At 49.9% G+C, this 43,835-nt stretch carries 38 protein-coding genes; 25 read left to right on the top strand and 13 right to left on the bottom strand.

The window, feature by feature from the left end; all coding sequences use genetic code 11:
• Positions 1-64 precede the first annotated feature (64 nt).
• Together aroA and DW769_RS14580 are read right to left on the bottom strand one after the other, a co-directional pair.
• Positions 65-1,348, bottom strand: a complete 1,284-nt coding sequence (gene aroA, locus DW769_RS14585) for a 3-phosphoshikimate 1-carboxyvinyltransferase (protein WP_118750556.1) — start codon at positions 1,346-1,348, stop codon at positions 65-67.
• A 34-nt stretch (positions 1,349-1,382) separates the two neighbouring features.
• Complete coding sequence (locus tag DW769_RS14580) at positions 1,383-2,495, bottom strand: prephenate dehydrogenase (RefSeq protein ID WP_118750555.1); 1,113 nt, start codon at positions 2,493-2,495, stop codon at positions 1,383-1,385.
• Positions 2,496-2,893: 398 nt separating this feature from the next.
• Between DW769_RS14580 and DW769_RS14575 the strand changes: the two genes are divergently transcribed.
• The 3 genes from DW769_RS14575 (at position 2,894) to DW769_RS14565 (ending at position 8,281) form a co-directional block, all read left to right on the top strand.
• Positions 2,894-4,984, top strand: coding sequence for an elongation factor G (locus tag DW769_RS14575; RefSeq protein WP_118750554.1), 2,091 nt, complete (start codon positions 2,894-2,896; stop codon positions 4,982-4,984).
• 233 nt (positions 4,985-5,217) lie between these two features.
• Positions 5,218-7,623, top strand: coding sequence for a leucine--tRNA ligase (gene leuS, locus DW769_RS14570; RefSeq protein WP_022461418.1), 2,406 nt, complete (start codon positions 5,218-5,220; stop codon positions 7,621-7,623).
• A gap of 94 nt (positions 7,624-7,717) precedes the next feature.
• Entirely contained in the window at positions 7,718-8,281 is a 564-nt protein-coding gene (locus tag DW769_RS14565) for a TIGR01440 family protein (protein WP_118700403.1), read from the top strand.
• Positions 8,282-8,371: 90 nt separating this feature from the next.
• On the opposite strand, the gene DW769_RS14560 is transcribed toward DW769_RS14565, so the two are convergent.
• Both DW769_RS14560 and DW769_RS14555 read right to left on the bottom strand, forming a co-directional pair.
• Positions 8,372-10,840: a cation-translocating P-type ATPase gene (locus DW769_RS14560; protein WP_118750553.1), complete on the bottom strand. Its 2,469-nt coding sequence runs from the start codon at positions 10,838-10,840 to the stop codon at positions 8,372-8,374.
• A 215-nt stretch (positions 10,841-11,055) separates the two neighbouring features.
• Positions 11,056-12,798 carry an Rqc2 family fibronectin-binding protein gene (locus DW769_RS14555; RefSeq protein WP_117761560.1) on the bottom strand — a complete coding sequence of 581 codons (1,743 nt, stop codon included), beginning with the start codon at positions 12,796-12,798 and terminating at the stop codon, positions 11,056-11,058.
• A 151-nt stretch (positions 12,799-12,949) separates the two neighbouring features.
• On the opposite strand from DW769_RS14555, the gene DW769_RS14550 reads away from it, so the two are divergent.
• The 5 genes from DW769_RS14550 to pgsA are packed head-to-tail and all read left to right on the top strand — an operon-like array spanning position 12,950 to position 15,989.
• Positions 12,950-13,228: a DUF370 domain-containing protein gene (locus DW769_RS14550; protein WP_055218332.1), complete on the top strand. Its 279-nt coding sequence runs from the start codon at positions 12,950-12,952 to the stop codon at positions 13,226-13,228.
• Positions 13,221-13,835: a guanylate kinase gene (gene gmk, locus DW769_RS14545; RefSeq protein WP_022461423.1), complete on the top strand. Its 615-nt coding sequence runs from the start codon at positions 13,221-13,223 to the stop codon at positions 13,833-13,835. Before DW769_RS14550 ends, gmk begins: the two co-directional genes overlap by 8 nt.
• Before the next feature lie 15 nt (positions 13,836-13,850).
• A complete protein-coding gene (gene rpoZ, locus DW769_RS14540; protein WP_022461424.1) occupies positions 13,851-14,129 on the top strand; it encodes a DNA-directed RNA polymerase subunit omega in 279 nt (92 codons plus the stop codon).
• A gap of 1 nt (position 14,130) precedes the next feature.
• Positions 14,131-15,456 carry a 30S ribosomal protein S12 methylthiotransferase RimO gene (gene rimO, locus DW769_RS14535; protein WP_055217739.1) on the top strand — a complete coding sequence of 442 codons (1,326 nt, stop codon included), beginning with the start codon at positions 14,131-14,133 and terminating at the stop codon, positions 15,454-15,456.
• Positions 15,453-15,989 carry a CDP-diacylglycerol--glycerol-3-phosphate 3-phosphatidyltransferase gene (pgsA, locus tag DW769_RS14530; RefSeq protein ID WP_055228244.1) on the top strand — a complete coding sequence of 179 codons (537 nt, stop codon included), beginning with the start codon at positions 15,453-15,455 and terminating at the stop codon, positions 15,987-15,989. The genes rimO and pgsA overlap by 4 nt, the downstream gene beginning before the upstream one ends.
• A gap of 76 nt (positions 15,990-16,065) precedes the next feature.
• Here the strand turns inward: pgsA and DW769_RS14525 are convergent, their stop codons facing one another.
• Positions 16,066-16,365, bottom strand: a complete 300-nt coding sequence (locus tag DW769_RS14525) for a hypothetical protein (RefSeq protein WP_022461427.1) — start codon at positions 16,363-16,365, stop codon at positions 16,066-16,068.
• Positions 16,362-16,724 (bottom strand): hypothetical protein, encoded by a 363-nt coding sequence (locus DW769_RS14520; RefSeq protein WP_055217741.1) that lies wholly within the window; start codon positions 16,722-16,724, stop codon positions 16,362-16,364. Before DW769_RS14520 ends, DW769_RS14525 begins: the two co-directional genes overlap by 4 nt.
• A 137-nt stretch (positions 16,725-16,861) precedes the next feature.
• Here DW769_RS14520 and DW769_RS16640 point away from each other — a divergent pair, with 137 nt between their 5' ends.
• On the top strand, positions 16,862-17,011 hold the full coding sequence (locus tag DW769_RS16640; protein ID WP_172680771.1) for a hypothetical protein: 150 nt from the start codon (positions 16,862-16,864) through the stop codon (positions 17,009-17,011).
• A gap of 88 nt (positions 17,012-17,099) precedes the next feature.
• Here the strand turns inward: DW769_RS16640 and DW769_RS14510 are convergent, their stop codons facing one another.
• The 4 genes from DW769_RS14510 to purF form a co-directional block, all read right to left on the bottom strand.
• Positions 17,100-17,384 (bottom strand): hypothetical protein, encoded by a 285-nt coding sequence (locus tag DW769_RS14510; protein WP_055228247.1) that lies wholly within the window; start codon positions 17,382-17,384, stop codon positions 17,100-17,102.
• 92 nt (positions 17,385-17,476) lie between these two features.
• Complete coding sequence (locus DW769_RS14505) at positions 17,477-17,719, bottom strand: helix-turn-helix transcriptional regulator (RefSeq protein WP_022462361.1); 243 nt, start codon at positions 17,717-17,719, stop codon at positions 17,477-17,479.
• A gap of 146 nt (positions 17,720-17,865) precedes the next feature.
• Complete coding sequence (locus DW769_RS14500; protein ID WP_158565941.1) at positions 17,866-19,566, bottom strand: S8 family peptidase; 1,701 nt, start codon at positions 19,564-19,566, stop codon at positions 17,866-17,868.
• Positions 19,567-19,686: 120 nt separating this feature from the next.
• Positions 19,687-21,123: an amidophosphoribosyltransferase gene (purF, locus tag DW769_RS14495; protein WP_117761558.1), complete on the bottom strand. Its 1,437-nt coding sequence runs from the start codon at positions 21,121-21,123 to the stop codon at positions 19,687-19,689.
• 464 nt (positions 21,124-21,587) lie between these two features.
• Between purF and DW769_RS14490 the strand changes: the two genes are divergently transcribed.
• From DW769_RS14490 to tnpB, 15 genes are all read left to right on the top strand, one after another.
• Entirely contained in the window at positions 21,588-23,198 is a 1,611-nt protein-coding gene (locus DW769_RS14490; RefSeq protein ID WP_117802401.1) for a CTP synthase, read from the top strand.
• A gap of 229 nt (positions 23,199-23,427) precedes the next feature.
• Entirely contained in the window at positions 23,428-27,966 is a 4,539-nt protein-coding gene (gene gltB / locus DW769_RS14485; protein WP_118750552.1) for a glutamate synthase large subunit, read from the top strand.
• Between the two features lie 14 nt (positions 27,967-27,980).
• A complete protein-coding gene (locus DW769_RS14480) occupies positions 27,981-29,465 on the top strand; it encodes a glutamate synthase subunit beta (RefSeq protein ID WP_118750551.1) in 1,485 nt (494 codons plus the stop codon).
• Between the two features lie 139 nt (positions 29,466-29,604).
• On the top strand, positions 29,605-30,936 hold the full coding sequence (gene glnA, locus DW769_RS14475; RefSeq protein WP_117761554.1) for a type I glutamate--ammonia ligase: 1,332 nt from the start codon (positions 29,605-29,607) through the stop codon (positions 30,934-30,936).
• 23 nt (positions 30,937-30,959) lie between these two features.
• The gene (locus DW769_RS14470) at positions 30,960-31,508 is read left to right on the top strand and encodes an ANTAR domain-containing response regulator (protein WP_022462354.1); all 549 of its coding nucleotides are present in this window, start codon (positions 30,960-30,962) and stop codon (positions 31,506-31,508) included.
• A gap of 27 nt (positions 31,509-31,535) precedes the next feature.
• Positions 31,536-32,750 carry an LL-diaminopimelate aminotransferase gene (locus DW769_RS14465; protein WP_118750550.1) on the top strand — a complete coding sequence of 405 codons (1,215 nt, stop codon included), beginning with the start codon at positions 31,536-31,538 and terminating at the stop codon, positions 32,748-32,750.
• 166 nt (positions 32,751-32,916) lie between these two features.
• On the top strand, positions 32,917-33,066 hold the full coding sequence (locus DW769_RS16480) for a hypothetical protein (RefSeq protein ID WP_158555021.1): 150 nt from the start codon (positions 32,917-32,919) through the stop codon (positions 33,064-33,066).
• 194 nt (positions 33,067-33,260) lie between these two features.
• On the top strand, positions 33,261-34,589 hold the full coding sequence (gene aspS / locus DW769_RS14460; RefSeq protein ID WP_022462351.1) for an aspartate--tRNA(Asn) ligase: 1,329 nt from the start codon (positions 33,261-33,263) through the stop codon (positions 34,587-34,589).
• A gap of 39 nt (positions 34,590-34,628) precedes the next feature.
• Entirely contained in the window at positions 34,629-34,922 is a 294-nt protein-coding gene (gene gatC / locus DW769_RS14455; RefSeq protein WP_022462350.1) for an Asp-tRNA(Asn)/Glu-tRNA(Gln) amidotransferase subunit GatC, read from the top strand.
• A gap of 15 nt (positions 34,923-34,937) precedes the next feature.
• Positions 34,938-36,398, top strand: coding sequence for an Asp-tRNA(Asn)/Glu-tRNA(Gln) amidotransferase subunit GatA (gene gatA, locus DW769_RS14450; RefSeq protein ID WP_118750549.1), 1,461 nt, complete (start codon positions 34,938-34,940; stop codon positions 36,396-36,398).
• A gap of 15 nt (positions 36,399-36,413) precedes the next feature.
• On the top strand, positions 36,414-37,850 hold the full coding sequence (gene gatB / locus DW769_RS14445; protein ID WP_118750548.1) for an Asp-tRNA(Asn)/Glu-tRNA(Gln) amidotransferase subunit GatB: 1,437 nt from the start codon (positions 36,414-36,416) through the stop codon (positions 37,848-37,850).
• A 163-nt stretch (positions 37,851-38,013) separates the two neighbouring features.
• Entirely contained in the window at positions 38,014-38,226 is a 213-nt protein-coding gene (locus DW769_RS14440; protein ID WP_118750547.1) for a DUF378 domain-containing protein, read from the top strand.
• A gap of 114 nt (positions 38,227-38,340) precedes the next feature.
• Positions 38,341-38,490, top strand: a complete 150-nt coding sequence (locus DW769_RS16475; RefSeq protein ID WP_158568563.1) for a hypothetical protein — start codon at positions 38,341-38,343, stop codon at positions 38,488-38,490.
• 174 nt (positions 38,491-38,664) lie between these two features.
• Positions 38,665-39,087 (top strand): IS200/IS605 family transposase, encoded by a 423-nt coding sequence (gene tnpA / locus DW769_RS14435; protein WP_118750557.1) that lies wholly within the window; start codon positions 38,665-38,667, stop codon positions 39,085-39,087.
• Positions 39,087-40,118 carry an IS200/IS605 family element RNA-guided endonuclease TnpB gene (gene tnpB / locus DW769_RS14430; RefSeq protein WP_243105461.1) on the top strand — a complete coding sequence of 344 codons (1,032 nt, stop codon included), beginning with the start codon at positions 39,087-39,089 and terminating at the stop codon, positions 40,116-40,118. The genes tnpA and tnpB overlap by 1 nt, the downstream gene beginning before the upstream one ends.
• A gap of 669 nt (positions 40,119-40,787) precedes the next feature.
• Here the strand turns inward: tnpB and DW769_RS14420 are convergent.
• From DW769_RS14420 to DW769_RS14410, 3 genes are read right to left on the bottom strand one after another with little or no spacing between them, the layout of a single operon-like run.
• Positions 40,788-41,417, bottom strand: a complete 630-nt coding sequence (locus DW769_RS14420; protein WP_117802311.1) for an HAD family hydrolase — start codon at positions 41,415-41,417, stop codon at positions 40,788-40,790.
• Positions 41,418-41,443: 26 nt separating this feature from the next.
• On the bottom strand, positions 41,444-42,058 hold the full coding sequence (locus DW769_RS14415; protein ID WP_117802310.1) for an NUDIX hydrolase N-terminal domain-containing protein: 615 nt from the start codon (positions 42,056-42,058) through the stop codon (positions 41,444-41,446).
• A gap of 41 nt (positions 42,059-42,099) precedes the next feature.
• On the bottom strand, positions 42,100-42,900 hold the full coding sequence (locus DW769_RS14410) for a helix-turn-helix domain-containing protein (RefSeq protein WP_118521997.1): 801 nt from the start codon (positions 42,898-42,900) through the stop codon (positions 42,100-42,102).
• A 443-nt stretch (positions 42,901-43,343) separates the two neighbouring features.
• On the opposite strand from DW769_RS14410, the gene DW769_RS14405 reads away from it, so the two are divergent.
• Positions 43,344-43,757, top strand: coding sequence for a cysteine-rich VLP domain-containing protein (locus DW769_RS14405; RefSeq protein ID WP_118668582.1), 414 nt, complete (start codon positions 43,344-43,346; stop codon positions 43,755-43,757).
• The last annotated feature ends 78 nt before the right edge of the window (positions 43,758-43,835 follow it).

Below are 43,835 nucleotides of genomic sequence, written 5' to 3'. Positions count from 1 at the left end.
GCACGGTGGTGTGAGAGGTCGGGAAATCACTCAGATTTCCCTCCTACTCGATTTTAAACGTTTTTTATGCCTGCAGCCGTGCCAGATCCTGGTAGAATGTCGGATACGAGATATCCACACAGCCGGCGCGCAGGATTTCCGTCGGTGTCTCTGCGGCAAGCGAAGCGATTGCAAACGACATCGCAATGCGGTGGTCGAGGCGGCTGTCGATTTGGGCGCCGTGGAACGGTTTTCCGCCCTCAATGATCATGCCGTCGTCCGTGCCTTCCAGGGAAACACCCATCGCGGTGAGTTCGTTTACCATGATATCAAGACGGTTCGATTCTTTGACTTTCAGCTCCTCCGCATTCCGGATCACGGTTGTACCGTTCGCTGTGGCGGCAAGAACCGCGATGATCGGGATTTCATCGATCAGGGTCGGGATCAGTTCGCCCTCGATGACGGTGCCGGAAAGAGACGGCGTATAGCGCACGAGAAGGTCTGCAACCGGTTCTCCGCCGGAGTTCTGCTCATTCAGAAGTGTGATGTCAGCACCCATGGCGCGGCAGACGCGGAGCATACCGTCGCGGGTCGGGTTGATGCCGACATTTTTCAGGAGCACCTCAGAGCCTGGAACTATCAGCGCGGCGGCGATGAAGTAGGCGGCGGAGGAAATATCTCCCGGCACACGGACGAGATTTCCATGGAGATCCGGGTTCGGCAGAACCGATGCGGTCAGCCCTTCGGAGGCAACGTCGGCGCCGAAGAATTTCAGCATCAGCTCCGTATGGTTTCTGGAAAGAGCCGGTTCGGTAACGCTTGTTTTTCCGTCAGCATACAGTCCGGCAAGCAGGACACACGATTTGACCTGTGCGGATGCGACCGGCGAAAGATAGGAGATGGCGTGGAGCGGATGGCCGTTGATCGCAAGCGGCGCACAGCCGTTTTCCGGAATACTGCGGATGGAAGCGCCCATCTGGGTCAGCGGATTGATGATGCGTCCCATCGGCCGTTTCTGAATGGAGGCGTCACCGGTCAGTGTACTGGAAAAGTTCTGGCCGGCAAGAATGCCGGAGATCAGGCGTGTCGTTGTTCCGCTGTTTCCGCAGTCGAGAACGGCGGACGGAGCCGAAAGCCCGTGCAGACCTTTTCCATGAATGAGGATGCGCTCCGGCGTGTTCTCGATCTCAATGCCCATACTGCGGAAGCAGGAGATGGTGGAGAGACAGTCGGCACCCTGTAAAAAGTTTGTGACTTCTGTGGTTCCCTCTGAAATGGCACCGAACATGACGGCGCGGTGGGAAATGGATTTATCGCCCGGCACGGAGATTTCTCCGCGCAGAGGACGTACTGCTTTCTGGAACTGCATAACGTAACTTCCTCCTGTCAAGATATACGCGCTTTTAATTGCGGATATGAATGGTATAGCCATGGTCTTTTAAGACCTTCCGGGCAAGAATGCCTGCCTGCTCTTCATAAAATTCAATGCGGAGAGCACCCTCTTCGAACTCGCGGTTATGCGTAATGCCGATATTTTTAATACTGATCTGGTTGATGGCAAGAATTGTTGTAACGGCTGCGATTCCGCCGGCTTCATCGAGCAGGTCGCAGTAAACGACGTATTCTTTCTTTGTCGGTCCATAGGAAGAATCTTCCATGGAATTCCGGTATTCGCGGGAACTCTCAAACATATTGTAGAGCTCGTGGCCTTTTTTGTTGTCAACCAGGTATTTTGCCTGGACGAGAAGGCGGATATAGGAATCCAGCACATTCGAGAGCTGCTTCTGGTTTGAGAGACAGATCTGCTGCCATACCTCCGGGGAGGAGGAAGCGATGCGGGTGATGTCCTTGAAGCCGCCTGCAGCAACGGTTTTCATCTGCTCTTCCGGTGTGTCCAGGGATGCGAGTGCATTGACCAAGGTAGCGGCAACGATATGCGGCAGATGACTGACACCTGCGGTGATGTAGTCGTGCTCTTCGTATGTTAAAACCATCGGGATCGCCTTTAAGGACTGGACAAGATCAACGAAAGCGGAAACTGTCGCGATCTCAACATCTGGTCCGGGTGTAATCATATAGTAAGCATTTTCCAGCAGGTAATCGGTGGCGCTGGAATATCCCGTCTTTTCGGAGCCTGCCATCGGATGGCCGCCGATAAACTGGTGCGTCATGCCGAGGGTCTCAACCGCCTGATGGATTTCTCCTTTTACACTTCCGACGTCTGTGATGATACAGCCCGGTTTTGCGATGCCTTTCACGAACGGAAGATAGGAGATGTTGGTGCTGACAGGAGCACATAAGAAGATATAGTCACAGTCGGCAAAGCGGTCGTCCCGTTCTTCCAGCGCGATATCAATCACGCCTTCCTGAATTGCCTCTTCGATCGTCGCTTTGGTGCGGCAGTAGGCCATCAGTTTATACTCCTGGTGAACCTTTCTGAGGGTTTTTGCAATGGAGCCGCCGATGAGGCCAAGGCCGATAAAGCCGATACAGATTTTTTCGGATGTATCACACATAATTCAAGTAGTCCTTTCTGACAATTTTCGTAGGTAAATCGTATAAAAGACATTGTAAAGCATCTGAAATCAAATGTCAAAGATTTCTTGCTTTAAAGCAACAAAGCATTTTTGAAAGGCAGCAATCTTGCTTGTTTTGCAAAATCCGGCAGATTCCACAGAAAAGCCAGACAGAAAAGCGGAAGAAGGGCAGAATAACCAGCTAAAATACATATAAAATTTAAAAATTCAGAAATATATTGTGAAATATGAATAATATACTTGCAAAAAAGCAAAAACTTTAGTAGAATAGTGACTATGATAAGAGGAACGGAAGACGTGAATCTTGATAAAAAGCAGAAAGGCGAATAAGAGCGGCCTTGCAATCTGCAAATTTACTTACATGGGAGGTATTACATATGGACGTTTTTAGAACTGACCGAATCAGAAATGTGGTGCTGCTGGGGCACAGCGGCTCCGGAAAGACAAGTCTGACCGAAGCTATGGCTTATCTTTCCGGTATGACAAACCGTCTCGGAAAAGTGACAGACGGAAATACCGTCAGCGATTTTGACAAAGAAGAAATCAAGCGCAAATGCTCTATTTCCACAACGCTTGTCCCGGTCGTATGGGGAAAAAATAAGATCAATGTTCTGGATACTCCTGGAATGTTTGATTTCGTAGGAGAAGCACAGGAAGCCGCTTCCGCAGCAGATGCCGCTGTAATCGTGGTATCCGGAAAGGCCGGCGTGCAGGTCGGAACCCAGAAAGCATGGGAACTCTGCGAGAAATACAATCTTCCGCGTATGATCTTCGTAACGGAAATGGATCAGGACGATGTCAGCTACCGAGAAGTCGTTGAGCAGCTCACCGAACTGTACGGAAAACGAATCGCACCGCTTCATATGCCTCTGCGTGAAAACGGTAAATTTGTAGGATATATCAATATTGTAAAGAACAAAGGCCGCAGATATATCGAAAAAGATAAAAAAGAAGAATGCCCGATTCCAGATTACTCCGTAGAATATCTGGAGAAGTACCGTGAAACCCTGATGGAATCCGTGGCAGAAACAAGTGAAGAGTTTATGGACCGCTACTTTGGCGGAGAAGAGTTCTCGGTAGCAGAGATTTCCGCAGCGCTTGCCATGAACGTAGGAGACGGCACCATCGTTCCGGTATGCATGGGATCTCCGGTGAACCTGCAGGGCGTATCGAACCTTCTGGATGATATCTGCGGATACTTCCCGGATCCGTCCACCCGTCCGTGTGCCGGCATCAATCTCGATACGAACGAAATTTTCGAGGCAAATTACGACTTTGCGAAACCGAAGAGCGCGACCATTTTCAAGACGATCGTGGATCCGTTCCTTGGAAAATATTCAATGATTAAGGTTTGCTCCGGCGTTATTAAAAGTGATGATGTGCTCTATAATGTAGATCAGGAATCCGAAGAAAAACTGAGCAAGCTGTACGTGCTCGAAGGCTCCAAGCCGATCGAAGTACCGGAGCTTCATGCAGGAGATATCGGTGCCATCGCAAAACTCGGCGATGCAAGAACCGGCGATTCCCTTGCGACAAAGAACAATCAGGTCCGCTACGGAAAACCGGATGTTTCGACTCCGTACACCGCAAAACGATATAAACCGAAGAACAAAGCCGATGTAGATAAGATCTCCCAGGCCTTTGCCAAGATGATGCAGGAAGACCTGACTATGAAGGCAGTCAATGATTCTGCAAACCATCAGACATTGCTGTACGGCATGGGCGACCAGCACATCGATATTATCGTCAGCAAGCTGCTGGAGCGCTACAAAGTAGAAGTAGAGCTGTCCCGTCCGAAGGTAGCCTTCCGCGAGACGATCCGCAAAAATTCGGATGTAGAAGCAAAATACAAAAAACAGTCCGGCGGCCACGGCCAGTACGGTCATGTAAAAATGCGCTTCTCCGCTTCCGGAGATCTCGAGAAACCATACGTTTTCGAGCAGGAAGTTGTCGGCGGCACCGTTCCGAAGAACTACTTCCCGGCTGTTGAAAAAGGTATCCAGGAAGCCGTACAGAAAGGCCCTCTGGCTGCTTATCCGGTAGTCGGCGTCAAAGCCGTTCTGTATGATGGTTCTTATCATCCGGTAGACTCCTCCGAGATGGCATTCAAGACCGCAGCGATCCAGGCGTTCAAGAAAGGCTTTATGGAAGCATCCCCGGTTCTCCTTGAGCCGATCGTTTCGATGAAGATCACTGTAGACGATAAATACACCGGCGATATCATGGGCGATCTCAACAAACGCCGCGGCCGTGTGCTCGGCATGAACCCGGATCACAAGGGCCATACGATTATCGAGGCTGATGTTCCGGAACTTGAGATCTACGGATACGGCACAACACTCCGCTCCATGACAGGCGGAAGCGGTGATTTCTCCTATGAGTTTGCGAGATATGAGCAGGCTCCGTCCGATATCCAGGCAAAAGAGATTGAGGCAAGAGCTTCGAAGGTTGAAAAAGCAGAAGAATAAAGCTTTATAAAATAGTGTGATAAAACAGAGAAAATCCGGTTTCGGGAGCAGAATTCGCCCGGAAACCGGATTTTTCTGCGGTTTTTGAAGAAAAACGGAGGATATAGGAAAAAATAAATTGTAAAAACAGGGAAAGAGTGATAGAATACAGCTATATGTTCAAATGCGCATGCTGTCCTATGCGGCGGTGTGAGAAAAAAGAACTTTGAACTTGAACATGCAGGAGGTTACCTATGAGTAAAAGATATGAGCCACAGGACATTGAAAAAAAGTGGCAGAAGATCTGGCAGGATGAAAAAGCCTTTGCCGCCACAGATGATTATACAAAACCGAAATACTACGCACTCGTTGAGTTTCCGTATCCGTCAGGACAGGGACTTCACGTAGGCCATCCGCGTCCGTACACTGCACTGGACATCGTAGCCAGAAAGCGCAGAATGCAGGGTTACAACGTTCTGTATCCGATGGGCTGGGATGCATTTGGTCTTCCAACGGAGAACTATGCGATCAAAAACCACATTCATCCGAAGATCGTTACCAAAAACAACGTACATCACTTCAAAGACCAGCTTCAGTCTCTTGGATATTCCTTCGACTGGGACAGAGAGATCAACACGACGGATCCGGAATACTATCACTGGACCCAGTGGATTTTCCTGAAACTTTTCAAAGCCGGACTGGCATATAAAAAAGAGATGCCGATCAACTGGTGTACTTCCTGTAAGGTAGGCCTTGCAAACGAGGAAGTTGTAAACGGCGTGTGCGAGCGCTGCGGAAGCCCGGTTGTCCGCAAAGTAAAGAGCGAGTGGATGCTGAAGATTACCGAGTATGCAGACAAGCTGATCGACGGTCTGGACGGCGTTGACTATATTGAGCGTGTCAAAACTTCCCAGAAAAACTGGATTGGACGTTCCCACGGAGCAGAGGTTGATTTCTCCCTGAAAGATAAACCGGAGAAGCTGACCATCTACACCACACGCCCGGATACCCTGTTCGGTGTTACGTACATGGTACTCTCCCCGGAGCATCCGTACATCGACCAGTACAAAGATGAGATCAAGAACTGGGATGAGGTCTGCGCATACCGTGAGATGGCAGCCAGAAAATCCGATTTCGAGCGTTCCGAGCTTGCAAAAGACAAGACCGGTGTCATGATCGACGGACTTTCCGCAGTCAACCCGGTTAATGGAAAAGAGATCCCGATCTGGATTTCCGATTATGTACTGATGAGCTACGGCACCGGCGCCATCATGGCAGTACCGGCACACGATGAGCGTGACTGGGAGTTCGCAAAGAAATTCAACATGCCGATCATCGAGGTCGTTGCAGGCGGCGACGTACAGAACGAAGTTTACACCGACGTTGCAGAGGGAACTCTTGTCAACTCCGGTTTCCTGAACGGACTTTCCGTTGCGGAAGCAAAAAAGAAAATTCTTGAGTGGCTCGAAGAGAACCACGTTGGAAAAGCAAAAACAAACTATAAGCTGCGTGACTGGGTATTCTCCCGTCAGCGTTACTGGGGTGAGCCGATTCCGATCGTACACTGCGACAAATGCGGTTACGTTCCGGTTCCGGAAGAATCCCTTCCGCTGGAGCTGCCGGATGTAGAGAGCTACATGCCGACCGATAACGGCGAGTCTCCGCTGGCTGCCATGACAGACTGGGTCAACACCACCTGCCCGTGCTGCGGAGGACCTGCAAAACGTGAGACCGATACCATGCCGCAGTGGGCTGGATCTTCCTGGTATTACATCCGCTATACCGATCCGAAGAACAAAGAGGCTCTGGCAAGCAAAGAAGCTATGAAATACTGGCTGCCGGTTGACTGGTACAACGGAGGAATGGAGCACACCACCCTTCACCTTCTGTATTCCCGTTTCTGGCATAAATTCCTGTACGATCAGGGCGTAGTTACCTGCCCGGAACCGTATCAGAAACGTACTTCCCACGGAATGATCCTCGGCGAGAACGGCGAGAAGATGAGTAAATCCCGTGGAAACGTTGTCAACCCGGATGATATCGTAGCTGAGTTCGGTGCAGATACCCTGCGTACGTACGAGATGTTCATCGGTGCCTTCGACTTAAGTGCATCCTGGTCTCAGGAAGGCGTAAAAGGATGCCGTCGTTTCCTCGAACGTGTATGGAAACTGCAGGACAGCCTGGTAGACGGAGATTCCTACTCCAAAGAGCTGGAGTCCAAAATGCACCAGACCATCAAGAAAGTATCCAGCGACTATGAGTCCCTGAAATACAACACAGCGATCGCAGCCATGATGACCCTGGTCAACGAGTTCTACAAAGCCGGAAAAGTAACGAGAAAAGAGTTCGAAACCCTTCTGATCCTGCTGAATCCGGTTGCACCGCATATGACCGAGGAACTGTGGGCAGACCTTGGATACGAAGGCCGTCTGTATCAGACCGCATGGCCGGAGTTTGACGAGGAGAAGACCGTAGAGGCAGTAGCCGAGATCGCTGTTCAGATCAACGGTAAAATGCGCGGAACGATCAAAATCGCCAAAGATGCAGATAAAGAGACCGCAATCGCCGCTGCAAAAGAGGCAGTTGCAGACAAACTGACCGGAAACATCGTAAAAGAAATTTACGTACCGGGAAGAATTGTGAATATCGTTCAGAAATAATAATTATGTAAGCTGAAGAAAGGAGGCTGATTCTTGGAAAAAGAGTCAGTCTCCTTTTGCATAAATATTGCTGTTTAGTAAGGAGGGATACAAAATGGATCTTGAAACAATCAGACAGGAAGCGCGTGCCGCCGCAGAGGAGCTGATTACGACGGCGCAGATGAAACCGGGACAGATTCTGGTAGTGGGATGTTCTTCGAGTGAAATTCACAACAGTAAGCTCGGAACGGATTCCAGCCAGGAGATCGGGCAGGCGGTGTTTGAGGCGCTGTATGCGTGTACGAAGGAGCACGGGCTGTATCTGGCGGCGCAGTGCTGTGAGCATCTGAACCGCGCGGTTGTTCTGGAGCGTGCGGCGGCAGAAAAATACGGTTACGAGCCGGTCTGCGCGGTACCGTGGCTGCATGGCGGCGGATCGTTTGCGATGGCGGCATACTATGGATTGGAGGACGCTGTCACCGTAGAGCGTGTGCAGGCGCATGCAGGTATTGATATCGGTGATGTGCTGATCGGCATGCAGCTGAAGGCAGTAGCCGTTCCGGTCCGGGTATCGCAGAAAACGATCGGAGATGCGCACGTTGTCTGCGCGCGGACAAGACCGAAATACATCGGCGGCGAGCGGACGCATTACGCGGAAGATCCGGAGATGAGAAAGTAAGAAACTGTGATTTGTAAATCAAAAAATGCCGTACAGGCGGAGGAAAAATTTCCAACGCTGTACGGCATTTTTGATGGTTGGTTTTACGTTTTATTTCGCTTTTCTCGCTTCCCGTTTTCGCAGGAAGAAAATTTTCTGCTTCCGGTAAAAAGAGGAAATGGAATCCACGAGGATGCTCAAATATCGCAGAACCGGCTCTGTTGCGACAGAGAATACGACCAGCAGCATGATACATTTTCTGGACATATCAGAAATGGCGAACAGTTGGTTCAGATAGGTACTGCAGAAAATGAAGGCAATAATCGAGCCGATCAGGATCGTCCAGCGCATCCAGTTGAGCGGCTTGCTGATCCGGTAGAGAATCATAAAACCGACAATGGCGAGCAGTACGGTGGAAGCGGTCGAAATATCTTCCGAGCCGACCGCAAATTCCTGGCCGAAGACGACGAGTGTTGCGACCATCAAAAAGTCGGTCAGCGCCGCAGGCAGGGCCCGTGTCAGAATGTTCGTGATAAAGTGGCCCGCGATCCGGTTTTTGTTCGGCATTAGCGAGAGCAGGAAGCCTGGAATACCGATCGTAAACATACTGATCAGCGAGATCTGGGACGGCTCCAGCGGATACGTCACCATCGAGATCAGTGAGAAGATGGACAGCAGGAACGAGAAAATGTTCTTTACCAGGAACAGCGTTCCCGAGCGCTGCAGGTTGTTGACAACGCGGCGGCCTTCCAGTACGACAGAAGGCATCTTCGAAAAGTCGTTGTCCAGCAGAACGAGCTGTGCAGCCTGTGCGGCAGCGTCACTTCCGGATGCCATCGCAACGGAGCAGTCGGCATCCTTTAATGCGAGCACATCGTTGACACCATCGCCGGTCATCGCAACGGTCTTGCCGTTTTTCTTTAAAGCCTGGACAAACTGGCGTTTTTGGTCTGGTGTGACACGGCCGAACACGGTGTATTTCAGGATTGCTTCTTCGAGCTCTTCCGGTGTCTTTAGAGTGGAAGCATCAATATAATCCTCTGCGTGTGCAATCCCTGCCTGGCGGGCAACCTCAGATACCGTTACCGGAGTATCACCGGAGATGACCTTGACATGGACACCCTGATCTTCGAAGTAGCGGAACGTTTCCGGTGCTTCTTTTCGGATCGGATTGGAGAGAAGCACGTAGCCAAGCGGCGTGACACGGCCGGAGAGTGCTTTTCCATTCGGTACAGTTTCGGATGTGCCGAAGACGAGGAGACGGAATCCCTTTGAGGTATACGCTTCAATTTCACTCTGATAGCGTGCAAAATCATCGCGGAGAACGAACTCCGGGGCACCGAGCACGTAGGAGACATCCGAAAATGTCACACTGGAATACTTGAATTCCGAGGAGAACGAAGTCATCGAAACGGCAGTTCTGCCGTTGCTGTCTTTAAAATATTCTTTCAGTGCCGCCATAGTAATGTTGTCGTTTGACATGGCAGATGCGAAATCACCGACCGCAAGGGAAAGCTCTTCTTTCTGCAGTGCGGGAGCATTTTTGCCGGATTCTGTATCAGGGACTGAACTGGAGCCGACCAGAATCAGATCATGTACTTTCATATTTGTCTCGGTGATGGTTCCCGTCTTATCGACACAGAGCACGTTGACGCGAGCCAGCGTCTCGATACATTTCATATCATGCACGAGAACCTTCTGCGAAGCCAGCCGCATAACGCTGACGGCAAGGGCAACGCTTGCAAGCAGGTAAAGACCTTCTGGGATCATGCCGAGCACGGCGGCCACCATCGAGGTAATGCTCTCACGGAACGTTTCGTGGGAGACGAAAAACTGCTGGCCGAAGAGCAGAAGACCGATCGGAATGATCAGAATGCCGACAACCTTTACCAGCTTGTTGAGGGAGCGGATCATCTCGGACTGTTCGCCCTCTTTCATGGCCTTTGCCTCGAGGGTCAGACGGGAAATGTAGGAATCTTCACCAACCTGGGTCAGACGGCTCTTGCAGCTTCCGGAGACGATAAAACTTCCGGACATCAGCTCGTCGCCCGGGCGCTTGGTAATCTCATCGGATTCACCGGTAAGCAGCGATTCGTTGACCTGTACCTCACCTTCAAGCACGACGGCATCAGCGCAGATCTGTTTTCCTGCGGTAAATACAACAATATCATCGAGTACGAGATCCTCCGCGGCGAGTGTTACCTCAGCCCCGTCACGGATCGCAGTAGCCTTCGGCGCGTTTAAAACAGACAGCTTTTCCAGCGTCTTTTTCGCCTTGATCTCCTGTACAATACCGATCAGCGTGTTCGCGATGATGACCGGCAGAAACGTAAGATCCCGGAACGAACCGGCAAGGATCAGAAAGATGGCAATAATCAGAAAAATCAGGTTGAAATACGTACAGACATTGCTCTTTACGATCTCGGCCGTTGTCTTGGACGGAGGTTCCACCGCGCGGTTGGTCCAGCCGTTCTCGCGGTACTCGGCAACCTGCTCGGCGGAAAGGCCTTCGGAAGGGTCTGCCTCATAACGCGTCGTTGGAACACGGCGGTGAATGATTTCGGGAATTGTTTTGTTCATAACAGTTATATTCCTCTCCGGCCGTCCTGATAAAGAAGAGACAGCCTCACTGTGGTTTGGTTGAAAAAGATCACGTCTGGAATCTTTTTCCATACTAAGAAGTATACCATAGAGCATCGAAAAAGAAATGAAGGAAGTATTAAATTTTACGAAAAAAAGACTTTTCGCAAAGAGGAACAGATAGGAATGTGCGAAAAGTCTTTTGTATTCTGAATTTAGTCCTGTACTTCCTGAAGATTGCGGATGTTCGGCTCCGCCATCATGGAGTAATTGGTGTAATAAACAACGAAGCCCGGTTTGCTTCCGTTTGGTTTGCGCAGGTTTTTCTTTAAGGTGTAGTCGATTTCCACCTTCGGTGCCTGTCTGCCTTTCGAGTAATAGGCGGCGAGAGCAGCGGCCTCTTCGTAGACGGAATCCGGCAGCTCTTTACCGTTCGTCTTTACGATGACATGGCTGCCCGGCTGGCCTTTCGCGTGGAACCACCAGTCGTTGCCGGAGGCGAATTTAAACGAAAGTTCCTCGTTCTGGAAGTTGTTCTTGCCGACATAAATGTCAAAGCCCTCGGAAGAGCGGTAGTGGAACGGATGGGAGGTGATTTTCTGCTTTTTCCCTGTCGGTCCCTTGCGGCGGATGTAGCCGTACTCGATCAGCTCTTCTTTTAACTGCACCAGATCCGCCTCATCGAGCGCAATATCAAGCGCCGTGCTGATGGATTCGAGATGGTCGATTTCCTCTTTCGTCTCGACAAGAAGTTCCTCGAGTGCCTCACGGGTCCGCTTCAGCTTTCCGTATCGGTCGAAGTATTTTTTCGCATTTTCGCCGGCAGAGAGCGTTCCGTCGAGCGGAATCGTGATTTCCTCGCCGTTATAGTAATTGACGGCGTTCAGCGAAGTATCGCCCGGCTGGCAGCTGTAGCCGTACGTATTTAAAAGCTCACCGTAAATCCGGTATTTTTCCCGCTTGTCGGTGTCTTTTAACTGTTTCTGCTGCAGGTCGTATTTTTTGACATTCCGTTCGAGTGCGGTATTGACGACACGGCGCAGATCGGAAGATTTCTGACGGATGCGGGTGATGCGGTTTTTCATGGCATAGTATGTTTCCAGTACACCGGAGATCGAATCGTATGTTTCCTCCCGCAAATCCTGATACTGCGTCAGTTTCAGTGCGGAAAATTCTTTCGGCTCATCGCCCTGGTATACGATGTTCGGCGTAAATGCGCCGTTTTTGATATCCTCAATCAGATAAGAGAAGGTGCGGAACAGATGAAGCTTCGCATTTTCTTCGAGTGCATTGACCGCAAATCCGCCGTCGATGCCGGCGCGGCAGCAGACTTCCTCCGCCATCAGCGGGCTGAAGCCGGTAAGGGAAGTGTAGATTGCCTTTGCGGCAGCCATCGGTTTCGTGCAGACGAAATCGAAAAATTCTTCTTCTGTGATCGTGAGCGGATCTTTCTTATCCTGCGTGTGCGGAATGAACCAGGTGCGGCCCGGAAGAACCTCACGGACAGAACTCATGTTGGCGGAAATATGTTTGATACTGTCAAGGATCGTATTGTCCTCCTGACAGAAGATCAGGTTGCTGTGTTTTCCCATGATCTCCACAATCAGCTTCTTGCGGCAGATATCGCCGAGTTCGTTCAAATGCTCGAGCTCAAAAATAAGAATACGCTCGAGTCCCGGCTGGGTAACGGAGAGAATGCGGGCGCTGCCGATGTGTTTGCGGAGCAGCATACAGAAATTCGGTGCGGTCATCGGGCCGGGCTTATTGTTGTCCGTCAGGTAGATCAGCGGAAGCGAAGCACTTGCCGAGAGGAGAAGACGGTAAACGGTACGGTTGTTTTTTATTGTAATCATCAGCTCGTCGTTTTCCGGCTGTGCGATCTTGTTGATCTTTCCGCCGACGATGGTCTGATTCAGTTCCTGTGCAATATTTGCAATGGTAATTCCATCAAAAGCCATAGAAAATATCTCCTTTGTTTGAAATTCTGGTATTTTCATTATAATACAGAAAAAAAGATTTGACTAGGCTTTCTGAATGAATTATAATAAATCTGTATGGGTAGATGTATTTTCTGAAAAAGACTTCAGAAGGTACAGGAAAGGACGGATTGTGGCAAAACTGATCAACATCGGATTCGGCAATGTCGTAAATTCGGATAAAATAATAGCAGTGGTGAGTCCCGAGGCGGCACCCGTCAAGCGTATGGTGCAGCGTGCAAAGGAAAGCAACCGCATCATCGATGCGACGCAGGGAAGACGCACGAAAGCAGTGCTCATCACCGGAGAAGAATTTATCATCCTTTCGGCTTTGCAGCCGGAAACGATCAGCCGCAGATTCAACGGCGGCTGGGAAACAGAAAAAGAGCGAGGGGAATCTGAAAATGAGTAGAGGAATACTTACTGTAGTATCCGGTTTTTCCGGAGCAGGAAAAGGAACACTGATGAAACGCCTGATGGAGGAGTACGACAACTATGCGCTGTCCATCTCCGTCACCACAAGAGACCCGCGTCCGGGCGAGGAAGACGGCGTATCGTACTTTTTCCGTACAGAAGAAGAGTTTGACCGCATGGTAGAAGAGGATGCCTTCCTCGAGTATGCGCGTTACGTAAAACATTCCTACGGAACGCCGAAGGCATACGTAGAGGAGCAGCTGGATGCCGGAAAAGATGTTCTGCTTGAGATTGAAATCCAGGGAGCACTTCAGGTCAAGGAAAAACGTCCGGACACCCTTCTTGTGTTCATCACACCGCCGACCGCCGAGGAGCTGGAACGACGCCTCCGGGGACGCGGAACGGAAACAGAAGAAGTCATCAAAGGCAGAATGGAGCGTGCAAAAGAGGAAGCACAGGGCATGGACCAGTACGATTATGTCCTGATCAACGACGACCTCGAAACCTGCGTAAAACAGATGCATGAGACCATTCAGAGCCAGCATTTCATGAGCAGCAACCAGAAAGACTTTATCGAACAGATGAAAAAAAGTCTGGAAAAATAGAAAGGAGCATTTATTATGATTCATCCATCTTATCAGGAACTGATTGCAACTATTAACGAGGGCCAGGATCTGGACGAGGCACCGGTTGTCAGCAGCCGTTACTCTCTGGTACTTGCAACAAGCAAACGTGCAAGACAGATCATCGGCGGAGCTGAACCGCTTGTAAAAGTGAAAAAAGGCATGAAACCGCTCTCCATCGCCGTAGAGGAGATGTACAAAGGAGAGGTTACAATCCTTCCGGAATCTGAAGTTGAAGCGGAAGAGGAAACAAAAGAGGAGCCAGTAATTGAATAATATGAAAATTCTGTTTATTTCCCTTGGATGCGATAAAAACCTGGTAGATTCCGAGCATATGCTGGGTCTTCTGGTAGAGCATGGCTTCGAGATCACCGATTCCGAGGAAGATGCAGAGGTTATCGTGATAAACACATGCTGCTTTATCCACGACGCCAAAGAAGAAAGCATTCAAAATATTCTTGAAATGGCGAAGTACCGTACAGCGGGAAGCTGTAAGGTTCTTCTGGTAACGGGCTGTATGGCAGAGCGCTACCGCGATGAAATCATTGAGGAGATTCCGGAGGTTGACGCCGTACTTGGAACGAACAGCTATGACAAAATCCTGGATGCCATTCAGGATGTCCTCGGCGGCGACCGCTTCCAGGAGTATGCCGATCTGAAAGGACTGCCGAAAATTGACGCACAGCGCGTTGTAACGACAGGCGGCCATTACGAATATCTGAAAATTGCAGAGGGCTGTGACAAGCACTGTACCTACTGCATCATTCCGAAGCTGCGCGGACCGTACCGCTCCGTTCCGATGGAGGAACTGATAGCAGAAGCGAAGACGATGGCAGAACAGGGTGTCAAAGAGCTCGTTCTCGTTGCGCAGGAGACAACCATTTATGGTATCGATCTGTACGGAAAGCCGTCTCTCCACCTTCTGTTAAAAGAGCTCTGCAAAATTCAGGAGCTCTACTGGATTCGGATTCTGTACTGCTATCCGGAGGACATCTATCCGGAACTCGTTCAGACGATGAAGGAAGAGCCGAAAGTCTGTCACTACCTGGATCTGCCGATTCAGCATGCCAACGATGAGATCCTGCGCCGCATGGGTCGCAGAACATCCAAACAGGAGCTGATCGACAAAATTGATTTCCTGAGAAGCGAGATGCCGGATATCACACTGCGCACCACGCTGATCACAGGATTCCCGGGAGAGACAAAAGAGCAGCACAAAGAACTCCTCGAGTTTATCAACGACATGGAGTTCGACCGTCTCGGCGTATTCACCTACTCTCCGGAGGAGGGAACACCGGCTGCTGCGATGGAGCATCAGATCGACGAGGAGGTAAAACTGGACCGTCAGGCAGAACTGATGGAGCTGCAGCAGGATATCTCTGCAGAACTCGGCGAGCGCAGGATCGGCCAGGAGCTTCTTGTTATGATCGAGGGCAAAGTGGCGGATGAGGATGCCTATGTGGGCAGAAGCCAGGCGGACGCACCGGGTGTAGACGGCTATGTATTTGTCAATACACCGGAAACACTCGTATCCGGCGACTTCGTAAGAGTGAAAATTACCGGTGCTCTGGAATATGATCTGATAGGAGAGATAAGCCAATGAATTTACCAAACAAATTAACGATTCTGCGGGTAATTATGATTCCGTTTTTCGTGTTCTTCCTGCTGTCTGGCGTGGGCGGAAGCGCGTCCAAATGGATTGCACTGGTAATCTTTGCCGCTGCCAGCATCACGGATACGCTGGACGGCTACATTGCAAGACGTGACAATCTGATTACCGATTTCGGAAAGTTTATGGATCCGCTGGCAGATAAGCTGCTGGTATGCTCTGCACTGATCTGCTTTGTAGAGCTGGACAAGCTTCCGGCGTGGATGGTTATTATTATCATCGCAAGAGAATTTATCATCAGCGGTTTCCGCCTGGTTGCTTCGGACAATGGAATTGTCATCGCAGCAAGCTGGTGGGGAAAATCGAAAACAATCAGCCAGATGATTATGATCATTCTTCTGATCGCTGACATTCCGGCACTTTCCGTGCTGAATACCGTGCTGATCTGGGTTGCACTGATTCTGACCGTTGTTTCTCTGATTGATTACCTGGTAAAAAATAAAAACGTGCTTTCCATGCAGAACTAGGCAGGAAAAAGCACAGAATAAAAACGCTGACCGGTTTGGGATTCCAGACCGGCAGCGTTTTTTGGTTTGTAGTTTTTCAGCGTTTTTTCCCGGAAGCAGCGGAGCGGAAGAGGCGTACCATCTGGTCAATTTTTGCCGCTTCCTGTTTGGATTTTCCGGCTTTGATGGCAGAGATGATCAGGTCCGCCTCGGAGGCGGAAAACTGTGCGCCGCCCTGATTTCCCTGCATCAGGGAGAGAAGAAACGGCATCATTTCCGCCTGGGATTTTCCACGGCTCTGAGAGGCCATCTGCTGCAGTGCCTGAAGCCGGGCAAAGTCAATTCCGGAAAGAGAGGGGTCCTGCGACCAGTCGTTTTGCTTATCATCCGAACTCATAGCAGATCCTCCTCATTTCCGGGATTTATATTCTGAAGCATCTGGACCATCTGCATGGTCTGAAACATCTGGGAGAGAAGATCCCGCTGCGGACCGGCGGCAAAACGGGAAATATCCTGCAGCATCTCAAGCGGAGAGACGTGCGGGGCATCAACAGACATCATGGAAAGGTCGGCCGGACGGGAAAAAAGCTGAATGGTCCGCTGGAGCTCGAGCCATTTGCTCAAAATCGCAAGGGAGGGCTGCAGGCCGAAGGAGGCGTAGGGAATGGCAGCCTTCAGCATCTGAAGCTGATCCTGTGCGATCATCTGGTCCAGCGGTGTCATCTGTTCCACATTTTGTTCCTGTTCCTGATTCAAATTAAGATCCTTCCTGGCAGCATTCCTGCATTTGTCTTTTTATTTCTCTTTATCTTATGTTCCAGGCCGGAAAAAATGACAGAAGGCGGGAAAAAACATATGATAAGAGGAAGAAAGAAAAAGGAGACCGCCGGAAAATGGATGGAAAAGAAACAGCAAAAAGAAAACAGGTACTCGAAGGGAATGCCTTTTATGAAATAGATCTGGAATGTATGAGAAAAAAAGAAAAAAGAGAAGAGATGGAAAAGCGGGAAAGAGAAGCACGGAAACCGAAACGGTTTCGCTGAAAGAGAATTCTGGTGAAAAAAGCCCCGGGGCGGTTGATCCGCACCCGGGGCTTTTTCTGCCCGAACATCTGGGAGGACTGAAAAAAGGTCAGCAGCCGCATCCACAGTTATTGCTGTTGCCGCATCCACAGCCGTTGTTGTTCCATCCGCCGCAGCAGAACAGAAGAATCAGAACGAGCCAGCAGTCGGAATTGCAGCCATTGTTGTTGTTTCCGCATCCACATCCGCCGCAGCAGGAGAGGAGAAGCAGAATCCAGATAATACTGCAGCCATTGTTTCCGAACAGGTTGTTGTTGGAAACACCGCATCCATTATCGCAGCCACAGCCGTTGTCACATCCGCATCCACAGTTTGTAGCAGCTAAATCACTCATGTTTGTTCCTCCAAAGGAATCATTTTGCTTACAATTCATGATATGAAAAACTGCCGGGCGGGGTTACTCTTAAAGAGAAAAATTCAAAGACCCTACAGACTGCGTCCCTGAAAATCAAAAAGCTCTTTCACCGGAATGTCAAGTGCCTCAGCGATATCGAACAGAAGATTCAACGAAATAGAGGTTTTTGTATTTGGCGCTTCGATGTTGCTCATATGGGTACGACTGATATGTACCGCCTCGGCAAGTTCGGCCTGCGTCATTCCTTTTGCTCTTCGGTAGTAGGCAATCGTAAGTCCAAGAAGGCGAAGATCGTTCAAGCGTTCGTAATTCATAGTCAGGAATCCCCCTTTTAGTTTTATAAATATAATGATAATACGTAATGATACAACGGAAAACAATCAAAAACAAGGCACTTGCACATTAAAAGTTTGCATCAACAAACGGATATACCATAGAAGCAAACCTGTGAGCGGGAAAATCAGTTTGTCATAAGGCTTAGAAAGCTCTGATATAACTGCAATCTTCCGTATCCCCACTCGCGGCTTGGATAAGTAATGGTATCAGTTCGGCCAGCGCCGCGGATCAGATAGTTTTTCAGCTCCTGCGCCGTAAAATAGCGGGATGGGGTGCGTTGAATGCCCCATTGCAGGAAGAGAGCGGCAGCACCGGATGTAATAGCAGCGGACGCGCTTGCGCCGCTCCGGTTTTCGTAGGAGCCTGCTGGTCCCGGTCCGGTGACGGAAATCCCGGGGGAAGCAAAATCGGGTTTGATTTCACCAAGCCGGGTAAAGCCGCGTCCGGATTCCGGTGAAAAACTGTTATTGGATGCCTGATAGGTGGAGGGAGACAGAACGGGAACGGTGGCGGAGGGTGTCGTCAGTGTCGTGTACGGGTCGGGTTCCAGAAAGATCACATCGGAAGTGGAAAATCCGGTAATCGGAAGCCAGACGTGGAAATCGGGCGGGGAAGGAAAGGCGCGGTAAACCTGAAGTGTCCAGATGCCGGGCGTCGGATCCAGCATGCGGATCAGGATGAGCTGGCTGCCGGTCGTCGTCTGAACGACTTCGTAGTTGACGTAGATGACGGTGCGTTCCAGAACAAAGGTGATCCTCTGTTCCTGAGTCAAAGAGACGGGAATCCGCGGAATCGTTTCTCCGCCGGGAGAGCGGAATCCGACGGAAAAAAGCTGCGGAACCTGTCCCCAGAACTCCAGGACAAAACCGCGGCTGCCTTCGGAAACGAGAAACTCCACATTTTTCGGGGAGTCATTTTCGGATACGGAGCCATAATAATGGTGAGCGGCGTTTCCCTCGTTGCCGGTGGCGCAGACCGGAATAATGCCCGGCGTATTTCCGTAGCGCGCCAGCGTCAGAGCGATGGGAAGGGTTCCGGAATGACTTCCCTGATTTGTTCCAAGTGCCAGACAGATGACCAGTGGTTTTCCCTCCCTGGCTGCGACTTCGTTTAGAAAACGCATCGCAGAGAGAAGATCATCTTCTTCAAAGACAGGAGCATTGGTGGAGACAAGATAAAAGTCTTTCAGATTCTGTTTCGCCGGTTTTAACTTAACAACAGCGAAATCGGCTTCCGGTGCAGCACCGAGAAAGCCGGCGGACGCATTCGGAGTACCGCCAGCGACTCCGGCGACGTATGTTCCGTGTCCGTCCGGATCCGTGACCGGAACGACAGAAAGAGGATCCCTGCTTCGAAGCGCATCGTCAAGGTCTGACTTTTCGTAGAGACTGCCATAGGGAAACTGCGGCGGCGGTGTGCCTGTGCGGTCGGTCTGATCCCAGATGGAAAGAATCCGGCTCTGACCGTTGCTGCGCAGAAAGGCGGGGTGGCGGTAATCGATGCCGGTGTCCAGAAAACCCAGGATTACATTTTTGCCGGTATACCCGCCGCCGTAGAGATTCTGCGTCTGTACAATGCCGGAGACTTCTAAAGAGAGGGTGGAAAGCGGCGTGAAAAGTTTCGGGAGTCCGGTAAAAAGAATTTCACCAAAGAGATTTTCCGGGAGCAGGCTGCGCTCGAGAAAGAGAACGGAATACTGCGAATTCAGTGTAAGAAGGGCACTGGATTCCGGAAAGAGCATCTGGTACCGCTCGGACTGTGCCACGTAATTCTGAATCAGAATGTTGATGTAATCGTTGGAATAGATGATGTCCGTAAGATCCATAAAGAGATCCTTTGTTTTTGAAGGTATTGTATGCAAACCATACAGAAAAGTATGCATGCTCAAAAAAGAAATCCCCCTACCGGGTGCAAGATCTGCACGGTAAGGGGAAAGAAAACGAAATCAGCTTTCCAGAAGAGCGCTGATATCCTGCTTTGGTACTTCCATCGGATAATGACTGTCGAAGCATGCACGACAGATCGGCAGGTCACCGACCATGTTCTGGAGCTTTTCGATCGGCATGTAGCCCAGGGAGTCCGCTCCGATCTGCTGGCGGATTTCCTCGGTGGAATGGGAGCTTGCGATCAACTGCTTGTTGGAAGGCACATCGGTTCCAAAATAGCATGGATACAGGAACGGCGGGGAACTGATACGGACATGAACCTCGGTCGCACCGGCTTTTCGCAGCATCGTAATCAGATTCGAAATCGTTGTTCCGCGGACAATGGAATCGTCAACGAGGACAATTCGTTTTCCTTTTACGACGGATTCCAGAACACTCAGCTTGATTTTTACGCTGGATTCCCGTTCCTTTTGTGTCGGTTTGATAAAGGTACGGCCGACATAGCTGTTTTTGTGGAAGGCAAGACCGAACGGAATGCCGGATTCTTCGGAATAGCCTTTTGCGGAGGCAAGTCCGGAGTCCGGAACGCCGCAGACAAGATCTGCGTCAACCGGATAGGTCTTTGCAAGCGTTGCGCCGCCGCGGATTCTGGCTTCATAGACACTGATGTTGTCTATTTTGCTGTCGAGGCGGGCAAAATAAATATATTCAAAAATACAATGCGCTTTTTTTACGTCAACCGGCATAAATTCGGATTTCAGATTTCCGGTTTTGTCAAACGTTACAATTTCTCCCGGAGCGACATCGCGGACGAATTCAGCGCCGATCGAAGTGAGGGCGCAGCTTTCCGAGGCGAGAACCCAGGCGTTGTCCCGCTTTCCGATGCAGAGCGGTTTTAAGCCGTATGGGTCGCGCACGCCGATGAGTTTTCTCGGGCTCATGATGACAAGGGCATAGGCGCCGCGGATTTCTTTTACCGTGCGCAGAATCGCTTCTTCTACCGTTTTGGAATGAACGCGTTCCCGCGCAATGCCGTAGGCGATGATTTCAGAGTCAATCGAAGTGTGAAAAATTGCGCCGGTGTTTTCCATCTGCTCGCGCAGTTCCATAGCGTTGACCAGATTTCCGTTGTGCGCAAGGGCGAGGGAGCCTTTCAGATAATTCAGAACGAGCGGCTGTGCATTCTCTACGGTAGTGGAACCGGTGGTAGAGTACCGGACATGGCCGATGCCGATATTGCCGGACAGCTCTTCTAATTTGGATTCTTTGAAAACTTCGTTGACAAGGCCAAGGCCTTTGTAGGATTTCACATGGCCCTTTGGACCGCTGGTGTCAGAGACGGCAATTCCGCAGGACTCTTGTCCTCTGTGCTGCAGGGCGGAAAGGCCATAGTAGATCGAAGGACTGACGTCGGCACCATCCAGATCGTAAATGCCGAAAACACCACATTCCTCCCGGAGACCGGTATCATAACAATTGTTTGACGATGGCTGCATAGGTATTCTCCTTTTTTCAGTTGTAGACCTGCATGTTTTAAAAACATTGATTATCATACTCATTTTTGCGGATGATGTCAAGAAAATCGTGATATGTATAAAATATGGTGCAGAAATTTAGGATTTCGTGGAAAATGTCGAAAATAATAAAAAATAGTAAAAAAAAGTTGCAGGAAATTCGAGATGTGTTATAATCGTTTTTGATTTTGAATGAAAGCCCCGGACAGCAGCTATGGATGAGCCATGCTTGCATGAGCGAATTCATAGATATTGGCCGGGCAAGACGACATGAGTAAGTAGGGCGATAGCCCGGATTACGAATGTTGTCAGCAGTTGCGGGAGCGACGCAGGCGCGGAGTAACTGGCTTTCATCATAGAGATGTCGCCGGCAGGCGACATTTCCTTTTAGAGAAACTTGTGACGGAAAAGAAAATATCAGAAGAGAAAAACAGGAGGAAATCAATATGGCAGTAAAATATGTCTTTGTGACAGGCGGAGTAGTCTCCGGCCTTGGAAAGGGAATCACGGCGGCGTCCCTTGGACGGCTTTTAAAAGCCCGAGGATACAAAGTGACGATGCAGAAATTTGACCCGTACATCAACGTTGACCCGGGTACGATGAACCCGATTCAGCACGGCGAGGTTTTCGTTACCGATGACGGCACAGAGACAGACCTCGATCTCGGCCACTACGAGCGTTTCATCGACGAGAGCCTGGATAAAAATTCCAACGTGACGACCGGAAAAGTATACTGGTCTGTTCTGCAGAAAGAACGCCACGGTGATTTCGGCGGAGGCACCGTACAGGTCATTCCGCACATTACAAACGAAATCAAGAGCCGTTTCTACCGCGGAAAAGAAGTAGACGAGGAGCGTATTGCCATCATTGAGGTCGGCGGAACCGTCGGCGATATCGAGAGCCAGCCGTTTTTGGAGGCAATCCGCCAGTTCCAGCACGATGTCGGACATGAGAACGCTATCCTGATCCACGTTACCCTGATTCCATATTTGAAAGCTTCCGGCGAAATGAAGACGAAACCGACGCAGGCGAGCGTAAAAGAGCTGCAGGGAATCGGTATTCAGCCGGATGTCATTGTATGTCGGTCCGAGCATCCGCTGACCACCGAGATCAAAGATAAAATTGCTCTGTTCTGCAACGTTCCGTCAAGCCATGTTCTGCAGAACCTGGACGTGGAGTATCTGTATGAAGCTCCGCTTGCCATGGAGAAAGAGAACCTGGCGCAGGTTGTCTGCGAGAGCCTTCACCTTCCATGCCCGGAACCGGATCTGTCCGACTGGACCCATATGGTAGAAGCACTCCGCCATCCGAACAAAGAGGTGACGATTGCGCTCGTCGGAAAGTATATCCAGCTGCATGATGCATACCTGAGCGTTGTTGAGGCATTAAAACACGGCGGAATTGCAAGCCATGCAAACGTACACCTGAAATGGGTGGATTCCGAGCTGGTAACCGAGGAGAACGTGGCAGAGTATCTGAGCGATGTGGACGGTGTTCTGGTACCGGGCGGATTCGGAAACCGCGGTATCGAAGGCATGATCACAGCGATTCGATATGCAAGAGAGAACAAGATTCCGTTCCTCGGCCTCTGCCTCGGCATGCAGCTGACGATTGTTGAATATGCAAGAAACGTTCTCGGTTACCACGACGCACACAGCATCGAGATGAACCCGAACACCATGCACCCGGTGATCGCACTGATGCCGGATCAGGATGGAATCGAGGATATCGGCGGTACGTTACGTCTCGGCGCATATCCATGCGTCCTGGCAGACGGATCGAAGGCACAGGAGCTGTACGGCAAGAAAGAGATCTCTGAGCGGCATCGTCACCGCTATGAGGTCAACAACGATTTCCGGAAAGCACTGACCGAAAACGGCATGGTTCTCTCCGGTGTATCACCAGATGGAAGAATTGTCGAGATGGTCGAGCTTTCGGATCATCCGTTCTACATTGCAACCCAGGCGCATCCGGAATTCAAATCCCGTCCGAACCGTCCGCATCCGCTGTTCCGCGGCCTGATTGCAGCAGCAGCCGAGTACCATGCAGCGAAATAATGGATCGAAAGTGTAGAAAATTAGGTAAAATGCAGCAATAACCTAAGAAAGTAAAGAAAAATTGTAAAAAATTATATAAAAATTAAATTTGCTCTTTACAGGATGAAAAAAATAGAGTATAGTAAGGGCAATCCAAAAAGAACGGCGGGGAATGAAATGTTCCCCTCCATTCTTTTCCGGAAAACAAAAGAGAACCGAAAATAAGAAAAGGTAAAGGAAGGGAAGCCGTATGACACAGAGTAAAGAGCGTGTCATGGGAGAAGAAGGGCTGTACCGTTCTTCCTTTGAACACGACAACTGCGGTATCGGAGCCGTCGTGAATATCAAAGGTGAAAAATCCCATGCGACCGTAGAAAACGCATTAAAAATCGTAGAAAATCTTGAACATAGAGCCGGCAAAGACGCCGAGGGTAAAACAGGAGACGGAGTAGGAATCTTGTTGCAGATATCGCACAAATTCTTTTCCAAAGCCTGTTCGACCCTCGGTTTTTCATTAGGCGGAGAACGGGAATACGGCGTCGGCGTATTCTTCTTCCCACAAAATGAGCTGAAACGGAACCAGGCAAAAAAGATGTTTGAGATCATCGTGGAAAAAGAGGGACTGGAACTCCTTGGATGGAGAACCGTGCCGACCGTTCCGGAAGTTCTCGGCCATAAGGCAAGAGAGTGTATGCCTTACATCATGCAGGCATTCATCAAAAAACCGGAGGATGTGGAAAAGGGAATCGCTTTCGACCGTCGTCTGTACGTCGTACGCCGTGTTTTCGAACAGAGCAACGACAACACCTACGTGCCATCCCTTTCCAGCCGTACCATCGTATACAAAGGTATGTTCCTCGTAGGACAGCTCCGCACCTTCTTCCGCGATCTGCAGGATGTCGATTATGAATCTGCAATCGCCATGGTGCATTCCCGGTTCAGCACGAACACGAACCCAAGCTGGGAGAGAGCACATCCGAACCGTTTCATCGTACACAACGGCGAGATCAACACCATCCGCGGAAACGCCGACAAGATGCTGGCCCGTGAGGAGACGATGTTCTCCCCGATGCTGCAGGATGAACTGCACAAGGTTCTGCCGGTTGTCAACACCCAGGGTTCTGACTCTGCAATGCTCGACAACACACTCGAGTTCCTGACCATGAGTGGTATGGATCTTCCGCTGGCTGTCATGATCACGATCCCGGAGCCGTGGGCAAACAACGATACGATTTCCCAGGAGAAACGTGATTTCTATCAGTATTATGCAACGATGATGGAGCCGTGGGACGGACCGGCATCGATCCTGTTCTCCGACGGAGATGTGATGGGAGCAGTGCTCGACCGCAACGGTCTTCGTCCTTCCCGTTACTACATCACCAACGATGGATTCCTGATCCTTTCCTCTGAGGTCGGTGTTCTGGAAGTTCCGGAAGAAAAAATCGTCTTAAAAGAGCGTCTCCATCCGGGCAAGATGCTTCTCGTCAACACCGTACAGGGAAAAGTCTTAAACGATGAGGAAGTCAAAGAATATTACGCAAAGAAACAGCCGTACGGCGAATGGCTCGACAGTTATCTGGTACAGTTAAAGGATATCAAAATCCCGAATCTGCCGGTCGAAGAGTACACGAAAGAAGAGCGGATGCGCCTGCAGAAAGCGTTCGGCTACACCTACGAGGAGTACCGTTCCTCCATCGGAAAGATGGCATTAAACGGTGTCGAGGCAACCGCTTCGATGGGTATCGATACCCCGCTTGCCGTTCTCTCCCATGAGCATCAGCCGCTGTTCAACTATTTCAAACAGCTCTTCGCACAGGTAACGAACCCGCCGATCGACTGCATCCGTGAGGAGATCGTAACTTCCACAAGCGTTTACGTCGGACGTGACGGAAACCTGCTTGAGGAGGAGCCGAAGAACTGCCAGGTATTAAAGATCAACAATCCGATCCTGACCAATACCGATATGCTGAAGATCAAGAACATGAAAGTCGAAGGCTTCAAGGCAGTGACCGTTCCGATCACCTACTACAAGAGCGCACCGCTTGACCGTGCGATGGACCGCCTTTTCGTCGAGGTTGACCGTGCACACCGGGCAGGAGCCAACATCCTGATTCTCTCTGACCGCGGCGTCGATGAGAACCATGTGGCGATTCCATCCCTCTTGGCTGTATCTGCGGTTCATCAGCATCTGGTAAAAACGAAAAAGAGAACTTCTCTTGCGATTATTCTGGAGTCCGGCGAGCCGCGCGAGGTGCACCATTTCGCAACACTGCTCGGCTACGGTGCCTGCGCAATCAACCCGTATCTGGCACTCGACACGATCCATGAGCTGATCGAAGAGGGCATGATCAAGAAAGATTACTACGCAGCCGTTGAAGATTACAACCACGCAGTCATCTCTGGTATCGTAAAAATCGCAGCGAAGATGGGTATCTCCACGATCCAGTCGTATCAGGGTTCCCAGATCTTCGAGGCCATCGGTATCTCAGCAGATGTCATCGACAAATACTTTACTGGTACGGTCAGCCGTGTCGGCGGTATTACACTGGAAGACATTGCAAAAGACGTTGATGAGCGTCATTCTCAGGCATTTGATCCGCTGGAACTGACGACGGATCTGACGCTGGACAGTCTCGGACGTCATAAAGCAAGAAGTCAGGGTGAGGAGCACCGCTACAATCCCCGTACCATCCATACCCTGCAGGAGTCTACAAGACGCGGTGACTACAGGATGTTCAAAGAGTACACTGCCATGGTTGACAGCGAGGAGAGCGGTTATCTGCGAAGTCTGATGGACTTCGATTATCCGGAGCAGGGCGTTCCGCTCGAAGAAGTTGAGAGCGTAGATTCTATCGTAAAACGATTCAAAACAGGTGCGATGTCCTACGGTTCTATTTCCCAGGAGGCACATGAGACACTGGCAATTGCCATGAACCGTCTGCATGGAAAATCCAACACTGGTGAGGGCGGTGAGAGTGATGACCGTCTCGAATCCCCGGAGAGATGTTCCGCAATCAAACAGGTAGCATCTGGCCGGTTCGGTGTTACCAGCAAATACCTGGTCAGCGCAAAAGAGATTCAGATCAAGATGGCGCAGGGTGCAAAACCGGGCGAGGGCGGCCACTTACCGGCCGGAAAGGTTTACCCGTGGATTGCAAAAACACGTCACTCCACACCGGGTGTATCCCTGATTTCCCCGCCGCCGCATCACGACATCTATTCCATCGAGGACCTTGCACAGCTGATTTATGACCTGAAAAACTCGAATGTGAATGCAAGAATCTCCGTTAAACTGGTATCCGAAGCAGGTGTTGGTACTGTCGCAGCCGGTGTTGCAAAAGCCGGAGCACAGGTTATCCTGATTTCCGGATATGATGGAGGAACGGGAGCAGCACCGAGAAGTTCCATCCACAATGCAGGACTTCCATGGGAGTTAGGCCTTGCCGAGACCCATCAGACGCTGATCAAAAACGGCCTCCGCAACCGTGTCATGATTGAGACAGACGGAAAGCTGATGAGCGGCCGTGACGTTGTGATCGCAGCACTTCTTGGCGCCGAGGAATTTGGTTTTGCGACGGCGCCGCTTGTAACCATGGGATGTGTCATGATGCGTGTCTGCAATCTGGATACCTGCCCGATGGGTATTGCAACGCAGAATCCGGAACTCCGCAAACGCTTCCGCGGCAAACCGGAGTATGTCATCAACTTCATGCGCTTCATTGCAGAAGAGATGCGTGAATACATGGCAAAACTCGGTTTCCGCACGGTCGATGAGATGGTTGGACGTTCCGATCTCTTAAAGAGAAATGATAAGGTGACGAATGAACACGCAGACCGCGTAGACTTAAGCCAGATCCTGAATAACCCGTTTGCAAAAGCAGGCGAAAAAGTAACCTTTGATCCGAAGGATGTTTACGATTTCAAACTGGGCACTACACTCGATGAGAAGGTGCTCTTAAAGAAATTCGGTCCGGCGATGGACAAGAAAGAGAAGAAGACGGTAAAAGTCGAGATCACCAACACCGACCGTACCGTGGGAACGATTCTTGGTGCTGAGATCACCAGAAAATTCGGCACCTCCCTGGAGCCGGATACGTATACCGTACAGTGTAAAGGTGCCGGCGGACAGAGCTTTGGAGCCTTTATTCCGAAAGGTCTGACCCTGGAGCTTGAGGGCGATTCCAATGACTACTTCGGAAAAGGCCTCTCCGGCGGAAAACTTGTAGTCTATCCGTCGAAAGCAAGAAAGTATAAACCGGAAGAAAACATCATCGTCGGAAACGTTGCCCTCTACGGTGCAACGAGTGGCGAGACGTACATCAACGGTATCGCAGGCGAGCGTTTCTGTGTCAGAAACTCCGGCGCTTATGCCGTTGTCGAGGGTGTCGGCGAGCACGGATGCGAGTATATGACCGGAGGCCGCGTTGTTGTCCTTGGCGCAACCGGAAAGAACTTCGCAGCCGGCATGAGCGGCGGTATCGCCTACGTTCTGGACGAAAAGAGCAACCTGTACCGCAATCTGAACAAGGAAATGATTTCGATTGAAACGGTAGAAAGTAAATACGATATTGCAGAGCTGAAAAACATGATTGAAAAGCATGTCGCACACACCGGCTCGGAAAAAGGAAAAGAAGTACTCACACACTTTAACGAATATCTGCCGAAATTCAAGAAGATCATTCCGAATGACTATAAGCGCATGATGATGCTGAGCGCACAGATGGAAGATAAGGGCCTCAGCAGCGAGCAGGCACAGATTGAAGCATTTTACGAAAGCATGCGTAAGTAGGAGGAAGAAGAATTATGGGTAAGCCAACTGGATTTATGGAATATCAGCGCAAGACGGGAAACACCGTTGCCCCGCTTGAGCGTATCAAAAACTTTAAGGAATTTCATCTGCAGCTCCCGAAAAAGGAACAGCAGATGCAGGCTGCCCGCTGTATGGCATGCGGTGTACCGTTCTGCCAGGCGGGAACCATGATTGCGGGAATGGCCTCCGGCTGTCCGCTGCAGAACCTCGTTCCGGAGTGGAATGACCTTGTGTATCTTGGAAACTATGAGCAGGCACACCGCCGCCTCACCAAGACAAACTGTTTTCCGGAATTTACCTCCCGTGTCTGCCCGGCACTCTGCGAAGCAGCCTGTACATGCAACGTAAACGGAGACCCGGTCTGCACGAAGGAAAATGAACGCGCGATCATCGAAAACGCATGGGCAACCGGCCTGATTACGCCGCAGCCGCCGAAAGTGCGCACCGGAAAACGCGTTGCCGTTGTAGGAAGCGGTCCTTCCGGCCTTGCAGCAGCGATGCAGCTCAACCGCCGCGGCCATTCTGTTACGGTCTTTGAACGCCGCGACCGCGTGGGCGGACTTTTACGCTACGGTATTCCGAACATGAAACTCGATAAGAGCGTCATCGACCGCCGTGTGGATCTGATGAAGGCCGAGGGCATCGAGTTTGTGACGAATGCTGATATCGGAAAAGATGTAAAAGCTGACAAACTCTTAAAAGAATTTGACCGTGTCCTGCTCTGCTGCGGTGCGGCAAATCCAAGAGATATCAAGGCAGAGGGAAGAGATGCAAAGGGCATCTACTTTGCTGTCGATTTCCTGACTTCCGTAACGAAGAGTCTTCTGGATTCCAATTTTGAGGATCATGCCTACATCGATGCCAAGGGCAAACACGTTGTTGTCATCGGAGGCGGCGACACCGGTAATGACTGTGTCGGAACTTCCATCCGTCTCGGTGCCAAATCTGTGACACAGCTTGAGATGATGCCGAAAGCACCGGATCAGCGTGCCGAGAACAATCCGTGGCCGGAGTGGCCGAAGATCTGCAAGACGGATTACGGCCAGGAAGAGGCAATCGCCGTATTCGGCCATGATCCGCGGATTTACCAGACAACCGTAACGGAATTTATCAAAAACAAAAAAGGTGAAGTCTGCCAGATCAAGACCGTAAAACTGACACCGAAAAAAGATGAGAAATCCGGCCGCATGATGATGGTTCCGGTTGAGGGAACCGAAGAGATTCTCCCGGCAGATCTCGTTCTTATTGCAGCAGGTTTTTTAGGATCCCAGAAATATGTGACCGATGCATTTAAAGTGGAAGTCAACCAGCGCACCAACGTGAAGACAGATGACGGAAAATACCAGACAACAAAAGAAAATGTCTTCACCGCAGGCGATATGCACCGCGGCCAGTCCCTGGTCGTATGGGCGATCCGCGAGGGACGCGAGGCAGCAAAGGCAGTCGATGAATCCCTGATGGGATACACGAATCTCTAAGTTTTTCTTGACAAAACACGCGAAAAACTGCTATAATATGCCCAAAACAAGGGTGTTTTTACGCAAGGTGTCTTTCTGCCCTGCCGCGTGAAAGCACCCTTTTCGTTTAGAATCGTCTTTGATAAAGGAGAGAATCGATATGGCAAAGTATACGAAGGAAGCGATCCTTCAGATGGCGGAGGAAGAAGATGTTGAATTTATCCGCCTGCAGTTTACCGATATGTTTGGAATGATGAAAAATATGGCCATCACCGCCGGACAGCTGGAAAAAGCCCTGAATAATCAGTGCGTTTTCGATGGCTCTTCGTTCGAAGGATTTGTCACCATCGAGGAAGCAGACATGTTTCTGCACCCGGATCTCGACACCTTTGCAATACTTCCGTGGCGTCCGCAGCAAGGAAAGGTTGCAAGATTGATCTGTGATGTGTATGATAGAGAGGGGAATCTTTATGCAAAGAGTTCCCGAACCATCCTTCAGAAGGTAATTTCCGAAGCGAAAGCGATGGGCTATGAGTTTGAAATCTCACCGGAGTGTGAATTTTTCCTGTTCCACACCGATGAGGACGGCGGAGCAACGAGTGTAACGCACGACAAAGGCGGTTATCTGGATCTTGGACCGCTGGACCTGGGAGAAAACGCGCGGCGCGATATGGTGCTGACCCTCGAAGAAATGGGAATCGACGTTGAGTCTTCCTTCCACGAGGTAGCGGCAGGCCAGCACGAACTGGATTTCTGTCCGGCTGCAGCACTTCGGACGGCAGATCAGCTGATGACTGCCAAATTTGCTATCCGTACGATTGCAAAACGTCATGGCCTTCACGCAACCTTTATGCCAAAACCAAAAACCGGAGTTCACGGATCGGGTCTTCATCTTTCCTTCTCCCTGTTTCAGGAGGGAAAAGATGTGTTTGCCGACAAATCCGATGAATACGGGCTCAGCAAAGAGGCATATTACTTTATGGGCGGACTGATGAAACACATCAGCGGAATCGCAGCGATTACCAATCCGCTTGTAAATTCCTACAAACGTCTGACACCGGGATACGGTGCACCGATCTACGTGGCATGGTCTGCAAAGAACAGAAGCCCGCTGATCCGCATTCCGCTGACGGGAGACGGTATCATGGCCATTGAGCTTCGATGCCCGGATTCGGCAGCCAATCCGTACCTGGCACTTGCTGTCTGCATGGCAGCAGGACTTGACGGTATCAAACAGAAAATCGTTCCGCCGTCCCCGGTGGACCGCAATATTTCCGATCTGACAGAAGAAGAACGAAACGCGATGCAGATCACCCTTCTCCCGGGAAGCCTTGGAGAAGCGGTCGCAGAGTTAAAGAAAGACGATTTTCTGTGTCAGGTACTCGGCCAGGAATTTGTGGATGGATATATCAATGCCAAAGAAGAAGAGTGGCATGAGTATCTCCGCCAGGTATCCGACTGGGAGACCGAGAAATATCTGTACCGTATTTAGACGACGAAGGGGCCTGAAAATGCATGAGCAGCATAGTGATAGTACTTCCCAAAATAGAAGATGGAAAGCGCATCCGGGATATTCTGGCAAAAAGAGGATATGAAATCGATGCTGTCTGTTCGACAGCGGCAGCGGCGCTCGGAGAGATGAACAACTTAAACGGCGGTATCGTCATCTGCGGCTACAAGCTCCCGGATATGTTTTTTACGGATCTGAATGAGTGTATGCCGTCCGGCTTCCAGATGCTTCTGATTGCATCGAGCCGCGCATTAAGTGCGGTGGAGGGAACCGGAATCATGGCGGTTACGATGCCGCTTTCCGTGTACGAGCTGGTCAATACACTGGAGATGATGCTGCAGAGTGCGGCACGGCGCAGAAAGAAAGAGCGTGCAAAGCCCAAGGTGCGCAGCGCCGAGGAACAGCACATCATCGATCGTGCAAAAAGCCTTCTGATCGAACGAAATCACATGACCGAGTCGGAGGCCCATCGCTACATGCAGAAATGCAGCATGGACAGCGGCACCAATCTGGTTGAAACGGCACAGATGGTGCTGACGCTTTTGACAGAGTAAGAAAAAGTGAAAAGGAGCGACATAATAATGTTCAAAATCAATGACAATTATCTGAAATTGCCGGGAAGCTATCTGTTTTCCACCATTGCAAAAAAAGTTGCAGCTTACACCGAGGCAAATCCGGACGCGAAAATCATCCGTCTTGGAATCGGCGACGTAACCCAGCCGATCGCACCGGCGATCATTGAAAAGCTGCACGGAGCAGTGGATGAGATGGGACACGCAGAGACCTTCCACGGATATGCACCAGATCTTGGATATGCTTTCCTTCGCGATACCATCGCAAAAAATGATTATCAGGACAGAGGATGCGATATCTCATCTGATGAAATTTTTGTATCGGACGGCGCAAAATGCGACTGCAGCAACATTCAGGAGATCTTCAGCCTGGACAACAAGATCGCTGTATGCGACCCGGTTTATCCGGTTTATGTAGACTCCAACGTAATGGCAGGCCGTGCCGGTGACTACGACGCAGCAACCGAGCGTTTCACGAATGTGATTTACATGCCGTGTACCGCAGAAAACAACTTCACTCCGGATCTCCCGAAAGAAACCCCGGATCTGATTTATCTGTGCTTCCCGAACAACCCGACCGGCGCTATGGTTTCCAAAGCCGAGCTGCAGAAATGGGTTGATTATGCAAATAAAGTAGGAGCCATCATCCTGTATGATGCTGCATACGAGGCATATATCTCAGAAAAAGACATTCCGCATTCCATCTATGAGTGCGAGGGTGCAAGAACATGTGCCATCGAAATGCGCAGCTTCTCCAAGAACGCAGGCTTTACCGGTATGCGTCTTGGATTCACCGTTATCCCGAAAGACATCAAATCCGGCGATATGACTCTGCACAGCCTGTGGGCACGCCGTCACGGAACGAAATACAACGGAGCTCCGTACATCATCCAGAGAGCCGGCGAGGCTGTTTACTCTCCGGAAGGAAAAGCACAGTTAAAAGAGCAGGTTGCTTACTACATGAAGAACGCAAAAGTCATCTACGACGGATTAAAGGGCGCAGGCTACACCGTATCCGGCGGCGTCAACGCTCCGTATATTTGGCTGAAAACACCGGGAAATATGACTTCCTGGGAGTTCTTTGATCACCTGCTTGCAGACGCAAACGTAGTCGGAACACCAGGATCAGGCTTCGGCCCGAGCGGAGAAGGCTACTTCCGTCTGACTGCATTCGGTACGTATGAGAATACAGTAGAGGCAGTGGAGAGAATCAAAAAACTGTAAATTGTGTGCGAAATACCAATAAAACGGAATTTCTGCGCAATTTTATAAACACGCGAAAAAATAATTTTGTATAGATAAAATTCATGAAAAATGCATTAGAATTTATATGAAATCCGTAAAAATTAGGTGTTTACAAATGCAAAACTGCTGTGCTATAATGCACAGTATGAAAAAGGCAGTGAAGGAAACTCCGTATGCGGAATCTGACAGGAAGCCGATGTCACCGACTGAGAGCATCAGCATGGAGGAAACATACAATGGGGAACATTCCGGAGCCGGTCTGCTGAACATGAGATCCGAACAGGAAATCAAGTAGGCAGATCCGTGATACGCGTTAAGTATAAATGAGTGGGCGTTTTCCCCCGGAAAACCGGAGAGAAAAACGCAATGCGGGTGGTACCGCGGGAACATAAAATATCCCGTCCCGGAACAGTAGTTAAAAAACTGTTCCGGGACTTTTTTATTTGAAAAAGCAATCCGGGACAGGCGAGAAAGAGAGGAGAACAAGACATGGAATTTATGACAGGCGTAAAGAAAAAAGAAGACATCTCCGTAAAAACTCTGCTGGAGACACCGGAAGGCACAGAAGTAAAACTCGAAGGAGCCGTACACATCATCCGTGACATGGGCGAGGTTGCCTTTGTCATCTTAAGAAAGAGCGAGGGACTCGTTCAGTGTGTGTACGAAGAAGGAAGCGTTGACTTCCCGCTGAAAGATCTGAAAGAGGAATCGGCAGTTGCCGTAACCGGAACGGTCAAAAAAGAGGACCGCGCACCGGGCGGCGTCGAAGTCAGGCTGCAGACCATCACCGTTCTTTCCGAGCCGACCGAGCCAATGCCGCTCGCAGTCAACAAATGGAAAATGAACACCTCCCTTGAAGCAATGCTGAACATGCGGCCGATCGCTCTTCGAAACGTCAGAGAGCGTGCAAAATTCCGCATCCAGGAAGGCGTGGTACGGGCGTTCCGTGATTTCCTTCATTCCCAGGGATTCACCGAAATCCATACACCGAAGATCGGCGCGAAAGGCGCTGAGGGCGGCGCAAACATCTTCAAGCTGGAATATTTCCACCGCCCGGCTGTCCTGGCACAGAGCCCGCAGTTCTACAAACAGATGCTCGTCGGCGTGTTTGACCGTGTCTTTGAAGTTGGACCGGTTTTCCGTGCAGAGAAACACAACACGAAACGTCATCTGAACGAGTATACCAGCCTTGACTTTGAGATGGGCTACATCGAGGATTACACCGACATCATGGCAATGGAAACCGGATTTTTACAGTACATGGTGGAGCTTCTTAAAAAGGATTACGCAAAAGAGCTGGAGATCCTGAAAGTTATGCTTCCAAAGACAGAAGAAATCCCAACTGTACCGTTCACGAAAGCGAAAGAGCTAGTAGCCGAGAAATACAACCGAAAGATCCGCAACCCGTTCGACCTTGAGCCAGAGGAGGAGCTTCTGATCGGCCAGTATTTCAAAGAGGAGTACGACGCAGACTTCGTATTCGTCACCGAATATCCGTCGAAAAAGAGACCGTTCTATGCGATGGACGACCCGGAGGATAAGAGATACACAAAGAGCTTCGACCTGCTGTTCCACGGTCTGGAGATTACAACCGGAGGCCAGCGTATCCACGATTACAAGATGCTCTCTGAAAAGATCGCAGCCCGCGGCATGACAGAAGAGGGCATGGAGCAGTACTTGAGTGCTTTCAAACACGGTATGCCGCCGCACGGAGGTCTTGGCATCGGTCTGGAGCGTCTGACCATGAAGCTGATCGGTGAGGACAACGTCCGCGAGACAACGCTGTTCCCGCGTGATCTTACAAGACTGGAGCCGTAAGCGGATCCTGCTGGAAAATAAAAAAGGAGAATGAGTGAAATGGCAAATGTGATTTCAGATGAAACGATGGAATATGTCGGCATCCTGGCAAAGCTGGAATTAAAGGATGAGGAAAAAGAATCCGCACGGCAGGATATGCAGAAAATGCTGGATTATGTAGATAAATTAAACGAGCTCGACACCAGCAAGGTCGAGCCGATGACCCACATTTTCGAGATGGGAAATGTATTCCGCGAGGATGAAGTAACCAATGGCGACGACCGCGATGCAATGCTTGCCAATGCACCGGAAGTCAAAGAGGGCCAGTACAAGGTTCCGAAAACGGTAGAATAGCAGGAGGAGATTGATATGGAAATCAAAGATATGACAGCAGTACAGCTTTCTGCCGCAATCAAAGAAGGAAAGATCACTGTAGCGGACGCTGTAGAAGCGTCTCTTGCGGCAGTCAAAGCATCGGAAGAATCAATTCACGCATTCCTTCTTGTGGATGAAGAGGGTGCAAGAGCACGCGCGGCAGAAGTGCAGAAGAAAATTGACGCAGGAGAGCTCACCGGTCCGCTGGCCGGCGTTCCGATTGCGGTCAAGGACAACATCTGTACGAAAGGTCTTGCGACGACGTGTGCGTCAAAGATCCTGCAGAACTTTGTTCCGACGTACGATGCAGAGGTTATCACACGGCTCGAAGAGGCGGGAGCCGTTATCATCGGAAAGACAAACATGGATGAGTTTGCGATGGGAAGTACGACAGAGACTTCCGCGTACGGCGTGACGAAAAATCCATGGAACACCGAACACGTTCCAGGCGGTTCCTCCGGCGGTTCCTGCGCAGCCGTTGCAGCAGGAGAAGTACCGATGGCACTTGGCTCCGATACCGGCGGATCGATCCGTCAGCCGAGTTCCTTCTGCGGCGTAACCGGCATGAAACCGACGTACGGCACCGTTTCCCGTTACGGACTGATCGCTTATGGTTCCTCCCTCGACCAGATCGGACCGGTCGCAAAGGATGTGACAGACTGTGCAGCACTGCTGCAGACGGTCGCTTCGTATGATGCAAAAGATGCGACATCGATGAAACGCGACGATTACGATTTCATGAGCGCTTTAAAAGAAGATGTCTCCGATCTGAAAATCGGTATTCCGAACAGCTGCTTCGGCGAAGGCCTGGATCCGCAGGTGAAGGGATCCATTTTAAAAGCTGCCGATGTCCTGAAGGCACGCGGAGCAGAAGTAGAGTATTTCGATCTCGACCTCATTGATTATGCCATTCCGGCTTACTACGTTATTGCATCCGCTGAGGCAAGCTCCAACCTGGAACGCTTCGACGGCGTGAAATACGGCTTCCGTGCCAAAGAGTACGAAGGACTCCACGATATGTATAAGAAGAGCCGTTCTGAGGGCTTCGGTCCGGAGGTGAAACGACGGATTATGCTGGGAAGCTTCGTCTTAAGCTCCGGTTACTACGATGCGTATTATCTGAAAGCACTGCGCACGAAAGCCCTGATTAAAAAAGAGTTTGACCGCGCATTTGAAAAATACGATATGATTTTAAGCCCGGCAGCACCATCGACCGCACCGCGTCTCGGGGAATCGCTTTCCGATCCGCTGCAGATGTATCTGGGCGATATTTACACCGTATCCGTCAACCTCGCCGGCCTTCCGGGCATCACCGTTCCGTGCGGCATGGATGACAAGGGGCTTCCGATCGGCATGCAGCTTATCGGAGACTGTTTCTCAGAGAAAAAACTGTTCCGTGCAGCATACACCTATGAGCAGGTACGCGGTGCATTCGGGCAGCCAGAAAAATGGTAAGGAGGAAGCAAAACAATGTCAAAACAGTATGAAACCGTCATCGGACTTGAAGTACATGTGGAGCTTGCGACGAGAACAAAAATTTTCTGCGGCTGCTCTACCGCATTCGGCGGTGCGCCGAACACCCACACCTGCCCGGTCTGCACTGGTATGCCGGGATCCCTTCCGGTATTAAATAAGAAGGTTGTCGATTACGCCCTGCGCGTCGGACTGGCTGCAAACTGCAAAATCAACCAGCTCTGCAAATTCGACCGGAAGAACTATTTCTACCCGGACAACCCGCAGAACTATCAGATTTCCCAGCTGTATCTGCCGATCTGCCACGATGGATATGTCGAGATTGACACCGCAGCGGGAAAGAAGAAAATCGGCATTCATGAGATCCACATGGAGGAGGATGCCGGAAAGCTGATCCACGATGAGTGGGAGGATTGCTCGCTCGTCGACTACAACCGAAGCGGCGTTCCGCTGATCGAGATTGTATCTGAGCCGGATATGCGCTCTGCGGAAGAGGTTATCGCTTATCTGGAAAAACTGCGTATGATGATTCAGTATCTCGGCGCATCCGACTGCAAACTGCAGGAGGGCTCGATGCGTGCCGATGTCAACCTTTCGGTCCGTGAGGTTGGAAGTGAGAAATTCGGAACACGTACCGAGATGAAGAACCTGAACTCCTTTAAGGCAATCGGAAGAGCGATCGAGGGAGAGCGTGCAAGACAGATCGAGCTGATCGAGGAAGGAAAAGCCGTTGTCCAGGAGACCCGCCGCTGGGACGACAACAAAGAGTATTCCTACGCGATGCGTTCGAAAGAGGATGCGAAGGATTACCGCTACTTCCCGGACCCGGATCTGCCGCCGGTGCACATTTACGACGAGTGGATCGACCGCATTGTGAAATCCATGCCGGAATTCCAGCCGGAAAAACAGGCACGCTACGTGGAGCAGTACGGGCTGCCGCAGTACGATGCGGGCATTCTGACCGGTTCCAAGAAGCTGTCCGATCTCTTTGAGGAGACGACGGCGCTCTGCGGCAAACCGAAAAAAGTGGCAAACTGGCTGATGGGCGAGACCTTACGTCTCTTAAAGGAGAACGGCCAGGAGCCGGAGGATCTGCAGTTTTCACCGAAGCATCTGGCATCCCTGATCGAACTGGCAGAAGCCGGATCGGTCAACAACCAGGTGGCAAAAGAGGTATTTGAGCAGATCTTTGCAGAGGATGTCGATCCGGAAGCATACGTCGAGGAGCACGGACTGAAAACCGTAAACGACACCGGCCTTCTGGAAGAAACTGCGAGAAAAGTTCTGGAAAACAACCCTGGCCCGGTAGAGCAGTACAAATCCGGAAAGACAAAAGTCCTCGGATTTCTGGTCGGGCAGGTCATGAAAGAAATGAAAGGCAAAGCCAACCCGGCAGCAGCAGGAGAGCTGCTGCAGAAGCTGCTGTCTGAATAAAGAAAACAGAATTGCACGAATGGAGGCCTGGAAATGGTCTCCATTTTTCAGCCCGAAAAATCAAAGAAAATGCATAATCTGCCTCCTTTTGGGAAATTCTTTATAAAGAAACCGGAAGAGATAAAAAGACGATACAAAATCCGGAAAAAGGAGGTTTCTTTACATGAAAGGACTGGATTACACCGCACTCACCGTTACAATCATCGGAGCCGTCAACTGGGGCTTGATCGGATTCTTCCGCCTCGACCTCGTCGCCCTGATCTTCGGAAACATGACGTGGCTGAGCCGCATCATCTACGCGGTTGTCGGCATCTGCGGCCTTTACCTGATCTCCGTCTACGGAAGAATTTCCGACCACGTACTGGGACAGGCGTAAGAACAGGAACCCTCTCATATACGCAGAGAAAGGCGGTATGAGAGGGTTTTCTTTTGCTGTTTTAGGAAGAACAAAACAAATATTGCGGCCCTCTGTATGGTTTTGAGCAGGGATATGGATCAGAAAAAGAAAAAATACCGGATGCTTCTGATGCAGCTTTCCTGTGCTGTTCTGCTGGCAAGTGATGCCGCAGCGTGGGCATTCCGCGGAAGTCCGGGGAGTCTGGAAAGAGGTATTGTGTATGTGAGTAACTATCTGGTTTGAATGTGATAGATCTTGCTGAATGGATTGCCCTTGCAGCAATTTTTATCCAATGCGTCGTAAAACCCCTTGCTTCAGCTATGGGGATATAAGACGCGTCCATCGAATTTACGCAAGTAATTGAAGATGGACAAAATAACAATTGTGTTAATTGATAAAATATTGTATCATACAAACATGAACACAACATATAAATCAAACAATAATGTCGTCTATTCCTGTAAATACCATGTAGTATGGTGTCCCAAATATAGACGAAAAGTATTAACGAACGGTGTAGATGTCCGGCTGAAGGAGCTGCTCACAGAGTATGCTGCAAATCTTTCTGTAGACATTCTGGAAATGGAGATCATGCCAGACCATGTTCATATGCTGCTGGAAGTAGATCCTCCGTTTGGAATCCACAAAGCTGTAAAATCGTTCAAAGGCTATACGTCCAGAATTTTAAGACAGGAATTTCCCTGTCTCAAAACGAAAATGCCGACGCTCTGGACAAACAGCTATTTTGTATCTACCGTTGGCGGTGCCCCGCTGGAAGCAGTAAAACAGTATATCGAAAACCAGAAAACATCGCAGAGACAAAAGGATAAGATGGGCTAATGCAAAAAGGGATCAAATTCAGGATCTACCCGAACAGAGAACAGAAAAACTTCATCCACCAGACGCTGGGATGCTGCCGGCTGATCTACAACCGGGGACTTGCCATGCGCAAGGAAAGCTATGAAGAAGGGAAGAAGATTGGATATACCCAGACTTCCGCCATGCTGACCGAACTGAAAAGACAGGAGGAGTTTGCTTTTTTGAAAGCAGCAGATTCCATTGCCTTACAGCAGTCTCTGCGGGATCTCGACCGGAGCTTTGTGAATTTCTTTCAAAAACGTGCTTCCTATCCAACCTTCAAGAGCAAACATAACCGGTTCCAGTCATACAGAACGGTCAATCAAAAAGATAATATCCGTATTGTGGGAAGATATATCAAACTTCCGAAACTTGGATTTGTCAAAATACGCCAGTCGATGGAAGTGGAAAAAATTAATCACGTAACCATTGAGTACACACCGGCCGGAAAATATTTTGCAGTCTTAAATATTGATTTCGAACCGGAACCACGCCCAAATGCTGGAGGAACGATTGGAATTGATGTCGGAATCAAAGCATTCTATTCTGACAGCAATGGAAATACGGTATCAAATCCCAGATATCTGGAACGCTCCATGCGAAAACTCATAAGAGAACAGCGCAGACTTTCCCGGAAGCAGAAAGATTCCCATAACCGCGGGAAGCAGCAGCTCAGGGTAGCCAGAGTGCATGAGAAAATAGCCAATCAGCGGAATGATTTCCTGCAGAAACAGTCAACGATGCTGGTGCGCGAAAACCAAACCATCTGTATCGAGGATCTGAACGTGAAGGGAATGATCCGGAACCATAAACTGGCAAAGTCGATAGCCAGTGTTTCGTGGGCAAAGTTTTTTGAAATGCTGGAATATAAAGCTGTGTGGTATGGAAATGAAATCCGCAAAGTACCAACGATGTATCCGAGCAGCCAGACCTGCAGTTCCTGTGGCTATCGGAATCCGCTGGTGAAAAATCTGCGCATTCGTATCTGGGAGTGCCCCGGGGGGTTCGCTTAGATAAAGATACCACACCAATCCCACGCTGACTTTTGCTCAACCGATACAGCCGGAGGGCTGGATAACAAGAAAAGGCGGTATGCGCCCCGGGGAGGGGTAGCGTACCGCCTTTTCTTGTGGGGGTTTCCAAAGGGGGGCAAAGCCCCCATTTGGCACACGACTTTGCGAAGCAAAGTGTAGTGTGTTATACCTGCTGGCGTGGCTGACGGGGGAAACGGGGTGCGGTGCTTTTTGCGCCCCGTTTGCTCCGGTAGGAAAACAGGCTGACTTTTTGTGAATGGGAATGAACAAAAAATCGGGCTGGTTTCAGAGAACGGCGGCAGGTATATGAAAGCCCCCGTCCCTCGTCCTACGCTCCGACTTGTGGACAAAGTGTCCCGAAGTAGTGGCCACACTCCCGGAAAATAGCAGGACAGTGGGCAACCGTCAAGACTGAAATGAACGGGTTTGCACCCGGTCTTGACCGCCGCCCGCCGCCCCGTTGAATGGGTGGACAAGGCGGCCAATCCCTCAAAGTGCTTGGCCGCTCTCTTTCTGATTTTGGAGCGTTTCTTTTCTAAAAATTGAAATGGGCGGGAAGCCATTTTAGGGCTTTCCCGCCTTGATTACCCTTTAGCAAAGACGGGCGTGACTGGCTCGGCTGTCTTTGCTACTTGCTTGTATCAAGTATTAGCTTTTGGTTGAAGCAAGATTTTTGGCTAAATCAAAAGGAGTACAGAATGATTTTTGAGCATTCACTCTATTTCCAGCACCCCATTTTGCTAATCCAAAGTTTACATTTGCATGTTTAGCGCACTGCATGTCGTAGATACTATCGCCAATGTACAGTAACTCATTTGCTTGACATTTTGTCCATTCCATGTATTTCAAAAGCGGGTCTGGTTCTGGTTTGTGTTGTAGCGTATCATCAGCACAGACCACGGTTTCAAAGTAAGATGATATATCAAATTTCTGAAAATCGCTTCTAAATTCTTCATGGGTTTTAGAGGTAACAATTCCTATGCCTAATTTTAATTCCGAAATAGTCTCAAGCAATTCTTTTATCCCGTGAAATACAGTAATCGTGTCCCTGTATTTTTCCATGTTCTTGTCCCACATAAATAGTGCTGACGCTATATCACTCACTCCTAAACGCTGCAAAGCATTTTCGCCGGTAATTCCTAAAGCAAATGTTAATTCTTTATCGGAGATTATCTTTCCGTTTATTGCTCTTATAGTATCTTGCAAAGAATGAATGACGGCATATTCTGTATCAATCAGAGTTCCGTCTACATCAAAAACAATCTGCTTATAACCCATAGGACTGTTCCTCCTTTTCCCTCGGTCTAATCAAAAAGAGTTGACCAGTTTTTGGTTCGATATGCTTCAAAACACATTTTTACTTGCTCTTCATTATTCTTTTCCGTGGCCAGTTCCGGCAGTTCATTTTCTGAAAAATATGCAAAGCCCGTAGTTTCTATATTTTCTTTGAAGGCACCTCCGATAATGGTGCAAAGTACAAATATTTTACATACGCCATAAGCATATACTGGCAAGTTATGTTTAGAGCGGTCTTGAATTGCAATCACTTTATCAGCAGTTACATCTAAGCCTGCTTCTTCTTTGACCTCCTTAATAGTATTTTCTTTGACAGACACATTTACATCAACCCAACCTCCGGGAAGTGACCATTTTCCGCTATTCTCTTTAACAAGAAGAATTTTTCCATTTTGAAAAATAGCGGCTCTGGTATCAAGTTTTGGTGTCTGGTATCCTGTTTCATTACAGAAAAGGTCTTTCACTTTTTGAACAGGTATATCTGTCTTATATGCCATTATCTCAGCAGAAATTTCCCGTATCCTTTCATAGCGTTCTCTATCAAAAATATCTTTTCCATAGGTCAATCCTGCTTGTGCAAGACTCTGTAATTCTATTGCCCATTCCAGCCATTGTTCTTTCATGGTTATCCTCCCTTGCTACTGTGATTTTCTCTGATAAAATATCAGTCATTTTTTTGGTTCATCACTTTCTTTAACAACTTTTGGAACAAGTCGGCAGTTTCTTCATCCATCGGTGCAAGCTGTCCGATCTGTCCGGCTATCATCGCCGTTACATCGTCAATGGAAAGCGGGTTTTTCTTCTGTTCCGCCAGTGCGTCCCGCATGGCTTGGAACATAGCGGCGGTCACAGCTTCTCCCGGCTGTTCCCCGTTGTCAATATCTTTCTTAATATCCCGCAGGATAGCCAGGAACACATTTTTGATTTTTTCAATCTCTGCTTCATGTTCCCCCATCTTTTGGGTGTTCAAAAGCTGTAAATCCTGCTTTGCTTCCGCCCGGTGTTCCGGGTGTTCTTTCATCAGATCGGACAGGGAAGCCGTTGCTATCTCGATAAGCTGGTTTCTTGCTGTTATGCCCTTTGCCGCCGTGTCCTGAAAATAAATCCGTATCAAATCTATCAGCTTGGGAAAATTCCTGTGTTCCAACAGGCGGTTGAGGATTTGCACATCAACAGCACCCGTCACAAGCCCCCTCACGGCTCCCTCGGACAAGCCTAATTCAGAAATATCGTAGCTTTTACGGACGCTCACGGTAGACAAGCCCAGTATGTAGTCTGTCGATACCTTAAATTCCTTTGCCACACCTATGAGAATATCACTGCTTACCGTTCTTGTTTCGCCGCTGACAATGCGGCTCAACTGGGAAGCGGAAACGCCTATCTTCTCCGCAAGTTCCTTTTGTGTGATGTGGTTCCCATTGCATAAATCGGAAATCCGTTGTCCGGGTGTTCCGGGTAAAGCCATAAACACGCACCTCCTCCGCATACTTCCATTATACAGAATGATTGCAAAAATGCAATTTCCAAAGTGTAAACTTCATCAAAATGCAATTCTCGCAAAATTCCGGGAATTGCATTTTTTTCGTGTAGACTTAGGGTAGTTCATCGATGGACAGCACCTTGAAAACAGAATGACCGTCCGAAAAGGAATACCCCGGCTGGGGAAGCACCGCAAGGAGCCGGACTTCGGGACAAAATGTCCCGAAGTTGCGGGGAGCGTGCCAACGCCGGAACACGCCGCTATTGTCGGGGCCCCCGCAAAGCCGCATGGCTTTGTGGGGAGAGGATGAGCAGCGGAGCGAGTGAGTTTTGCCGCTTGCGGCGAAACGAGCGATACGCAGCTTGCGACGACGAGGCAGGAAACCTTTTCGGGGAGAACGGCAACGGAAAGAAAAATGGAGGGAACGCATGAGAGATAACCCCTATAAAGACTTGCCGCCGCTGGAACGCAGGCCGAACGGTTCCCTTTACCGCATGACACCGGCGCAGAGGAAACAGGCGGCCAGCCTGATACGCCGAGAGTGCTGTAACTGTGAGGGCGGCAACTGCATTGCCCTTGACGATGGGGACACCTGCATCTGCCCGCAGACGATTTCTTTCTCGGTCTGCTGTAAGTGGTTCCGCTGGGCAGTCTTGCCGCTGGACGGGACGCTGGAAGCGGAACTTTTCCGGGATAAGGACTTGAAACGCTGTGCGGTCTGCGGCGGCGTGTTCGTCCCCAAATACAACCGGGCAAAATACTGCCCCGGCTGTGCCGCCAGAGTTCACAGGCGGCAGAAAACAGAAAGTGAACGGAAAAGGAGGTCAGCTGTGGACAGTTAGGAGCGAAAAAAGCCTTGATTTATAACAATGTCATTAACTTTAGCAAAGAGCAGAAATCGTAAGCATTTATAAAACTAT

Source organism: Blautia sp. AM29-29 (assembly GCF_003480555.1).
GTDB lineage: Bacteria > Bacillota > Clostridia > Lachnospirales > Lachnospiraceae > Fusicatenibacter > Fusicatenibacter saccharivorans.
The sequence above is the reverse complement of the archived record's forward strand: the minus strand, read 5'-3'. Positions and strand labels throughout refer to the sequence as shown.

What these genes read in the sequence shown, in the direction of transcription:
- aroA (WP_118750556.1), bottom strand. Translation starts at nt 1,348, where the DNA reads ATGCAGTTCCAGAAAGCAGTACGTCCTCTGCGCGGAGAAATCTCCGTG.
- DW769_RS14580 (WP_118750555.1), bottom strand. Translation starts at nt 2,495, where the DNA reads ATGTGTGATACATCCGAAAAAATCTGTATCGGCTTTATCGGCCTTGGC.
- DW769_RS14575 (WP_118750554.1), top strand. Translation starts at nt 2,894, where the DNA reads ATGGACGTTTTTAGAACTGACCGAATCAGAAATGTGGTGCTGCTGGGG.
- leuS (WP_022461418.1), top strand. Translation starts at nt 5,218, where the DNA reads ATGAGTAAAAGATATGAGCCACAGGACATTGAAAAAAAGTGGCAGAAG.
- DW769_RS14565 (WP_118700403.1), top strand. Translation starts at nt 7,718, where the DNA reads ATGGATCTTGAAACAATCAGACAGGAAGCGCGTGCCGCCGCAGAGGAG.
- DW769_RS14560 (WP_118750553.1), bottom strand. Translation starts at nt 10,840, where the DNA reads ATGAACAAAACAATTCCCGAAATCATTCACCGCCGTGTTCCAACGACG.
- DW769_RS14555 (WP_117761560.1), bottom strand. Translation starts at nt 12,798, where the DNA reads ATGGCTTTTGATGGAATTACCATTGCAAATATTGCACAGGAACTGAAT.
- gmk (WP_022461423.1), top strand. Translation starts at nt 13,221, where the DNA reads ATGAGTAGAGGAATACTTACTGTAGTATCCGGTTTTTCCGGAGCAGGA.
- rpoZ (WP_022461424.1), top strand. Translation starts at nt 13,851, where the DNA reads ATGATTCATCCATCTTATCAGGAACTGATTGCAACTATTAACGAGGGC.
- rimO (WP_055217739.1), top strand. Translation starts at nt 14,131, where the DNA reads ATGAAAATTCTGTTTATTTCCCTTGGATGCGATAAAAACCTGGTAGAT.
- pgsA (WP_055228244.1), top strand. Translation starts at nt 15,453, where the DNA reads ATGAATTTACCAAACAAATTAACGATTCTGCGGGTAATTATGATTCCG.
- DW769_RS14525 (WP_022461427.1), bottom strand. Translation starts at nt 16,365, where the DNA reads ATGAGTTCGGATGATAAGCAAAACGACTGGTCGCAGGACCCCTCTCTT.
- DW769_RS16640 (WP_172680771.1), top strand. Translation starts at nt 16,862, where the DNA reads ATGGATGGAAAAGAAACAGCAAAAAGAAAACAGGTACTCGAAGGGAAT.
- DW769_RS14510 (WP_055228247.1), bottom strand. Translation starts at nt 17,384, where the DNA reads ATGAGTGATTTAGCTGCTACAAACTGTGGATGCGGATGTGACAACGGC.
- DW769_RS14505 (WP_022462361.1), bottom strand. Translation starts at nt 17,719, where the DNA reads ATGAATTACGAACGCTTGAACGATCTTCGCCTTCTTGGACTTACGATT.
- DW769_RS14500 (WP_158565941.1), bottom strand. Translation starts at nt 19,566, where the DNA reads ATGGATCTTACGGACATCATCTATTCCAACGATTACATCAACATTCTG.
- purF (WP_117761558.1), bottom strand. Translation starts at nt 21,123, where the DNA reads ATGCAGCCATCGTCAAACAATTGTTATGATACCGGTCTCCGGGAGGAA.
- DW769_RS14490 (WP_117802401.1), top strand. Translation starts at nt 21,588, where the DNA reads ATGGCAGTAAAATATGTCTTTGTGACAGGCGGAGTAGTCTCCGGCCTT.
- gltB (WP_118750552.1), top strand. Translation starts at nt 23,428, where the DNA reads ATGACACAGAGTAAAGAGCGTGTCATGGGAGAAGAAGGGCTGTACCGT.
- DW769_RS14480 (WP_118750551.1), top strand. Translation starts at nt 27,981, where the DNA reads ATGGGTAAGCCAACTGGATTTATGGAATATCAGCGCAAGACGGGAAAC.
- glnA (WP_117761554.1), top strand. Translation starts at nt 29,605, where the DNA reads ATGGCAAAGTATACGAAGGAAGCGATCCTTCAGATGGCGGAGGAAGAA.
- DW769_RS14470 (WP_022462354.1), top strand. Translation starts at nt 30,960, where the DNA reads ATGAGCAGCATAGTGATAGTACTTCCCAAAATAGAAGATGGAAAGCGC.
- DW769_RS14465 (WP_118750550.1), top strand. Translation starts at nt 31,536, where the DNA reads ATGTTCAAAATCAATGACAATTATCTGAAATTGCCGGGAAGCTATCTG.
- DW769_RS16480 (WP_158555021.1), top strand. Translation starts at nt 32,917, where the DNA reads ATGAAAAAGGCAGTGAAGGAAACTCCGTATGCGGAATCTGACAGGAAG.
- aspS (WP_022462351.1), top strand. Translation starts at nt 33,261, where the DNA reads ATGGAATTTATGACAGGCGTAAAGAAAAAAGAAGACATCTCCGTAAAA.
- gatC (WP_022462350.1), top strand. Translation starts at nt 34,629, where the DNA reads ATGGCAAATGTGATTTCAGATGAAACGATGGAATATGTCGGCATCCTG.
- gatA (WP_118750549.1), top strand. Translation starts at nt 34,938, where the DNA reads ATGGAAATCAAAGATATGACAGCAGTACAGCTTTCTGCCGCAATCAAA.
- gatB (WP_118750548.1), top strand. Translation starts at nt 36,414, where the DNA reads ATGTCAAAACAGTATGAAACCGTCATCGGACTTGAAGTACATGTGGAG.
- DW769_RS14440 (WP_118750547.1), top strand. Translation starts at nt 38,014, where the DNA reads ATGAAAGGACTGGATTACACCGCACTCACCGTTACAATCATCGGAGCC.
- DW769_RS16475 (WP_158568563.1), top strand. Translation starts at nt 38,341, where the DNA reads ATGGATCAGAAAAAGAAAAAATACCGGATGCTTCTGATGCAGCTTTCC.
- tnpA (WP_118750557.1), top strand. Translation starts at nt 38,665, where the DNA reads ATGAACACAACATATAAATCAAACAATAATGTCGTCTATTCCTGTAAA.
- tnpB (WP_243105461.1), top strand. Translation starts at nt 39,087, where the DNA reads ATGCAAAAAGGGATCAAATTCAGGATCTACCCGAACAGAGAACAGAAA.
- DW769_RS14420 (WP_117802311.1), bottom strand. Translation starts at nt 41,417, where the DNA reads ATGGGTTATAAGCAGATTGTTTTTGATGTAGACGGAACTCTGATTGAT.
- DW769_RS14415 (WP_117802310.1), bottom strand. Translation starts at nt 42,058, where the DNA reads ATGAAAGAACAATGGCTGGAATGGGCAATAGAATTACAGAGTCTTGCA.
- DW769_RS14410 (WP_118521997.1), bottom strand. Translation starts at nt 42,900, where the DNA reads ATGGCTTTACCCGGAACACCCGGACAACGGATTTCCGATTTATGCAAT.
- DW769_RS14405 (WP_118668582.1), top strand. Translation starts at nt 43,344, where the DNA reads ATGAGAGATAACCCCTATAAAGACTTGCCGCCGCTGGAACGCAGGCCG.